The 57,671-nt window shown below is 43.7% G+C and carries 45 protein-coding genes and 1 tRNA gene (2 of these 46 cut by a window edge); 11 read left to right on the top strand and 35 right to left on the bottom strand.

Going from position 1 to position 57,671, the window contains the following annotated elements; all coding sequences use genetic code 11:
• Window positions 1–510, bottom strand: partial view of a peptide MFS transporter gene (locus LEP1GSC058_RS01900; RefSeq protein ID WP_016548117.1) — the beginning only. Its footprint begins 807 nt before the window's first position; 510 of the gene's 1,317 nt are visible here — the first part of the coding sequence; the start codon lies at window positions 508–510; its stop codon lies beyond the left edge, outside the window.
• Complete coding sequence (locus LEP1GSC058_RS01895; RefSeq protein WP_016547928.1) at window positions 483–1,040, bottom strand: cob(I)yrinic acid a,c-diamide adenosyltransferase; 558 nt, start codon at window positions 1,038–1,040, stop codon at window positions 483–485. The genes LEP1GSC058_RS01900 and LEP1GSC058_RS01895 overlap by 28 nt, the downstream gene beginning before the upstream one ends.
• 312 nt (window positions 1,041–1,352) lie before the next feature.
• On the opposite strand from LEP1GSC058_RS01895, the gene LEP1GSC058_RS01890 reads away from it, so the two are divergent.
• Together LEP1GSC058_RS01890 and LEP1GSC058_RS01885 are read left to right on the top strand one after the other, a co-directional pair.
• Entirely contained in the window at window positions 1,353–2,204 is an 852-nt protein-coding gene (locus LEP1GSC058_RS01890; protein ID WP_010419434.1) for a flagellin N-terminal helical domain-containing protein, read from the top strand.
• A gap of 160 nt (window positions 2,205–2,364) precedes the next feature.
• Window positions 2,365–3,744: an MBL fold metallo-hydrolase RNA specificity domain-containing protein gene (locus LEP1GSC058_RS01885; protein WP_016548071.1), complete on the top strand. Its 1,380-nt coding sequence runs from the start codon at window positions 2,365–2,367 to the stop codon at window positions 3,742–3,744.
• A 67-nt stretch (window positions 3,745–3,811) separates the two neighbouring features.
• On the opposite strand, the gene LEP1GSC058_RS01880 is transcribed toward LEP1GSC058_RS01885, so the two are convergent.
• The 6 genes from LEP1GSC058_RS01880 to LEP1GSC058_RS01855 form a co-directional block, all read right to left on the bottom strand.
• The gene (locus LEP1GSC058_RS01880) at window positions 3,812–4,123 is read right to left on the bottom strand and encodes a hypothetical protein (protein WP_016548268.1); all 312 of its coding nucleotides are present in this window, start codon (window positions 4,121–4,123) and stop codon (window positions 3,812–3,814) included.
• 266 nt (window positions 4,124–4,389) lie between these two features.
• A complete protein-coding gene (locus tag LEP1GSC058_RS01875; RefSeq protein ID WP_016548191.1) occupies window positions 4,390–7,809 on the bottom strand; it encodes an efflux RND transporter permease subunit in 3,420 nt (1,139 codons plus the stop codon).
• 14 nt (window positions 7,810–7,823) lie between these two features.
• Window positions 7,824–8,945 carry an efflux RND transporter periplasmic adaptor subunit gene (locus tag LEP1GSC058_RS01870; RefSeq protein WP_016547846.1) on the bottom strand — a complete coding sequence of 374 codons (1,122 nt, stop codon included), beginning with the start codon at window positions 8,943–8,945 and terminating at the stop codon, window positions 7,824–7,826.
• Entirely contained in the window at window positions 8,942–10,345 is a 1,404-nt protein-coding gene (locus LEP1GSC058_RS01865; RefSeq protein ID WP_016547826.1) for a TolC family protein, read from the bottom strand. The genes LEP1GSC058_RS01870 and LEP1GSC058_RS01865 overlap by 4 nt, the downstream gene beginning before the upstream one ends.
• A 40-nt stretch (window positions 10,346–10,385) precedes the next feature.
• Window positions 10,386–10,841 carry a hypothetical protein gene (locus LEP1GSC058_RS01860; protein WP_232224592.1) on the bottom strand — a complete coding sequence of 152 codons (456 nt, stop codon included), beginning with the start codon at window positions 10,839–10,841 and terminating at the stop codon, window positions 10,386–10,388.
• A 63-nt stretch (window positions 10,842–10,904) separates the two neighbouring features.
• Window positions 10,905–12,029, bottom strand: a complete 1,125-nt coding sequence (locus LEP1GSC058_RS01855) for a CehA/McbA family metallohydrolase domain-containing protein (protein WP_016548056.1) — start codon at window positions 12,027–12,029, stop codon at window positions 10,905–10,907.
• Between the two features lie 194 nt (window positions 12,030–12,223).
• On the opposite strand from LEP1GSC058_RS01855, the gene LEP1GSC058_RS01850 reads away from it, so the two are divergent.
• Entirely contained in the window at window positions 12,224–13,171 is a 948-nt protein-coding gene (locus LEP1GSC058_RS01850; RefSeq protein WP_016547994.1) for a glycosyltransferase family 2 protein, read from the top strand.
• A 73-nt stretch (window positions 13,172–13,244) separates the two neighbouring features.
• Here LEP1GSC058_RS01850 and LEP1GSC058_RS01845 read toward each other — a convergent pair whose 3' ends face one another.
• Together LEP1GSC058_RS01845 and LEP1GSC058_RS01840 are read right to left on the bottom strand one after the other, a co-directional pair.
• On the bottom strand, window positions 13,245–14,891 hold the full coding sequence (locus LEP1GSC058_RS01845) for an ArnT family glycosyltransferase (RefSeq protein ID WP_016548134.1): 1,647 nt from the start codon (window positions 14,889–14,891) through the stop codon (window positions 13,245–13,247).
• A 329-nt stretch (window positions 14,892–15,220) separates the two neighbouring features.
• Window positions 15,221–16,069, bottom strand: coding sequence for a flagellin N-terminal helical domain-containing protein (locus LEP1GSC058_RS01840; protein ID WP_010569729.1), 849 nt, complete (start codon window positions 16,067–16,069; stop codon window positions 15,221–15,223).
• A gap of 292 nt (window positions 16,070–16,361) precedes the next feature.
• Between LEP1GSC058_RS01840 and ispH the strand changes: the two genes are divergently transcribed.
• The gene (ispH, locus tag LEP1GSC058_RS01830; RefSeq protein ID WP_039947915.1) at window positions 16,362–17,300 is read left to right on the top strand and encodes a 4-hydroxy-3-methylbut-2-enyl diphosphate reductase; all 939 of its coding nucleotides are present in this window, start codon (window positions 16,362–16,364) and stop codon (window positions 17,298–17,300) included.
• Here the strand turns inward: ispH and LEP1GSC058_RS01825 are convergent.
• From LEP1GSC058_RS01825 to LEP1GSC058_RS01765, 13 genes are all read right to left on the bottom strand, one after another.
• Window positions 17,297–19,474 carry a DUF1577 domain-containing protein gene (locus tag LEP1GSC058_RS01825; protein WP_016548235.1) on the bottom strand — a complete coding sequence of 726 codons (2,178 nt, stop codon included), beginning with the start codon at window positions 19,472–19,474 and terminating at the stop codon, window positions 17,297–17,299. The genes ispH and LEP1GSC058_RS01825 overlap by 4 nt on opposite strands.
• The gene (locus LEP1GSC058_RS01820; RefSeq protein WP_016547889.1) at window positions 19,440–20,780 is read right to left on the bottom strand and encodes a sensor histidine kinase; all 1,341 of its coding nucleotides are present in this window, start codon (window positions 20,778–20,780) and stop codon (window positions 19,440–19,442) included. The genes LEP1GSC058_RS01825 and LEP1GSC058_RS01820 overlap by 35 nt, the downstream gene beginning before the upstream one ends.
• Before the next feature lies 1 nt (window position 20,781).
• Window positions 20,782–21,144 (bottom strand): response regulator, encoded by a 363-nt coding sequence (locus LEP1GSC058_RS01815; protein ID WP_016548102.1) that lies wholly within the window; start codon window positions 21,142–21,144, stop codon window positions 20,782–20,784.
• Between the two features lies 1 nt (window position 21,145).
• Window positions 21,146–22,003, bottom strand: coding sequence for a CheR family methyltransferase (locus LEP1GSC058_RS01810; protein ID WP_016548041.1), 858 nt, complete (start codon window positions 22,001–22,003; stop codon window positions 21,146–21,148).
• Window positions 22,003–23,097 (bottom strand): chemotaxis-specific protein-glutamate methyltransferase CheB, encoded by a 1,095-nt coding sequence (gene cheB, locus LEP1GSC058_RS01805; RefSeq protein WP_016548118.1) that lies wholly within the window; start codon window positions 23,095–23,097, stop codon window positions 22,003–22,005. Before cheB ends, LEP1GSC058_RS01810 begins: the two co-directional genes overlap by 1 nt.
• Before the next feature lie 5 nt (window positions 23,098–23,102).
• A complete protein-coding gene (locus tag LEP1GSC058_RS01800; protein WP_016548160.1) occupies window positions 23,103–24,716 on the bottom strand; it encodes a methyl-accepting chemotaxis protein in 1,614 nt (537 codons plus the stop codon).
• A 10-nt stretch (window positions 24,717–24,726) separates the two neighbouring features.
• Window positions 24,727–25,170: a chemotaxis protein CheW gene (locus LEP1GSC058_RS01795; protein WP_016547883.1), complete on the bottom strand. Its 444-nt coding sequence runs from the start codon at window positions 25,168–25,170 to the stop codon at window positions 24,727–24,729.
• Window positions 25,167–27,716, bottom strand: coding sequence for a chemotaxis protein CheW (locus LEP1GSC058_RS01790; protein WP_016548253.1), 2,550 nt, complete (start codon window positions 27,714–27,716; stop codon window positions 25,167–25,169). Before LEP1GSC058_RS01790 ends, LEP1GSC058_RS01795 begins: the two co-directional genes overlap by 4 nt.
• 434 nt (window positions 27,717–28,150) lie before the next feature.
• Window positions 28,151–30,895, bottom strand: a complete 2,745-nt coding sequence (locus tag LEP1GSC058_RS01785) for an ATP-binding protein (RefSeq protein ID WP_039947912.1) — start codon at window positions 30,893–30,895, stop codon at window positions 28,151–28,153.
• Between the two features lie 6 nt (window positions 30,896–30,901).
• Window positions 30,902–32,554, bottom strand: a complete 1,653-nt coding sequence (locus LEP1GSC058_RS01780; protein ID WP_039947911.1) for an acyl-CoA carboxylase subunit beta — start codon at window positions 32,552–32,554, stop codon at window positions 30,902–30,904.
• A gap of 237 nt (window positions 32,555–32,791) precedes the next feature.
• Entirely contained in the window at window positions 32,792–33,121 is a 330-nt protein-coding gene (locus LEP1GSC058_RS01775; protein WP_016547953.1) for an STAS domain-containing protein, read from the bottom strand.
• Window positions 33,122–33,137: 16 nt separating this feature from the next.
• Complete coding sequence (locus LEP1GSC058_RS01770) at window positions 33,138–35,876, bottom strand: SpoIIE family protein phosphatase (RefSeq protein ID WP_408605688.1); 2,739 nt, start codon at window positions 35,874–35,876, stop codon at window positions 33,138–33,140.
• Between the two features lie 36 nt (window positions 35,877–35,912).
• Window positions 35,913–36,218, bottom strand: a complete 306-nt coding sequence (locus tag LEP1GSC058_RS01765) for a hypothetical protein (protein WP_016548072.1) — start codon at window positions 36,216–36,218, stop codon at window positions 35,913–35,915.
• 61 nt (window positions 36,219–36,279) lie between these two features.
• On the opposite strand from LEP1GSC058_RS01765, the gene LEP1GSC058_RS01760 reads away from it, so the two are divergent.
• The 5 genes from LEP1GSC058_RS01760 to LEP1GSC058_RS01740 all read left to right on the top strand — a co-directional run bounded on the left by LEP1GSC058_RS01760 (window position 36,280) and on the right by LEP1GSC058_RS01740 (window position 41,298).
• A tRNA-Ala gene (locus LEP1GSC058_RS01760) sits at window positions 36,280–36,352 on the top strand.
• Window positions 36,353–36,417: 65 nt separating this feature from the next.
• Window positions 36,418–37,104 (top strand): hypothetical protein, encoded by a 687-nt coding sequence (locus tag LEP1GSC058_RS20435; RefSeq protein WP_016547918.1) that lies wholly within the window; start codon window positions 36,418–36,420, stop codon window positions 37,102–37,104.
• A 6-nt stretch (window positions 37,105–37,110) separates the two neighbouring features.
• Entirely contained in the window at window positions 37,111–37,647 is a 537-nt protein-coding gene (gene def / locus LEP1GSC058_RS01750) for a peptide deformylase (RefSeq protein WP_016548198.1), read from the top strand.
• Window positions 37,648–37,680: 33 nt separating this feature from the next.
• On the top strand, window positions 37,681–41,004 hold the full coding sequence (locus tag LEP1GSC058_RS01745; RefSeq protein ID WP_016548257.1) for an efflux RND transporter permease subunit: 3,324 nt from the start codon (window positions 37,681–37,683) through the stop codon (window positions 41,002–41,004).
• A 102-nt stretch (window positions 41,005–41,106) separates the two neighbouring features.
• Complete coding sequence (locus LEP1GSC058_RS01740) at window positions 41,107–41,298, top strand: hypothetical protein (protein WP_039947909.1); 192 nt, start codon at window positions 41,107–41,109, stop codon at window positions 41,296–41,298.
• A gap of 80 nt (window positions 41,299–41,378) precedes the next feature.
• Here LEP1GSC058_RS01740 and LEP1GSC058_RS01735 read toward each other — a convergent pair whose 3' ends face one another.
• Both LEP1GSC058_RS01735 and tyrS read right to left on the bottom strand, forming a co-directional pair.
• Entirely contained in the window at window positions 41,379–42,575 is a 1,197-nt protein-coding gene (locus LEP1GSC058_RS01735) for a polysaccharide deacetylase family protein (protein WP_016547925.1), read from the bottom strand.
• A 23-nt stretch (window positions 42,576–42,598) separates the two neighbouring features.
• Window positions 42,599–43,816 (bottom strand): tyrosine--tRNA ligase, encoded by a 1,218-nt coding sequence (gene tyrS / locus LEP1GSC058_RS01730; protein WP_016547897.1) that lies wholly within the window; start codon window positions 43,814–43,816, stop codon window positions 42,599–42,601.
• A gap of 84 nt (window positions 43,817–43,900) precedes the next feature.
• Here tyrS and LEP1GSC058_RS01725 point away from each other — a divergent pair, with 84 nt between their 5' ends.
• A complete protein-coding gene (locus LEP1GSC058_RS01725; protein ID WP_016548045.1) occupies window positions 43,901–45,520 on the top strand; it encodes a glycerol-3-phosphate dehydrogenase/oxidase in 1,620 nt (539 codons plus the stop codon).
• Between the two features lie 112 nt (window positions 45,521–45,632).
• On the opposite strand, the gene rpoD is transcribed toward LEP1GSC058_RS01725, so the two are convergent.
• The 6 genes from rpoD to LEP1GSC058_RS01695 form a co-directional block, all read right to left on the bottom strand.
• Window positions 45,633–47,402, bottom strand: coding sequence for an RNA polymerase sigma factor RpoD (gene rpoD / locus LEP1GSC058_RS01720; RefSeq protein WP_010569752.1), 1,770 nt, complete (start codon window positions 47,400–47,402; stop codon window positions 45,633–45,635).
• A 13-nt stretch (window positions 47,403–47,415) separates the two neighbouring features.
• Window positions 47,416–49,203: a DNA primase gene (gene dnaG / locus LEP1GSC058_RS01715; protein ID WP_039947907.1), complete on the bottom strand. Its 1,788-nt coding sequence runs from the start codon at window positions 49,201–49,203 to the stop codon at window positions 47,416–47,418.
• A gap of 11 nt (window positions 49,204–49,214) precedes the next feature.
• Window positions 49,215–49,664 carry a GatB/YqeY domain-containing protein gene (locus tag LEP1GSC058_RS01710; protein ID WP_016547817.1) on the bottom strand — a complete coding sequence of 150 codons (450 nt, stop codon included), beginning with the start codon at window positions 49,662–49,664 and terminating at the stop codon, window positions 49,215–49,217.
• A gap of 41 nt (window positions 49,665–49,705) precedes the next feature.
• A complete protein-coding gene (rpsU, locus tag LEP1GSC058_RS01705) occupies window positions 49,706–49,915 on the bottom strand; it encodes a 30S ribosomal protein S21 (protein ID WP_010569755.1) in 210 nt (69 codons plus the stop codon).
• Window positions 49,916–50,319: 404 nt separating this feature from the next.
• Window positions 50,320–50,535, bottom strand: coding sequence for a hypothetical protein (locus LEP1GSC058_RS01700; RefSeq protein ID WP_016547923.1), 216 nt, complete (start codon window positions 50,533–50,535; stop codon window positions 50,320–50,322).
• Window positions 50,536–50,641: 106 nt separating this feature from the next.
• Window positions 50,642–51,082, bottom strand: a complete 441-nt coding sequence (locus tag LEP1GSC058_RS01695) for a hypothetical protein (protein ID WP_051133753.1) — start codon at window positions 51,080–51,082, stop codon at window positions 50,642–50,644.
• 204 nt (window positions 51,083–51,286) lie between these two features.
• On the opposite strand from LEP1GSC058_RS01695, the gene fbp reads away from it, so the two are divergent.
• Window positions 51,287–52,285: a class 1 fructose-bisphosphatase gene (gene fbp, locus LEP1GSC058_RS01690; RefSeq protein WP_039947905.1), complete on the top strand. Its 999-nt coding sequence runs from the start codon at window positions 51,287–51,289 to the stop codon at window positions 52,283–52,285.
• Between the two features lie 63 nt (window positions 52,286–52,348).
• On the opposite strand, the gene LEP1GSC058_RS01685 is transcribed toward fbp, so the two are convergent.
• The 4 genes in view from LEP1GSC058_RS01685 to LEP1GSC058_RS01670 are tightly spaced (at most 42 nt apart) and all read right to left on the bottom strand, a layout consistent with a single transcriptional unit that may run on beyond the window.
• Window positions 52,349–53,128: a response regulator gene (locus tag LEP1GSC058_RS01685; protein ID WP_016547868.1), complete on the bottom strand. Its 780-nt coding sequence runs from the start codon at window positions 53,126–53,128 to the stop codon at window positions 52,349–52,351.
• 42 nt (window positions 53,129–53,170) lie between these two features.
• The gene (locus LEP1GSC058_RS01680; protein ID WP_016547949.1) at window positions 53,171–53,647 is read right to left on the bottom strand and encodes a response regulator; all 477 of its coding nucleotides are present in this window, start codon (window positions 53,645–53,647) and stop codon (window positions 53,171–53,173) included.
• Window positions 53,644–54,816 (bottom strand): histidine kinase dimerization/phosphoacceptor domain -containing protein, encoded by a 1,173-nt coding sequence (locus LEP1GSC058_RS01675; protein WP_016548241.1) that lies wholly within the window; start codon window positions 54,814–54,816, stop codon window positions 53,644–53,646. The genes LEP1GSC058_RS01680 and LEP1GSC058_RS01675 overlap by 4 nt, the downstream gene beginning before the upstream one ends.
• Window positions 54,817–54,818: 2 nt before the next feature.
• Window positions 54,819–57,671, bottom strand: partial view of a HAMP domain-containing protein gene (locus LEP1GSC058_RS01670; protein WP_016548274.1) — the 3' portion only. The gene runs 2,133 nt beyond the window's last position; the window shows 2,853 of its 4,986 coding nt (coding positions 2,134–4,986); its start codon lies off the right edge, out of view; it ends in the stop codon at window positions 54,819–54,821.

The following is a 57,671-nucleotide window of genomic DNA, read 5'->3' as shown; positions in this document are numbered from 1 at the left end:
ACCGTAAATATCTGCGATATTTGCACACGCCCAAGTTCCTAACACTGCGCCGGTATTGATTCCGAAATAGAAAATCGTAAAACCGGAATCTTTAAGATCGGACTTTCCTTCCAATTCGTAAATTCTTCCCACCACCGTTGAAATGCATGGTTTAAAGAATCCGTTCCCTAAGATTAAAAGAACCAAACCCAGAAAGAATGTCATTCTTCCGTCGATGGCTAAGGAAATGTGTCCGAACATCATTAAAAGTCCGCCCAGAAAAATGGACGATCGATAGCCTAAAAAGCGGTCTGCCAAAAATCCTCCGAAGATCGGAGTTAAATAAACGAGTCCGTTATAGACTCCGTAAATTCGATTTGCTTCAGGGTCGGAGAGCAGCCATACCTTAGTTAAAAACAAAACGAGCAAGGCCCGCATTCCGTAGAAGGAAAATCTCTCCCACATCTCGACTAAGAAAAGAATAAAAAGCCCTTTCGGATGTCTTAATTTCCCTTGGCTCTCGACTGCCATTGAGGCTCCTTTATATTGGATTCAAAATTTGCATATCGTGCGGCTACGAATAAATGATCGGATAGTCGATTTAAAAATTTCAAAGTTTCAGGATAAATCTCCACACCCGAATCTTTCGCTTTTACTAATTCTCTCTCAAGTCTACGGGTTACAGTACGGCTTATATGCAAAAATGCTGAAGCCTGCGAACCGCCCGGTAGAATAAAATGCTTGAGAGGAGCGAGAGAATTTTGCCATTCATCGATTTCGTGTTCCAGTCGAAGCGTGTCTTCTTCCAACAAACACGAAGTGCCGTCATCCTTTCTATAACCTGCGAGTTCGGATCCTAATTCAAATAAAAGATTTTGAATTCGCTCCAAGCTGGCTCTTAATTTAGAATCCGATTTAAGAAATGCGCTAGCTACTCCTATCGACGAATTCAATTCGTCTGCGGTTCCATACAATTCGACACGGTTATCCGCTTTAGAAACTCTCGATCCGTTAGCTAGGGAGGTTGTTCCTGAGTCGCCCTTTTTCGTGTAGATTTTCATATAAATAGGGAATTAGGGGACAAAATTCCCGAATGCACTAGAAATTTCCCTAGGAAAAGGATAGGATATAGGAAAAAAAGTTGCAGATTGATCAAAAGGGAGTATATTTGAATCAAAATTTCCCTTATAGGTATTATCGTCTTTGATGATTTAGTCCTTTAGGAGAAATTATAAAAAAAGTCCGCCCCTTCGGAAAATTAGGGAGCGGAAATTCGCAGTGGAACCCGGTGAGCCCGGGGGGCTCCCCTCCCCCCAAAGAGCCGGAAATATAGGTGCGGACGGATCCGTACCTCATCTACAGGGAGGTTGTTGATGATTATCAATCACAACATTAGCGCTCTTCGTACGAATAATGTACTGAAGACGGTAAACCAAGACCAAGACAAAGTCGCAGAAAAGCTTTCCACCGGAATGCGTATCAATCGTGCCGGAGATGATGCTTTGGGATTTGCCGTATCCGAGAGGATGAGAACGCAAATTCGGGGTATCGCTCAGGCGGAACGAAACGTAATGGATGGAGTTTCGTTCATCCAAGTGACGGAAGGAAACTTGGAACAAGTGAACAATATTCTGCAAAGATTAAGAGAGCTTTCCGTTCAAACTTCAAACGGAATTTACTCGGACGACGATCGAAAATTGGTTCAACTTGAAGTGGATCAACTTATCGATGAAGTGGATCGATTGGGAAAGACGGCAGAATTTAATAAAATTCGACCGTTAAGCGGAGCCTATTCCAAGGAATCCAAGAATCCAATCCAACTTCATGTCGGCCCGAATCAAAATGAGAAGTTGGAAATTTTCGTGGATGCTATGAATGCTGCCGCTCTGCAATTGGAAAGCAACGGCAAAAAACAAACATTATCCACGCCGGCTTCTTCCAACTCGATGATCGGCATTTTGGATAATGCAATCCAGCGAGTGAATAAACAGCGGTCCGATTTAGGCGCTTATTATAACCGGCTGGAGATTACGGCGGAGGGTTTGCAGGCAAATTACATCAATATGGTTTCGGCGGAAAGTCGTGTTCGAGACGCAGACGTAGCGGAACATATTGTGGAATTTACGAAGAATCAAATACTGACAAAAAGCGGTGTTGCCATGCTTGCACAAGCAAATATGCGACCCGAACAGGTTGTAAAACTTTTGAGCGAGCGATTTGGTTGATTTTCTATTTCGAGACCGGCTCGATGCTTGAAATAAAACTTCGCTTAATATTTCGCAGGTTGAACGTAATATCCTGATTGGAAAGCCCGCAATTTTGCGGGCTTTTTTATACGTAGTTAAAAGTGTACATTAATACTAGAGAAAGGATTATTTTTCATATATGAATTCCGAAATCGCAAGCTTACGATTTTTAGGAGCGGTCGGTACCGTCACAGGTTCCAAGTATCTCCTCCGCGTCTTGGGCAAGAATATATTGATCGATTGCGGCTTATTCCAAGGGATTAAGGAACTACGTTTACGAAATTGGGAAGCTCTTCCACCCGAAGCGGGACGAATCGATGTTATCCTTTTGACCCACGGACATTTGGATCATACGGGTTACTTGCCGAGGCTGGTGAAATCAGGATTTTCCGGAAACATCTTCGCAACCGCACCTACTCTCGACGTTGCGGAGATTATTTTGAAGGACAGCGCCCATCTTCAAGAAGAGGACGCGGATGCTGCAAACCGTCACGGATATTCGAAACATTCGCCGGCTTTACCTCTCTATGAGATGAAAGATGTAGAAAAGACGATCTCTTTCTTTCATAGACAGGAAATAGGAGTTTGGTTCGAATTATTTCCGGGGATACGAGTTCGCTTTTTCTATGCAGGCCATATTCTAGGCGCCAGTTCCATTGAGATTCAAGTGGGTGGGAAAACGTTTTTGTTTTCGGGAGATTTAGGAAGAAAAGACGACCCTCTTTTGTTTCCCCCCGAGAAACCGAAACACGCCGATCTACTTTTGATCGAATCCACGTACGGAAATCGTCTCCATTCCGGCGACTCCGAGGAAAAATTAGCGTCGTTGATAAACGAATTCTCGGAGAGGAAAGGAACCATAATCATCCCGAGCTTCGCAGTCGAACGAACTCAGCTCCTAATGTATCTCCTTTGGAAATTGAGGATCGCGGGAAGAATTCCCCAAACGCCGGTTTATATGGATTCCCCGATGGGACTTCATATTCTGGAAATATTTCGTCGTTACGGTGCGGATTGGCATAAAATTAATAAATCGGATTTAGACGCGATGTGCGAACAAATTACGATCGTTCAGCATGCTGATGAAACCAGACATATTGCGGCCCTCAAGGGCCCTAAGATCGTAATAGCGGGCAGCGGAATGGCCACCGGCGGAAGAGTGCTTACATATTTAGAGGAAACTCTGAAAGATTCAAATTCCTTGGTTCTACTCGCGGGATACCAGGCGGAAGGAACTCGTGGGCGGAATCTTTTAGACGGCAAAAAAGAAATTAAAATACGAGGGAAATGGCATCCCGTTCGATGCAGTATCGATATCATTGACGGGTTCTCAGCCCACGCAGATCAAGCGGAACTAGTCGATTGGCTATCGGATCTAAGAGGATCGAATCCTAAAGTATATATCGTTCATGGAGAAAAGGACGGGGCTGAAGGATTGGAAAAGAAAATTAAGGAAACGTACGGTTGGGAGCCGATGATTCCCGAGTATAACTCGGTTGCTTATCTTCCTCTTCAATAATACGACGACCAATCGTATTTAGTTTCCCGGACCATTCGAATCTGGGAAACTAAATACCGTTAATTTCCTAGAGTTTATCTGCCTGAGCCTTATACTTTTCGGCTTCCTGGGCGACTTGCTCGGAAAGTTGTTTGTACTTCTTTCTCTCGGCATCTTCGGAAGTCGACTTGCCTCCCCGATTCAAGTTGCTTAAAGTTTTATATTTTTCCGAAAGCTCCTTTTGGTCTTGAGCTTTCCGAAGAAAATAATCCTTCGCTATTTTCTTCAATTCGGGAGTGGTCGCTTCTGCGATTAACAGTTTTTCCAAATCGCTAAATGCATAAACGCCGATCGTCGGAATGATAGCCAACAACAGGATGGTTGCGAATAATTTTTTCATAGTGTCTCCACGGGCTTTGTAAACATTTTCTCGGCAATAAATACCGAATCGATTACATTATACGGATGACGATCATCTTGATCAAGATTAAAATTTTATTCGCTTAACATTTGAAATCTTAATCGTCTTTTGCACCGCAAAAGACGATTAAGAGAAACGTAATTTCTTTATCGTATATTTTTTGACAATTATTCTTGGCAAGCATGTCCAAATCGATGCGGAGTCTTGCCCTCAGTCGATCTAAACCCTGAAGAAAGTGAGCAAGCCTATGAAAGTGTCTTTTTTTTAAGCTTCTTTCCTTTTGTTGGAGCCGATTTTCGAATCTCATCTTCGGAAAAATCGTCCTCCGGCAACGTTTCGCTTTCTGATTCGACCTGCGATATTAGAACGTCTTTTTTCTTCGATTCATTTTGCCCGAAATATTTGGAAACAGCCGGTAGAGATTGTGCGAAGGTAAGCTTCCCTTCTTTCCATAATAAATAGATAGGCGGATAGACTAAGAGTTCTAGTAGGAAACTTGTAGCAAGCCCCCCGACCATCGGCGCGGCGATTCTTTTCATTACATCCGAACCGGTTCCGTTGGACCACATGATCGGAAGTAAACCCATCATAGCGGCAAGGACGGTCATGATTTTTGGGCGAACCCTATGAACGGCCCCGTCTATGATCGCATTTATGCGATCTTCACGCGTTCGAACCATTCCTTTTCGCTCGGCAGAATCATAAGAAAGATCCAAATAGAGCAGCATAAAAACGCCGGTCTCGGCGTCCAAACCCATCAACGCGATCATTCCCACCCAGACCGCTACCGATACATGATAATCCAAGATGTAGAGCAATCCCACTGCGCCGATCAACGAAAACGGGACGGCTAGAAGAACTATAAGCGTTTTCGCATATGATTTCGTATTAAAATACAATAGAAGAAAAATGATAAATATAGTAAGCGGCAGAATGTATCTCATTCTTTCGCGAACTCTCAGCATATTTTCATACTGACCGCTCCAAAGGATAGAGTAGCCTGCCGGGAGCTTGATCGAGTCGGAAACTTTTCTTTTTGCCTGATCTACGAAGCCTCCGATATCGGAAGTGGAAGGGTCCACATAGACATAGCCGGCTAAAAAGCCGTTCTCATCTCGAATCATCGATGGTCCGGTTTTGGTTTTGATATCCGCGATTTCTCCGATAGGGATATGTCCGAATTCTTGGGTCGGAACCAGAATCGATCGTATTTTTTCGACAGAATCCCTAAGTTCGCGAGGATAACGAACATTAACCGAAAAACGTTCTCTTCCTTCGACGGTTTGAGTTACTTGCTCTCCTCCGATGGCTGCGACGATAATTTGTTGCGCCGCATCCACGGAGATATTGTACCTGGCGAGTTTTTCCCGTTTAAGCTCTAAATCCAAAAAGTAGCCGCCGGCAGTCCGTTCCGCAAAAACGCTTCGCACGTCCTTATTAGTCTTCAGTAAAGTTTCGATTTGAATTCCTATCTTTTCTATTTCCTCGAGAGAAGAACCGAGGACCTTGATTCCGATAGGAGTTCGCATTCCTGTGCTTAACATGTCGATTCGGGTTTTTATCGGCATTGTCCATGCATTCGTCGCTCCGGGAAATTGCATTTCTCGATTCATCAGCTCGATAAGCTCGTCCTTGCTCAATCGTTCGTTTACGAAAGGTAAAAATGGGAGCTGCAGAATTCTCGGCCAATTAGAGTAAAAACGATTTGCTGTTCTCCATTCATCCTGAGGCTTTAGTAGAATTACCGTTTCCATCATTGAGAATGGAGCGGAGTCCGTAGCCGTGTCCGATCTTCCCGCTTTTCCGAATACGCTTTTTACTTCGGGAAACGATTTGATCTTCTTATCCATTGACACCATCAGCTTTTCGGCTTCGGCAACTGAGATTCCTGGAAGTGTTGTCGGCATATACAAAAGGGATTCTTCATACAGTTGGGGCATAAACTCTGACCCTAAACTTAAATAGACCGGAACCGTCATAAAAACCAACGCCAGCGCGGAAGCGATAATGGTTTTTGGCCTTTCCAAGACCCAGTGACAGGCCGGTTCGTAAAGTCTGAAAAGAATCTTACTTACCGGATGTTTTTCTTCGGGATAATATTTTCCTACAAACAATGTAGTCGCAACCTTTGAAAGTACCGCGCTCTTGAATCGAAACGGCTCCATCCGAGTGAACAGCATTCGAAAAGCAGGATCGAGTGTTATTGCAAGTAAGGCTGCCACGGCCATCGCTATATTCTTAGAATAAGCTAATGGACGAAAGAGTCTACCTTCCTGATCCACCAGAGTAAAAATCGGGAAGAAAGCCACTGCAATGACTAACAAAGAAAAGAATACGGACGGACCGACCTCGAGCAGCGCTTCCAGGCGAACCATATGATAATCGCCTTTCCTTCCACCCGACTCCCATTCCTCCAATTTCTTATATGCGTTTTCAACCTCAACGATGGCGCCGTCCACTAATACGCCGATGGAAATGGCCATCCCGGCTAAGGACATGATATTGGCATTAACGTCCAACAGATTCATCGGAATGAATGCTACGATGACCGAAATGGGTATGGTAAGTATGGGGATGATTGCCGACGGGAAGTGCCAGAGAAAGACGAGAATCACCAGAGAGACGATGAGCATCTCCTCCATTAATTTAAATTTCAGGTTGGAAATCGCATGGTCGATCAATTCCGATCGATCGTAAGTGGTGATGATTTCCGCCCCGGCAGGAAGACTCGCCTTGATATCGTTGATCTTGGCCTTAACTCTCTCGATGACTGAAAGCGCGTTCTCGCCGTGTCTCATTACGATTGTTCCGCCGACCACATCCCCTTCCCCGTTCAAGTCCGCAATTCCTCTCCGAATATCCGGCCCGAACTGTACGGCGGCTATATTCTTTAAGAGTACCGGAGTTCCATTAACGTCCGTTGATAAAGGAATATTTTCGATGTCCGTTATCGATTTGAGATAGCCTCGTCCTCGAACCATATATTCGGCTCCGGAAATTTCGAGGAGTCTTCCTCCAGTTTCCTGATTGCTTTCCCGTATTTTCTGAACCAAAGTCTCGAATCCGATATTATAGGAGCGAAGAGCGTTAGGGTTGATTGTGATTTGATATTGTTTTTTAAATCCGCCGATTCCCGCGACTTCCGAAACGCCCGGCACCGAATTTAGCAGATATCGAAGATGGAAATCCTGATACGTTCTTAAATCAGCGAGGGAATTATTCCCTGTCGTATCGACTAAGGCGTACTGGAACACCCACCCGACTGCGCTTGCATCCGGCCCTAATTCCGTTTTCACTCCTGCGGGAAGCTGAGACTGAATCCGCGATAGATATTCCAGCACTCTTGAACGGGCCCAATAGATATCGGTGCCGTCCTGGAAAATCACGTAGACATAGGAAAATCCGAAATCGGAAAATCCCCTTACTACTTTGATCTTCGGCGCTCCCAGCAAAGATGTTATGATCGGATACGTAACTTGGTCTTCTATTATATCCGGACTTCTGTCCCACCTGGAATATACGATAACCTGAGTGTCCGAAAGATCCGGAATCGCATCCAGCGGAATCGTTTTCATCGAGACGTAGGCTGCTACAAGGACTCCCAGCGTAAAAAGAAGTATAAGAAATTTATTATGAGCCGAAAAGCGAATGATATTCTGAATCATATGTAATTACAACCTCAATGACTGTGAGCGTTATTCCCGAAGCGGATCTTCGCTTCGGAATCGATTAAAAAGGTCGATTCGGCGACAACGCGTTCACCTTCCTTTACTCCGGAAATGACTTCGGTCCAAGAATCGACGGTCCGGCCCGTTTGAATTTCCACAGGTCGAAAACGATCGGGACCGGTCTGAATATAGGCCATCTTTCTCATACCGGTATCCAGGATCGCCGAGGTCGGTAAGGTTAAAATGGCGGGCAGTGATACTTCGATTCTGGCTTCACCGAACATCTGGGGTTTCAATAGATGTTGAGGATCGGACACTTCGCTTCGCAATCGCAACGTTCTACTATTTTTATCCAGAATCGTGTCGATACTTTTGATTTTGCCTTTGAATTCCTTATTCGGATAAACGTCCGTCTTGAAGATAAACGGCAAGCCAACTTTGGCGGTCGAAAGATCCGACTCATAGATTTGCGAATAAATATGGGCTCGTCCCGCCTTACCTCCCAAGATTAATTCGGAAGGCTCTCTTTGTTGGGAAGACCAGACTCGAATTTGATCCGTGGATAGGCCTAATTGTCTAAGGCGCATTTGTAAATTTGTCAAGCTGATCGAAGATCCAGCCTCGGATATGGCTTCCGAAGATCGAAGAGCTTCCTTATATTCGGTTAGGGCCGCGTATAGCTCCGGATCGTACGCAACGTTCGAGTATACGGTCAACTTCTTGATCAAATTTCTGCGAAGTACCAAGTCCGTCTTAATACCGATCGATTGCTGTTTTTCGGCGGAAAGAAAGATTTCGGAAGGCCCTTCTTCCCTGCGAGAGGCGTCGATCGCTTCCTCGGACGAGTTAGGAATCGTTTCTTTCTTTGATGATTCTATGTTCGGCTCGGTACTCGAATAATTTTGGTGAGCCGGATCGGCTTCTTTCTTTACCAAATCCATCCCACAGATCGGACAAGTCCCGGGGCGATCCGAAGTATAAGTCGGATGCATTGGGCAATAATAAATTTCTTTCTTCTTTCCGCAGGAGACTAGTAAAAGAAATAAGGATACCACACCTGCAATAACTGCGAATTTCCCGGAATACTGGAAAGATCTTGAGCTAAGCTCGCTATTCTTATTTGTACGTCTCATTCGCGACCTCTTCCCAATGTGACTTCCGGTTGATGCTTTTCATGCTTAGGAACTTTCTGGTCTTGGTAAATTAGGCTAAGAAGCTTGAGCATATTTAAGATGGTTTCATTTTTGCGCTCGCGTAGATCTTCCAATCGGATCTTCGCATTTAAAACTTCCGTCTGGGCAAGAAGAGTATCTTGGATATTTGCCTTGCCTGGAGCGTAAAGTGACGCGCTCGCTCTCGCAGCTTTTTCCATCTCCGGTATCAGTTTCTTTTCGATGATTTGAATTTGATTGGAAGTTCCTCGGATCACCTCTATTCCCCGATTGATTTCCGAAACCATCTGGGCGCGAGTCTTATCTACCGCATCCTTTCCGACTTCGGCCAGGTGTTCCGTTTCGCCGGTTATCGAATTCCATTTCAAAGCTGACCAGACCGGAACACGCATATTGATGCCGAAGCTGAATAAATCGCCCCTATATTCGGTGGTATCCATCAAACTATAGTTTAGCGGACCCGTATCCGCCGAGAACGTTTGGGATTTTCTCTTCATGTATGAAAAGAATACCTCCGTTTGCGGAGCGAGGGAATATTTTGTCAATTTAGTCTGCTCTTTCAGTCTCTTCTCTTCGGCCAATAATATCTTATAATCAGGAGTTTCCTCGACTGCGGGAACTCCTGAATTTGCCAAGCCGTTCAATCGCTGAAGACTTTCTTCTAAAAACGAATCCAAATTAATCTGAAATAAATCGGCAAGAGAAACCCGATCTAATACCTTGTAGTATTCGAGCTGAGACGTTAAATCCTTTAAATTTGTGCCGTACTCCGCTTCCTTTTCTAATGCATCCGTCTTTGCGATAGAAGCCTTCAGGGCTCCCGTCAAAGGCACAGTTCCCGCGGAATAATATCCTTCGGCAATGGATTTCTGCGCATTAAGTAAATCCAAAATTCTGCCATTGATTTGTTTTTTCTTTTCAATCCGTTGAAAGCGATTTAAGCGAATAAAGAAATCGCCTAGCATTCGATTGACTCCGACCAAATAGCCGAGAGTCGCTTCGTTCTCCATAATTTTGGAAATTCTTTTTTCAGTGCCGAGCTTCCCGGGAAAAGGAAATTCTTGGGAAACGGAGAATTCCATACCCGTCATCGTAGGGGTATCCAAGGCCCGGTTCCCGTTCAGAGAGTAGCCGTTGCGAGTCGGATAATTTCGATACGCGAATCCTATCTTCGGATCGGGTAGAATACCGGATGCGTCCGAATGCGATTTATGTGCATGGGAAACCCCGGCTAATGATTTTGCTTCGGGATGTTCCGTTGCAAGAATGTCCAGAATTTCTTCTAGTCGTTTCGCTTCGGAGAAGATCGGAAGCGAAAATAGGAAAAAAATAATAATAGAAAATGTGCGTATAGCGCTCATAAATCCTCCTAAAGTTCGTCAGGGAATTAAGAGCGAGGTATTAAATTAAGAAAACTTGAAGAAGGCTCGGCGAGCGGGTTGCGGAAAAAAATCGAATTCCATCGGCACGGATTCGCCCTTGCTCGAGGATGATTTGAGAGGCGATTCTGATGGGGAGAACGGAAAATAAGTGAATGAACTGAGATTTTATTTTTTCCAGCGATATTCGGTGAGCGGCCGCTTCGAAGGATGCGGTCATTCCCTTTTGGCAGCAATCGGTTCCGGAGGAATCGGAAGACGAAGATTTCTCTTCAGCTTGGGAAGATTTGTGGCAGGGAGGTAGGTCATCTCCTGACGAAGAACTTTTGATTCCTATCGATGCAGTCCCGACAGGACAAACTCCTAACAGACTAGTTAAAGAGGCGCAGGTAATCTGCACAACAAAACCGAGCGCAAGTACGAAACCGATCGTCTTTTTAGGAGAAAACTCCATTTCAACTAATCTGACTGTTTCCAAAACGGATCTGTCAAGAAAAAAAGCTCCGGCTGGATCTCGAATCCGGTAAACAATAAGAATGAGCTAGTTCGAAATATCCCTTCGATAGAAAGGATTACTTAAGATTAAACCAGTCGGTAAGAAGGCTTGTATTCTGACGTACAAGTCTCCCGGACGAAACCGATACGTTCCTGTTTTCTTGCCGTACGATCTAGACAATGTCTCTCCGTTCCTACCGATAAAATCAACGCTTAAAGGAGTTTCCTCAAATTCGTAAAAGACCTCTCCCCCATTCCGGATTCCGAAAGCTTTAACCTTTGGATCGCTCAGAACTCGGGACATTTTTCTAACGCAAGCGTAATTACCGTCTTTGAGGGCTGCGAGAACATCGTTCTTATCCACGGAGTTCGTGTTTAAAAGAATGTACCGCATAAGGGATTCACCATCTTCGTCGTACCACTCGGTGGCAATTTGACGTAAGCTAGGAAATCCTGTTTTTGCGACTTTTAAGTATTCTTCCTTCGGAAGATAATGCAAGTCGTCCCCTGCCATGCAGAAAGAAGATACGCCAAGGCTCAGCAATTGATCCCAATAAGTAAGTATATCTCCGAACGGTGATAGTACTTCGATTGCATTGTATCCTCTTAGTCTTTCCAGAATTCCCAGAGGAAAACTATCGTTTAGTAGCGGATGATTGATTGCGACAAATGCGCCTTTTTTCCGAAGACTATCGATCTCCCATTGTATATTTTCGGGAAAAGCGAATAAGGGAAAAAAATCATGGTCTGCTTCTTCGACACCCAAAACGGTGAGATGCCTCTTTACAAGATTTCTCCCCCACTCGTAGCCTGGGATTTGGGCCGTCTTATTTGATTCTACTTTAGTTACTCTTTCATAATCCGTGAACGCGAGAATTTGATATCCATTCTTGGAATAAACCTCTAGGATTTCTTCCGGTGAGTTTCTGATTGGCGTAAACCAAGCCTGATTGCTATGCAAATGAATTGCAGTTTTAACCCATTTCAGTTTAGTCGATTTTAGATAGGGATCCTGGATTTCCCGTCCTCCGGATTGAATATTATCCGGGATCAATTTCGGTTTAATATCCGAACGTAGAAAAAAAAGACTCCACGCATTGAACCCCAAGATGGTTACGATGATTGTGGCGAAAATACCCAGGAGAGATCGTTTCCAGTTTCGGAAATTCATTTAAATTCGGTCCATTTCAGGCGTTACGGTGTTTGTTATCATGGCGGCGTATTGACCTAATTGCTGCCCATAGGATTTTTAATAAAACTTTTTTTCGGCTTTAAAAAGGTCTTTGCTTATTCCAGCTAACTCACTTTTTGGTTTCTACGAAAGCACGATTCTCGTGTTCTTGAAGGTAACGGATTAGCAATACTATGAAAGATAAGCGTATAGCGGTGATCATTCCCGCTTACAACGAAGAGATTACGATTCGCGAAACGATTCTCTCCTTTTACAAAGAATTACCTAATGCCGTTTTTTGGGTGGTGGATAATAACTCCAAAGATAAAACAAATCTGATCGCGACGGAGACATTTAAGAAACATAAAATAAAAGGTTCGGTCTTGTTCGAGAATAGACAGGGAAAAGCCAATGCGGTTCGAAAGGCTTTTTCGTTAGCGGATGCGGATATTTATATAATGTCGGATGCGGACACTACATATCCCGCCGAAGAAGTCAGGAAATTGACGGACGAATTAATTAAGAACGAACTCGATATGGTAGTCGGCGATAGATTAAGTCGGGGTGATTATAGTCGGGAAAATAAGAGAATGTTCCACTCTTTAGGAAATCAACTCGTCATTAGGCTGATCAATTTTCTTTTCAGCGTCAAACTGCGCGATGCGATGAGCGGGTATCGCGTATTTTCTAGAAAATTCGTAAAGAATTATCCGATTTTAGCTTCCGGTTTCGAATTAGAAATCGAAATGACCTTGCATGCCTTGGATAAAAGGTTCGCGATTCGGGAGATTCCGATCCAGTACAAGGATAGACCTTCCGGTAGTTTCTCGAAATTGAATACGTTTCGGGACGGCTATCGAGTCGTTAATAATATTCTCTGGATTTTTAAGGATTATAAACCGATGCATTTTTTCGGTTTCTTGTCGGTCCTTGCGTTTATTGCCGCGATCGCTTCGGGGAGTCAGGCAGTATGGGATTATTGGAAATACAAATACGTATATCATGTCCCGCTCGCCATTTTGGCCACGGGTTTAATGATCGCATCCATACTCAATTTTTCGATCGGACTGATTTTGCACACGGTTGCTAAGATTCAACGATTCAATTTCGAACTTCAATTATTGAAATACAAAGAAGAATAGATCTCCGATGGATCTCACCGCTTGCGTTTAAAAGGGCGAGATCATTATCGAACGGTTAGAATCGTCTTAGATATTATAAGACCCGTAATAGCACCAATCCGCCTTCCGTTTCTATCGGGACAAATTTACGATTCGGGTAAAGAAAAATCAATTCCGTCTGGCTATTTGCATTTCCGATAATAAACAGTTTCTTCCCTTCAGGAGGATGATTCAGCAAATCCGATTCGTCCTTAAATTTATAACTTCCGACGATATGGATCGGTTGGTCCCGATAGAACATCGGATAAAAGGAAAGATACTTATAAAAAATGACCTCCCCTCCTTCTTCTCGAACGGCTCTATCGAATAATCGTAATGTTTTCCCCTGGAGCAGATCGATTACTTTCGGAGCAAGCGTCACTGAAAGAGAAATTAGGAACACGAGTAAGGTTACCCAGACCGGAAAGATGAATTTCCCGGATAAATCGCCTGGAGTTACGCTTCTAACCCGAAAATATGCGAATAAGATCCCTGCTAAAAGAACTAAACCGGGAATCGAATCGATAATTCCGAATTCGGGAAATACTTTTTCATCGGAGAATCCTGATCGTATCAAATAATTCGCAAGTATCGGAAGTCCTAAAAATAAAACGCTTACTATGCAAGAAAATGAAAGAAAGGAAAGAATAATCCATTTTTTAAGCACAAGCTCCGCCCCGAATCGTTCCAGAACCAATGCTGTGAAGAAGGAAAGAGGAAAGTAAATCGAGGAAGAGTAATGGGGAAGCTTGGTCTGAACGATGGAGAAAATAATCAATACGATTCCTGTCCAAGCGATCATTAGCAACGAAACCTGGCGAATCCCGTCTTCTTTTAAAATTTCTCGTCTGCCCTTGGAAATATATGCGAACAGAAACGGAGTCCAGGGAAAGAATCCGATCAATGCCGCGATGAAATGATAAAACCAAGGACCGGTATGCGACTCCAGGGACTTGGTTAATAGCTTTCTCTGGAATTCCAGAAATCCTTGTAAGAATTCCTCGCCATGAAGAAGGTAATCCGTTAAATAATAGACCGAGACTGCTCCGATAAAAACGACCGCACCGATTGCGGTATGGATGATGGAGATTTGAAATCTTCGTTCGAAGATTCTCATCGCTATAAACGATGCGACCGGAATGCAGAGACCTAGAGGACCTTTCGCGAGAACGGCTAAGGCCATACTGGCAGAGGCGGCGATAAGCCATTTCCAAGCTCCGGGAGTTTGTTTCCGTATATCCGTATCATATAAACAAAGTCCGACGGCGCCTAGAAAGATGAAGGTATTGAATAGATGATCGATATATGCCGTTCTTGCGAGAACCAACGGAAGTAAAGAAGAAGAATACAAAAGGGCCCAAATGATCCCGAACTTGGATGAACGGAGTCGTTTTCCAAAAAAATAAATCGTTCCGAAAGCTAACACTGCGCTTAAAACGGAAGGAAATCTCGTTCCGAATTCGTTCAGTCCGAACGTAAAATAGGAAATTGCGGCCAGCCAAAAATACAAAGGCGGTTTTTCGGTAAATAACTGACCGTTGACGGTGATTCTAAAAAAATCCCCGGATACGAACATTCCTTTGGACGCAGCTCCGTAGATATTCTCATCCCAATCAATCAGAGGAAACGAGCCTAAACCTAGAATCAGAAAGAGAAAATATAAACTAAGTAAAAAGAAAACAGAGTCGAATCTGAACTTCAAAAAATTCTCCCGGGATTGAAACCCAATTTGGAAATTTCCGGATTGCGGGTTATCTACCCTGTTTTATTGGAAGGAGCGAATCCGATTTTTATCCTAAATTGAAGTTCTTGCATTTGCCGGACAGAGAGAAAGAAATTTTTAGATTTCGATCGTAAGATTTTTTAGGCAAAAAAAAGCCCAACGGTTCTTTGAAAGAACGTTAGGCTTCAGAGTCGTACGGCGATTTATAACAAAATTATAAATCCGTCGGTCCCGTCGAAAGAACCTGCATTCGCTTAAGGACGTGCCCGACCGGCCCCTACTAAGAAACCGATCGGTGAGCCATTAAATTACTTCAATAGCTGCAGCACGGTTTGCGGTTTCATGTTCGCTTGCGCGAGCATCGCGGTCGCAGCTTGCGTCAAGATCTGATAGCGGGTAAAGCTGGTCATTTGTTCAGCCATATCCGTGTCACGGATCCGAGACTCTGCAGCCTGGATGTTTTCGTAAGCGTTCATCAACCCCTTAGCGGCATGTTCCAAACGGTTGTAATAAGCTCCCAGGTCCGCTCTCTGCTTAGAGATCAGTCTGAGTGCATCGTCTGCCAATCCTATTACGGAGTTGGCTTTTCCCGCCGTAGAAAGAGAGATAAAGGTCAACACGGTCGGGTTTCTAAGACCCAAAGACGCGGTGTTCATCGTTTCGATGTATATCCTTTCTCTCTGGTGCATGTTAGCACCCATGTGGAACCACATACTTGCGGTCGGATTCAAACGAGCGAAAGCTCCGGTAAGAAGCTTCATCTTGTTGAATTCGGCCTGAGAAGCAATCCTGTCAATCTCGTCGACCAACTGAGAGACTTCTACTTGAATTTGCTGACGGTCTTCCTCGGAATAGATTCCGTTCGCGGCTTGTACTGCCAGAACGCGAATCCTTTGAACGACTTCATGGGTTTCTTGCAGATACCCTTCCGCCGTTTGGATCAGAGACATACCGTCCTCGGTATTTTGTTCCGCCCTGCGTAAACCGCCGACCTGAGTCCTCATTTTCTCGGACACTGCCAAACCGGAAGCGTCGTCACCTGCACGGTTGATTCGCATACCGGAAGACAGTTTTTCAATGTCTTTAGTCATGCTTTCGCTATTGAACTTCAATGTTCTATGAGCGAAAATGGCGCTTATGTTGTGGTTAATAATCATTCGGTTCCTCCTTGAATCCGAATCCTCTTTCGAGGAATGTGACTTTCCTAGAGGTCTTCCTTGACCTCTTCACCATTTGGATCGTCCAATTCGTAAAATCCGAGTAGATACTTTTTCCGAGCGAATCCGATAAAAGAAACCTTCCGACTTCCTTCGGATATGTCCCTTTTGGAACTACCCTGGCATACCCGGGGAGCAGTTATCGAATAGAATAAAAGGACCTTCGGAGCCGAATAAAACCGCCGTGAAAGTACTTGCCCCAAGTGGAAGTCTCGTACATGCTGAAACGAGTATGCTTCAGACCATTTACTTAGCCAATCCCAGAGGTTTTTGCGCGGGTGTAAAATACGCAATTTCGTATGTGGAGCAAGTACAAGCGCAATCCTCCGAGCAGATTTATGTTCGAAAGGAGATCGTCCACAACCGGCGCGTTGTCGAAGATATGAAAAAGCGAGGAATTCGTTTCATAAGCGAACTGGACGAGGCGCCCGACGGAGCGACGGTGATTTTTTCCGCTCATGGAGTCTCGCCGGCAGTCGTGGAGGATGCTAAACTTAGGAATATGCAGATCGGCGACGCGACCTGTCCGTTAGTGACAAGAGTTCATAGGAAAGCTAGAAGATATAAGGAAGATTACCAGATTATTTATATCGGTCACCAAGGACACGACGAAGCGATCGGAACCATGGGTGAAGCACAGATGTTTCTAGTGGAATCTCCGGAGGATGTGGAAAAGCTCGTTGAGAAAATCAATCGGGAAAATCCGATCACGTATTTAATGCAAACAACCTTATCGGTCGCCGATACTCAGCTGATCGTTAAGAAAATAGCCGAATTGTTCCCGACAGTCGAACATCCGGCGAAAGACGATATATGTTACGCAACGACGGAGCGCCAAGAAGCGGTCGCACAAATGATGGATTCAATCGATGCAATGTTGGTAATCGGCGCGGATAATAGTTCCAACTCGTTGCGGTTATTGCAATTGGCGCAAAAGTCCAAACCTGCTTCGTTTAAAGTCACGTCGGCGGACGATTTGAATAAGGAATATTTAATAAACAATCGAATTAACACCCTTGGAATTACCGCCGGAGCTTCAACTCCGCAGATTTTAGTGGATGAGATTATCGAGAAACTGCGTCACTTCTACCCGGACGTAAACGTGCAGCTTTTTCCCGAATCCAGAGAGGATTCCATGAGCTTTAAACTTCCCGCGAAATTACTCAATTAATCTCTTTGGCTGCTGTTTACGATATGCGTCCTACTAATATCCTCTTCGGTAATGTTCGGTTCTCCCCGCCTTGAAAGAATCGGTAATTGTATTTCGGTCGCTATTTTGTTTGCTAGTTCCGCGCTAGAATAATCTTTTATTTCGGATATTCTCACGATATTATCGATTTGTTTCGCCAGGTTCTGCACTAAATTCAAGCCGATCCCGAAACCGAAATCCGCTTCTTGAAACCGCTCGTCATACGTATGATTCATTCTGAAAAAAGGCTCGAATAGTCTCTCCGAATACTGTTTCGGAATCCCGCGAATCCCGCTTTTGTCGACTTCGATCTCATTGATGATATCGATGTTTAACATGGAACCCTCCGGATACATTATGATTTGTATTTTCGAATGCTCCGGAGAAAATTTCATCGCATTTACTAGAATTTCTTTGATCGAAAAGGTAAGGAATTTCCGGTTACATTTTACTTTGTATTCTAGACGTTTATCCATAAAGATAATATGATTATTCTTTATTTTTGCCGTTTGGTGTAAATCGGCGATGGTCTTATTGACGATCGATTGAACTTCTACGATATCCAACGTTTCGGGGACGACTTTCAAATCGAATAAGCTTTTTAACTTATCCAATTTTTCTGTCCAGCTCCTCATCATGTTTTTGTTTTCGAGGATTGATTTCATCAAGTCCTTCGGAATCAGGCAATCGGTACCGTCCTTTTTAAGGGCAAATTCGGCTAGGTCTAGATAGGTAAGCAAGGAGCCTAGACCGATACCCTGGGAAGAACTATGAGAAATACTATTTAGAATATTCTTTCCCACCGTCATCTGATCGGAATTTCTTTGATAGTCCTTCCAGAGTAACCAATCGATTTCTCCCGATAGATTCTTTTCATCCAGAAGAACGCTTTGATAATTGCGGATCTTCTCTTTATACCAACTTAGGGCGTTCTTTACGGATTCCAATAATTGTTTTTCCTGCTTTTTCTTCAATAGTTGGGCCCATATCCAATTGAACGAGCTAAGGCTCAGCGTTGTGTGTTCCATTTTCGAATACGTTATAATCAGGCTTCCGGGAGAAATCTTTCGCAAAGCTTTCAGATAATCTATGACGTGAATCTTATCGGATTCGATCTCCGTCACGACTACTGCGGGAGACCATTTTGCACATTGTACCAATCCCTCCGTTAAAGAATCGGCGAAAATGATCATTAATTCTTCGTTCTTAAATAGTTCATTTGCTCGCTTTGAGAAATAGGGATCCGGATCGATGTATAAGAGAGAACTGGAAGAATTCATCTTATCTGAGGTGCGAGATCGGGCTCCTGACTCCGTCAAATGGGAGTCCGATTTATCGAGCAATTTTTCAAGGTGCTTTATCGAGATATCGAATCTATGTTTTTCTATTTCATCCCGATCCTTCCGCTCGAGTTTCAATCCGACGTTCATATTTCCGTTTTCCGATTTTGCCCACCACCTCAAAGTTCCCTCCAAAATAAACGGTCTTTGGTTGGGTAAAGTGAGTTTAAATGCGTACTTTCTAAAGCGACTTAAATTATCCTTTGAAACGGCGGAAGGAATCTCGAATCCGATTCCGTTCTGTGAAAGGTCGCTAACGATGAATCTTTGCGATATTTTTTCCCGACTCCATTCCTCTATATTTTGGGAAATTTCAACCGCAATAGATTCAAGTTCGCCTGCTGTTTCTTTCGTAAAATGTTGCTCGGCGGCTACTACATGAATATAGGCAAGCGGCTTCCTACCCGATTCCCCGTCTTGAACGAGGATCGGAATAATCAGCTCGGAAGAAATCCTCGCAGATAAATAGCGATCCATTGCCGCGGATACACTTTCATTTACCGTCGATGAATAGTTGAGCAAGTTGGGATCGTTAAGCGAATATGAATTTCTGTCAGACGTATCGGGTAATAGCAAAGTTTTTCCGACGGCTGCTACTGAACGAAATCGCTCCTCCTGCTCGGCCCGAAAGAAATCGATTGAAACGGTGCCGACGGGGGTTTTTTGCAGCATCCTCGAATATTTTTCGAATAAATTCTTTAGATATAGGGATTTTTCGGCGTCTTCCCCCTGATTCTCCGACAATTCGCTCGATTTGAAATTAGTTACGTAGATGTCTTCCTTAAAAAGGTGTATGCGTTTTTCTGATCTTCCCATCTTCGTAAATCCTCAAAGATTTTTTTTCCTTTTTTAAAGAAACCAATTTGAACTTTAATTCGATTGCCACCCTTCGCGTTTTATCTTCCGTATTCCCTTTTTTAATTTCATATAGGTAAGTCCTGCAGTCGATTTGCTTTGCTAAATTTCTAACTACATTCAATCCTATTCCCATTCCTAATTCGTTGGAATAGAATCGTTCGTCGTAAAGATTATTGAGTCGGAAAAAAGGTTCGAATACTTTGTAATAATATTCGTCCGGAATTCCGGAACCCCCTTCGATGAAGGAACTAACATCGTTCTTGAACAAAAGGCTACAGTTATCGTCGCTTTTGACAAAGGAGACCACGATCTCCGAATTATCCGGAGAAAATTTCATAGCATTCACAAGAATTTCGGTTATGGAAAAATGCAGGAAATCTCGATTACAGATCAAATCGACGGATTCGAATTCGTTCATAATTACGATGGATTGATTTTTTATTTCAAGTAACGGGTTAAGTGTTTGTATTATTTCCTCTATGTAAGCCCTAAGGTCCGAGGAATTCATCGTCTGTTTTTCGATGGAACGATCCAAATATGTCTTAAAATATTCTATTTTTTCGATTCTATCTCTTAATAGATTTTTAGTGTTAATGACGACTGAGAGTAATTTTTCAGGGATTCGTACGACTCCATTGTCTTCCTGCATAAAAAATTCGCATAAATCCAGTTGACCGACTAATGAACCGATTCCCAGCCCCTGAAACATGCTTCGAGTTAGACTCGTGAGAATTCCCTTGCCTAGCTCCAATTCCGTGATACCGGATAGCGATTCCTTCCAAATCAGCCATTCGAGCTCGGAAGAAAGATTTTCGTTCCTTCTGCTTCCTAATTGAATGCGGTCGGAGTTTTCCTTAATGAATTGCAATGCCTCCGAAATTCGATCCTTTAGATTTTCCTGAAGTTTATCGCGTTTAATATAGGACCAGATCCAATCGACATGACTCAGCTCTCCTATCGATTGATTGTTTGGAACTATCAGGATAACGAGCGCGTCCGAACACAGCCTACGTAATAATTTCAAATTCGAATTCAAATCAGGGCGAATGAGATCCAAATCGAGTAAAATTATCTGCGGCTGAAAATTTATGCATTTTTCTATCGTTTCTTCGAATAAGACGGTCGAAATCAATCGTGTCTGACCGAGTTTCGATATCTCACTGTATAACATTTCTGGAATTTCAAAGCCGCTTGCGTGGATGATATTCGTCGACGGTTGTAACGGAACGATCGTTTCGGATTTATTTTCTTCGGCGGTATTCATATTAATGGAGAACTTGTTTGATAATGTCTAAAAACTGGACTGGGCGAAACGGTTTAATGATCCAGCCGTTTGCGCCCGCCTCGGCGCCTTGTCGTTTAATATCTTCTTCCGATTCGGTGGTTAGAGTCAGGATCGGAATGGTTTGATTCTTTTTTCTGACTTCCTTGATAAATGAAATTCCGTCCATCACCGGCATATTGATGTCGGTGATCACCAGATCCACCGGTTCTAAATCGAGTTTCTCCATCCCTTCCCTACCGTTGACGGCGAGAATAACTTCGTAACCCCCCAACCCGAGAGTTTGTTGCACGAGACTCCTCATCGTAGCCGAATCGTCGACCGCTAGAATTTTTGCTGTAGCCATCTCAAGCTCCTTTCGAAAAGAATGTTACATTTGTTGGATTTAATTCGTAGTAACGAAATTTTCCGAATTCGCGTACTATGAACGTGGATGTGTAATCCGTGATGGATTCCGCCGAGCCAAGAATAAGAAAGCTATCGGGATTCATCGATTTTTCGATCTTTTTGAATAATTTTTTTCGATCGTCATGATCGAAGTAGTACGAGACGTTCCTACATAGAATTAGATCGAAGCCCGTCGGGAAATCGTCCGAGATTAAATTTTGATATTTAAATTCCACGATCGATTTTATCTCGTCGTTGATTTGATATTCTGTATCCGAAATTTTAGTAAAATATTTATTAAGATACTTCGGTTCGAGTCCGCGGCTAATTTCAAAATTGCTATAGATTCCGCTCTTTGCCTTTAAGAGAGTATCGTAAGCGATATCCGTGGCTAAAATTCTGGTTTTCTTAAAGATTTCAGGCGTCTTTTCTTTAATTTCCATTGCGATCGAGTAAGGTTCCTGTCCTGTCGAGCACGCGGCACACCATATTTTCAAGTAATGCCCGGATGGATTCCTGTTGGATAGGGCGCGCTGCTCTAATAGCTCGGGAATAATTCTGGAGACAAGCGCCTCGAAGAGTCCATCATCGCGAAAGAATTTGGTTTCATGCGTCGTAATTCTATCGATTACCTTTTCGCGGAATTCTTGATCAGAATGATTTTGAAATCGATCCGTTAATTCTTGATAGGAGGACATTTTATAATCCTCCATCAATCCCGAAAGTCTACTCTCGATCAGATAGATTTTCTCCTCGTTTAAGGAAAGCCCCGTATCTTTTTTTAATGCGCTCATAAATTTTAAAATTTCTTCACTCATTAGGCCAAATCCTTGGATAGAAAACTTGAAATTCTTTCCGCAATCGAATCGATGCTTAATACTTCGTCGACGATCCCTTCTTTCACAGGCTTATTCGGCATACCGAAAACGAGACATGTTTCTCTGCTTTGTGCGATCAGGTAAGCTCCGCTTTCTTTCATTTTCTTCATTCCTAGATATCCGTCCTCACCCATTCCTGTCATGATCACCGCCATTGATTCGTTCGGGAAATTCTCTGCCAAGGATTTGAAGAGAATATTCACCGAAGGCTTGCATAATTCCTCTAACGGTCCCGGATAAACCTTTCCGACCACTCCACGTTTATCCCTTACTAATTCCAATTGCATACCGCCCGGAGCTATATAGATGGATCCCTCTTCCAAAATTTCTTCGTTCGACACTTCTTTTACTTTGAAATCGCCGATTGCGGCAAGATTTTCCGCTAAATATTTCGTGAATCGAGGCGGCATATGTTGCGCTATTACAATAATCCCTCTTAAATTCGGTTTTAACTTCGAGACGAGTTCTCGCAAGGCAACCGGGCCACCCGTTGATATTCCGATCCCGCAAATATTGTATTTTTTCTTAAGTTTTAAATTCGATTCGCCGTGGAGCTTTCCGATTTTACGGTCTTGAAATCGCTGTGACTCTTGCGCGTAAATAGTTTTGATCTTGTCGGATAATAGTCCGAGCGTTTCGGTTATATCGACGCTCCCTTCCGTTGTGTGTGAGGGTTTAGCGACGAAATCCAACGCACCCATATCTAATGCTTGTAACGTTGTTTTTGCTCCCTCGGATGTGAGAGAGCTGAACATAATGACTCGAGTTTCCGGATTATTCTTTTTAATTTCCGCTAGAGTATCCAAACCGTTCATTTGCGGCATTTCGACGTCCATTACTACGAAATCTGGCTTTAAGTAACTTATCTTAGGCAAGGCGAATTTTCCGTCGATGGCGGCCCCTAAAAATTCGAATTCCGGCTCGCTCGTGATCGCGGATCGAAGCAAATTCCGATAAATGAGAGAATCATCCACGGCAAAGACGGTTATTCTCTTTTTTTGATTCATCGGTTCCGCCATTTTCGTCATGCCCATTTATTTCAATTAGCCGAGTTTGAAATTTTAAATTGAGCGACTAACGTAGTTAGAACTTCGGCTAAGGATTGCAGCGATTTTGCAAGATTCGATACGTTGTTCGATTCTTTCGCTCCATCTAACGAAGCCGTAGAAATACCATTGATGTTTTTAGTTACATCGTTGGAAGTCACGGATGTCTGGCTAACGTTAGCCGCTATCTCCTTGGTCGTGATGGATTGTTCTTCTACGGCGGAGGCGATGCTACCGCTGATCTGGTTTACTTCGGCGATGACGGAAGTGATTTTTCCGATCGATTCTGTGACTTTTTCAGTGCTTTTTTGAATGGCCGAGATCTTACTTTTGATTTCTTCCGATGATTCCGCCGATTGCCTAGCTAATTCCTTAACTTCCGAAGCCACGACCGCAAATCCTCTGCCTGCCTCGCCCGCTCCAGCCGCTTCGATTGCGGCATTTAGCGCTAATAATTTGGTTTGAGCCGCAATGTTTGAAATGCTCTCGATTACGTTGCCGATTTCGCGAGCATTATCGCCTAACTCTTTTACGACTCCGCCCGTTTCGAGAGCCGTACTGTTCGCTTCTCTCGCGATTTTTGCCGAATCGGCTGCTTTCTTTGCGACTTCACCCACCGAAACGGACATTTCCTCGATCGAACTTGTGATCATATTTAGGTTCTGATTCATCTGAGTGGCGGCGGCTGCGATCGTTTGGGACTGTTGAGACATCTGCTCGATGCCGGAAGACAAATTCAAACTAGCACCGGAAAGATCGCTGGAAGATTGAAAGAGAATATTTCCGTTTTCTTTCAATCTAGAGATTAAGGCGGCGGTATTGATCAACATGTTGAGTATCGATTTTTCCAATTCACCGATTTCATCGTTTCGATTATGCGAAATATTAACGGAAAGGTCTCCACTTGCAATTCGGTTGGCTATATTGCTAGCGTTCTGGATCGGTTTTAAAATGCTATAACTAAGGAAATAAGGAGCTATCGTGCATTGAAAAAGGATCGTTACCGAAGCTAAAAGATAGGAATAAATCGGAAGGATTCCGAAATGAGGTAAGATTACCAATGCCGCAATAACGAGAGAGCTTACGAAAACTGACGATAATAATTTAAGTCTAATGGAAAGCTTCTTAGAATTCGTTGCCGGAAATTTCTTTACTCCGGATAATATATCTTTATAAAGTTTTGCCGCCTCATCGACTTGCTTACGAGTCGGTTTTCTCCTTACGGACATATACCCGACAATGGCGCCGTTCTCAAATTTAGGCGCGACGTTTGCATCAACCCAATAGTGATCCCCATTTTTACTTCTGTTCTTAACGATTCCTCGCCAAGGTTTTCCGCTTTGTATTGTGGACCAAAAATCCTGGAATACGCTGCGAGGAATGTCGGGGTGTCGGACTACATTATGAGGTTTATCGATCAGTTCCGATTCCGTTAATCCGGCTATCTCTAAAAATTCCTTGTTGGCATAAGTGACTTTTCCTTTCAAGTCCGTCATCGATACTAAAGTAGTACCGTCAATCATCATGACTTCTTTGTCGGTTACGGTCACTGAAAGTTGCTTTCTTTCAGATTCGATGTTCTTTTTTTGTGAAGTTAGTCCCAACATTTTCTAATCCTTATTCATCTGCTATTCGCAATAGTTCTTGTTGATTTACGATTATGATTGTTTCGCTCTTGATGATCGAAATATGGTCGATAAATTTACTTTCTTTCTCATTCAAGTGAGAAGGGCACGGTTCTAAGTTTTCTTCCGGAATCTCGACGATGTCCGAAATACTGTCGGCAAGAATGGCGAAGGATTCCTTCTTTCCTTTTAAGCGGATTAGAGAACTCTTATTTTCGGTATAGTTCCAGTCCTTTTCGAACAAAGCCATTAAGTTAAGGATTGTGACGACATCTCCTCTTAAATTTACGATTCCGAGGACATGTTGAGGAGAATGCGGAACTTTTAATATGTTTTTATTGTGATCTACTTCTTTACAATCCTCTAACGCGATTCCATAAAGTTCTCCGGCTAAGGTAAAGGAGAGTAGTTGTTTAATAGACCCGCCCTCCCTCATTTTAACTCTACTTCCGCTTCTTTTTCCACGGACAAAAGCGAGGTGGATAATTCGGACAATAAGATTGTCGGATCGATTATTATGATGGTTTCTCCCGAAAGAATTCCGCTTCCGATTATCCCCTTTTCACCGTCTTCACTCTTTGTGAAAGATGGGATCTCATCGATGACGTTATGAATTTCGTTTACAACAAGACCTTTTTTTATCCCTTTGATTCGAAAGAGAATCATGACATTTCCCGTTTGTGTTTCCGATTTTGAAAGATTGAAGTAATTTTCCAATCGGCATAGTTCGACGACTTCTTCGCGATACTGAATGATTTCCCTGTCTAAGATTCGTTCGGCCTTTCCAGGATCGAATATTTCCAACCTTTGCACGTCCTTGCTATCGATTCCGAAAAGTTGGTTTCGAACGGTGAATAATAAATAATGTTTTTGTGATTTTCTATCGCCTATAGAATCGGATGTACGATTCTCGAACGAAGCACTTTGTAACTTAAGGAATTTTGCGATACCCGAAATATCCAAGATCAACGCTAGGTTTCCGTCTCCTAAAATCGCCGCTCCCGTATATAAGTTCAATACGGACAAAGCTCTTGAAAGCGGTTTCACGACTATCTCCTCGGGGTTTTCTATTTCCGTGATGAGTAACCCGAAGGAGTGTCTCTCCGTATGAACGGCCACTATATATTTGTTTTTTAATGTATCGTCCTTCGGAATATCTAGCATTTCGTCCAGGTCGATGATCGGTAATAAATGACCTCGTAAGAGATAAACCTGTTTATTTTCCACGCTAGACACGGATTTAGGATCTAGAAGCAAGAGTTCGGTTATATTTTGCTGGGGAATCGCGAACAGCATACTGCTGCCGGCTCGAACCATCTGGCAGTTTAGAATTGATAGAGTTTGCGGAATGGTAGCGGTGATTGTGGTGCCCGAGCCGGTTACCGACGAAATTGCGACAGATCCGCCCGCTTTTTGAAAGTTCATCTTAACGACGTCCATTCCGACTCCGCGACCAGAGGTGGAAGAAACCGTTTCGGAAGTGCTAAAGCCGGGAACGAAAACTAATTCGGCGAGTTCGCCGTCCGTTTTACGATGAATTTCGTCGATCGTTAGTAGACCTTTTTCGATCGCCTTCTCACGGATGCGATCGTAGTTAAATCCTCTCCCGTCATCCCGTACCTGGAGAATGACATTTCCCCCTCTTAGAGCAGCCGAAATATAGATCCGTCCTTTTCTAGGCTTACCTAGCCGACTCCTTTCTTCGGGAGATTCCAAGCCATGATCCGCGGAGTTACGAATCATATGGGTAATCGGATCCGAAATAGTATCGATAATCGTTTTGTCTAGTTCGACGTCGCCGCCGTCCAGATGCAGTTCGATATCCTTGTTGGTCGTTCTTTCTAGGTCGTGAATCAGTCTGGGAATTTTTTTAAAGAAGGTTTCCAGCCTCTGCAAGCGAGTCCTCATGATGCTTTCTTGCGAAAGAGTGATTAATTGACTAAGATTCCTGACTGTCGAGAGCAGAGAATGTTCCTGGATCGCCTCCATTTTTTGTAATAGTTGGTTTCGAACTATAATGGTCTCGCCGGCTAAATTAATCAGGTGATCTAATAGATTTAGAGGAATTCTCAGATAGTTATCGGCAAGTTCCGTCTGGGTTTTTGTCCCGTTTGTCTCTGCTTCCCTTGATCCGATCGATTCAAAGTATGTTTCCTTAATAGAAGTGCTCTTGTTATCTTCCTGTCTCTGAAAGAGAATTTGAACGGACTTTAAGGACCCTAAGCTAGCACATTCTTCATTGATTGTATTCTGGGGCAATCGACTTAGTAGGACAAGATGATCGATTTCCCCTCTTCCGTTCCCGTTACGAACCGATTCGGAATGGTCAAGTAGATTGGACTGGAGCACCAAAGCTTTCTCTTCCAGGGGCTGAAACGGATTGCCCTCCTTGCAGCGACTTAAGGTTTGTTCGTTGAAAGCCTTGAATCGGACTACGAAGAGCGATAGATTCTCGATTCGCGCTCGCTCTATATACTTTTTGGGAATAACGATTTTGGAGTTATAGCTGGCCTGGTTTGAGTTTGCTGGAATGACGGAGCCTGCCGTCGTTGCGGAGGAAGAAATATTAGGATAAAGGCCCCCAGCCTCTTTTGTTGCCGAATTCGAATCGGATAATTTAGAATCTATTCGGGAAATAATATGGTCTTCGTTTCTATTCTTATAGAGATCAACATTACTAAGTAGCAGCCTAAGTTCATCCAAACATTCTAATATGAGCGAAATGTCATGTTCTACCGGTGGACTGTTCGATCTTCTCCATTGATTCAATAAATTTTCCAGAGAATGAGAGACGGACGAAATAGCGGGAAAGTCGAATATTCCCGAATTGCCTTTAATCGTATGTATGGCTCGAAAAAGGGTATTGATGGACTCCGGACTAAATTCATTTTTCAAGGAAAGGGCGGTTTCTTCCGCAGAATCGAGTAAATCCGCCGATTCGGCGAGGAAATCATGCAATAATGCTTTTAAATCGACCTCCACGGGGTCCTCCTTCCTGGTTCATTTCGATAATCACAATATGTTAAATAGTATTTTGCTATATATAGAATATTGAAATTATATAGCAGCATATTATCATTTATGAAAATTTAACATATTTGATGAAATATTGTCAACAGTAAGGCTAATAAAACCGCGTATATTTTTATCAATCTTCCTCATGGGACATATTTAGTTATAAACTATGTGAAGAAGGTATTTATTAGTCTTTTCTAATTATTTATCTTTAAATTCTACGCCTCTTGGCGGAGTCTTGTCGAAAATTTATTGCCATTCTGACGCTTTTTAGCTCCTGGCGAATTTTGATCGGAATGAATTAATTTAGCTTGTCATAAATAAATGAAAAAGGCCCCTTTGCAATCCCATGAGGAATCGGCAAAGAGGCCTTTTTTTTTAACGCGATTTTTAAGCGAGATTCAGAGTAAAGAGAGAGTCACTTTATTCTTTCTTTCCTGTATTTCTTGAGGAGTTTCCACTTTTAGGACTTCGTCGGGAACGATCTTAAAGATAGTTTGACCTTTTTGAATGATTTTTCCGTCACTATCTTGCTGAATTATTTCTTTAATCGTACCTGAGAACGGTGCAGTTATCTTATTGAACATCTTCATTACTTCTACGATGAATAGCGGTTGCCCTACTTTAAAGTGTTCTCCCTCTTTAATCATCGGAGGAAGATCGGGAGACTCTTTGGAGTAGAACATTCCCCCCATTGGAGAAACGATCTCATCCGAGCTTGCTTTTGGCGGAGGGGCAAGAACTTTAATGAGAGCATCTCTCGTTTCCGCTTTTCTGAATTCCTCGGGGATGACCGGTTCCATATTTTCGTCCATCGTAAGAGTATAGAAGCGGGATTGATTTCCGATGTTCGGAATGAGTTTCAAAAGTTCCAAACCGATTTGAAATCCTTTATGCGCAGCGATGGATTTTGTCCAGAGCGTCTCATCGAATCCGGCATGGGGCTTAGTAGAAGCGAAGAATTCATCCCAATGGTTGGAATCCGCTTTTGTTCCGGTTCTTTTTTCCAACTCCGAATAGAATGCCAGACCCGCTTTCAGAATATCTTCGTCGTGATCCCAGATCTTTTCGGATGGCGATTGATGAGGCTCGCCTTCCATATTCAGATAAGTATAGAGATCCGCAAGAACGTATAATGGATTTCGTAACCAGATCACGTTTCCTTTTTCGAGTTTCCAAGAAAAATCCAAATGGTATCCTAAAAATCCCGCCAATAAATGAGCGTCGGATAACAAATCGCCGACGGGACGGGTAAGAAGAGTCAGTTTTCTAGAGAGGGTTTTCTTTCCATCTCCGGGAACAGAGGTCAGTAATTTCTTCCAGGCGACTTCCAAGTCTATGTCTTTAGACAATACTTCCAGTGCCCCCACCGCCGCTAGATAGGAAATCATAAATGCAGTGGAAGGTTTGAACATAGCGTCCTTACCTAGAATCCAATTAATTAATCCGTAATGAACGATCAGATTCGTCTGTAGATCCTGTCCTCTTAGTTCCGTCCTGCGAAGAATATTTCCCAATCTACGTAAATTATCCTCACGATCACTGCCATACGTGATCAATAGGGCAATATTCGAATCATAAGCTCCGGCTACACGGTAATGGACGAATAAGCCCGTGTCGGGATTTCGGACCGAAATCCCTTGATCGTCTCGAATTTCTTCCGGTAACGATTTCGACCAGTTAAGGATAATTCCGCCTGCATGAGGTTGAATCGCTTTATTCGTGGCATTGATACGTACTTCGGCGCCCGAAATATTTCTGACGGTACGCTCCGGCTTAGGCAATCGTTTCCCGTGTAAAGAGATTAAAGCCATAGCTTCGATCAAACTATCGACGACGAAGAATTCGGCCTTATTTTCCGGATTGAAGAATTTTAAGGTGTAAGCCATCTCAGTGACTCTATGTTCCACCTGAATTCTAGTATTCATCTCCATGAAAAAGTGATTCGTACCTTCTACGATTAGCTCGAACGTGGAAACGCTATTGAGCCGGACCGCTTCACCGAAACGTTCCGATTGTTCTTCCATTTCTTTTAGAACTTTCAAATCGGCTTTGAGAATCTCCGCTTTCTTCGAGGATTTTTTTTCGGCAGCCGCTATCTCTTTTTGCAATAACTCCTGAGTAAGAGAGATTTCTAACAGTTTTTGTTCGTGCATTTGGACGGAACAATCTCTTCCACCCAAGGCCACGCACCATTGACCGTTGCCGATCAACTGAATTTCATTATGGCGAGTTTTCTCGATATTTAATTCGATCAAGAAGTTTCGGTTCGATCCGGGAGCGGTTACTTTCGACTCGGATAAAATCTCTTGCACTGCCGATTTGACTTCGTCCGGTTTAGCGACGACTCGTTGCCCCTTGCCTCCGCCCCCACCGACATATTTAAAGCGGATTCGATTGGAAGGGTATTTTTCCCAAATCTTAGAACATTCTATTTCGGCCTGCGCCTGCAATTCCGCAATCGTGACCAGTTCTACGATCTTATCATAGCCTAGATACAGTAGGGCTTCCGCATTTTCTTCCGGCGATTTTGACGAATCAAAGGAAAAAGAAATTCCCTTTTGCTTCGCTAACGCTTCTAAGGCGCTCGCATCCTTCGCTTTCTTTAGAAGACAAGTTGCGGAAATTGTATCGACTCCGGGCGTTACCGATACGTTTAATTTTCTTGCGAGCTTCTTAGCTTCGTCTTTAGAACCCGCTTGATGCGCAACGTGAGCGGAGGGGCCCATAAAGATAATACCGCTTGTCTCGATTGCTTCGATGAATTCTGCGTCTTCCGCCATAAAGCCGTATCCGGCGAATATATGCGTATACTGATTGTCTTTCGCGATCGAAATAATTTGTTTTATGCGAGCCGCTTTCTCTTCCGCTCCGCTTCCCATATAATCCGGAACCCGATGGATATTGGAAGGAAAACGAAACCCTCTCAATTCGGGGGCCAAAGACATCGGATAAACGACCGAGTCCTTTTCGGACAAAAGAATCCCATATTCTCGAATTCCGATCAGATCGAAAATCTCCATTGCTTCCTTCCGCACTGGACCTCGACATACGATCAAACATTTGATCGACTCGAGTGTGAATGAGCGGATCCAGGGGGAGGATGATTCGTGAAATTTAATACGTCTATTTTGATAGTCGATCATCGGTTTCTATTCGAACTCCCTTTGTGGCCCGGACATCGGGGCTGGTTTATAGTGGCGAACTAGATAGTCTAAATTTTGGAATAATATGCTTCTCGTGGTTCCCGGAAGAACGATCCGGGAGACCGAACCCAGAGATAATGCTTCTTTAGGATTCATGAGTTCCTTTTCATATTGCTGCGATAAGACTTGGAATTTTTTATCTCGTACAGCCAATGCTTCTTTTTCAGGCATTCCTTTCTTAATGCTATCTTGGAATTCCTTATGAATAGCGGCCATCTCGTCCTTATAGACGTAATCTTTTCCTGCGGGGCCCATGACGGCAATTCTGGCGGTAGGTAACGCAAAAACCATACTGGCTCCGGTATGATACGAATTAAAGGAAGCGTATGCTCCCCCGAATGCATTTCGGATAATCAACGTCAATCGAGGCGTGCGCAGATCGATGATTGAGTCCAGAAGTTTTCGCCCCTCTAAAACGATTCCGTGGTGTTCCTGATCTTTTCCCGGTAAGAAACCGGTGGTGTCCTCTAAGAAAATTACGGGAATATTATATACGTTGCAAAAACGAATAAACCTAGTTCCTTTTCTAGCGGCTCCGATATCGATCTGACCCGATGATACTGCCGAATTATTTGCGACAAAGCCTACGACATGGCCTCCGATTCTGCCGAATGCGGTGATTAGGTTTCTAGAACGCTGAGGTTGAATCTCGAAGTATTGTCCGTGGTCGCAGATATTCTGAATATAGAGAGTGATATCGAACGGTGTGTTCATTCCGGTGGGAGAATTGAACGTTTTCCGAAATAGGATTTCCTCCTCGTAAATGAAACGATCCGTCGGATCTGACGTAGGATGAAACGGAGCTAAACTATAATTATTATCCGGTAAATACGATAGAAGTCTGAGAGATGTGCGTAAGGAACCGAGCTCGTCGTTCGTTACCAAATCGACAACCCCGCTTTGACCGTGGACTTTCGGTCCGCCTAGATCATCCGCGGAAATATCCTCTCCCAATACCGATTTTACGACTCCCGGGCCGGTGAGGCCAAAAAACGTATTCTCGGACTGGATCATAAAAGACCCTTGGCGAGGAAGATAGGATCCTCCCCCAGCATTGAATCCGAACATGAGCATGATACTCGGAACTACTCCGCTGATTTTCCGCAACGCAGTAAACGCTTCGGAGTATCCGTCCAAACCGCCGACTCCGGCAGGAACGTACGCACCCGCCGAATCGTTCATTCCGATTAAAGGAATGCCATGCTCCCCTGCCGTATAAATTAATCTCGCTAATTTGCTACCGTTAGTGGCATCCATTGAACCGGCGCGAAGAGTAAAATCATGGCCGTACACGGCCACGTCCCTTCCGTTAATATTAAGAATCCCGGTGACAAGCGAAGCGCCGTCTAAGTTCTTTCCCCAGTTCTGGTAAAGTATATTCGGTTCCGATTCGGTTAGGACTTTGATCCTTTCCCAAACGGTCATTCTCGATTTAGAGTGCTGTACTAGAATTCGATCAGTGCCGCCTCCCTGAAGAGGTTTTTCTAGCAACTCCTTGCCCATAGCATTGGCATCTTCGTAAATGCCTTTAGGAGATTCGATATCCGTTCCTGATTTATTTTGGAAGGGATTTTCCATGGAGTAGGTTGGTTCCGACATACTTGGTCCTGTCCGCTGGGAAATAAAAAAGGCGATCCCAAAACCGACTAAAACATTCCTGCCGCTTATTAAAGAAGGTCGGTAATGAGGCTTTGAGAGTGCCGGTACACAGTTTTTCTAGAAAGGCCTGAGAGGAAAGCGTAAAATAAAGGAAAGAACTCCTACGTATTCGGTAAGAGTCGCTTTGTTACTTTCTGATCCGATGATTTCGGGATATGAAATAAGCTCGGTTTCGGATTATTGTAAGGATGAATCCACCGTATCGTAGATTTTGAAAAGCGAATCCATATCGATGATTTCAAAAACTTTGCGGACTGCGGGTCTCAAAGCGGCCAATTTAAGCTGAATTTCCCTTTCTTTGCAGACGCGAAGCGAGGCTACAATGACTCTTAACCCTGCTGAAGAAACGAATTCAACATTCGACATGTCGAGAACGATATTCGATTCCTTTGCCTTGTTAATATGCTCCATGAACGCTTGTTCGATCTTATGGGTATTATGGACATCCATATTTCCAATCAGATGAACGACGCGCGAATTCCCTTTTATTTCTACCGTGAGCTCCATTCTTTCCAACCGCCGTTTAGCGAAAGTTTTTTCGAAGAGTAAGAATATTCCTACCCTCTTCGATTCGGTAATCAACCGAATCCATCAGTTTTTCAATTAGGTAAACCCCGAATCCGCCTTTCCGTTTTCCGGAAAGGTTTTCCTCGATGGACGGATCCTTAACTCTAGTTCGATCGAAACCCGTACCGGAATCGGTCAGGACGATCGTGATAGAATCCTCAGTGAAGCGTATTTTACAATCGAATTTCGGATTCCTTAGAAGGGTATCCTTATATCCGTGCATTACTATATTTGTTCCGGCTTCGTCGCAAGCAAGTAGGATATCATCGCGGAAAGCTTCGTCCAGATTGCGTACTTTGATCGTGTCGTAAATGAATTCTCTAAACACTGGAATTTGGGCGGTATTCGCGTCAAAGGTCCTATAAAATTGATAATCGTCGTTGAATTTTAAAACTAGAACGGTAAAGTCGTCGAACGGTTCTTTTGATCCGGAAAATTTGCGGATCTCCCCGTATAATTCTTCTATGATTTTTTGCGAAGAGAAGTGTCTTCGGCTACGAATTTCCTCGATCATCCGCTCCAATCCGAATTCGAACCCTTGAGCGTCCTTTTCTTCCACTGCTCCGTCCGTGTACAGTACGACGATATCTCCCGGTTTTACCCTAAAATTACCTCCTCGGTATTTTGCCGTAGGAATGACCCCCAACGGCGGACCCTGGCCTTTGATCAATTCATAAGAACCGTCCTCTTTGATCCAGACTTGATCGTTATGACCGGCGGAAGCGTATTCTACCGTGAAGATCGAAGGATTATAATGAATAAAAAAAGCGGTGACGAACATCCCGAAATGAGAATCCTCGAAAATGAGTTCATTCCCTTGGCGTAAAATTTCTTCCGGAGTCAGATCGTGATTTCTAGCCAATGTTCGAATAATCGAAGAGCTCATTGCCATGAATAGCGCTGCCGGTAAACTCTTTCCGGAAACATCGGCGACTAAGAAGGAATATTGTCCGTCGCTATACTGATAATAATCGTAAAAATCTCCGGATACGTCTTTTGCAGGAACGGAAAGGATTCCCAAATCGAAGTTGGAGAGGAATACTTTTTCCGAAGGAAGAATGTTCTGCTGAATTTTTCGAGTAATATCGATTTCCTGCTGAATCGCTTTCTTCGCAAGCATCTCATTCCTAAGTCGAAACGCCTCGAATCCTTTTGTCACCTGAGACGCCATCGTTTGCAAAAGTTTGAAATCGGAATCGCGGTAAGAAAGTTTGTCTCTGCGATCCGCGACCGTCAATGCGCCGTACGGTTCTCCGCTAGACAAGAATAATGGAACGATAATATAAGAACCTTTTAAATAAGAGCGATCTAAAGCGTGAGGAAAAGGGTGATCCAAAATATCGCGCTTCAGGACGGGTAAGCCTTCGATTATGCTCGAGTAGATCTGTGAACCTTCTATCTCGACTTCCGGAATTCGATCGATTCTTTCGGTTTGCCCGTCAAAATACGCGCAATTGATATATCCATCCTTGGTCACGCTGTATAAAAATACGCCGGAGATGGATGCATCCAATTCTCGATTTACTAATCGGATCGTTTTCCGAACCAAGCTCAAACGATTTCGGGATTGAGTCACTGCATGAGAAAGTTCGAATAAAGATTCAAGCTCGGAGACTTTCTTACGCAAGTCTCTGTTCGCTAATTCTAGATTCTGCAATAACCCGGTTTTCTGGATCGCGAGAGCGGACGTTCCCGAAAAACTTAAGAATAGTTCCAAGTCTTCGTTGTTAAACGATTCCCGATCGACCGTGTTGATCGCTTCGATGACCCCGATCACCTCGTCGTTTGCGACTAGAGGGGCCGCCATAATATTTCGCGTCGTAAATTGCGAGGCTCGATCCACCTCTTTATATACTCGATCGTCGTTTTGCGCATCGTTTATGATCATAGGTTTGCTTTCGCGCACGACCATACCCGCAATACCCTTACCGATCGGTACTTTCATCTTTGTAACGGCTTCGCTCTTTTCGCCTAAAACTGTGTGAAAATATAGATATTCCTTTGTTTCATCCAGTAATAAAACGCTGCAAGCTTCGGTCCGAAATACGGTTTTGGAGGAAAGCATAATGGCTTCCAACAGTTGAGAGAGATCCAAGGAAGAATTGATCAGCCCCGAAACTCGTATCACTTCGGTTAGCAGAAAATCGAATCTTTCGGATTGTCGTTTGGCTTGCGCGGCTTCCAACACTAATTGGGTGGTGGCTAGCAAGGATAATGTTACTAAGGATGAGTCGCCGGAGAGATAGGATTCTTTTAAGAGTCTTCCGATCGTTTTGCATGTGGTTCGCAACAATTCAAAGTCGGTCTTTGCGAATCGGTCCGCCGTTTGCATTCCTCGAAGAACCAAGACTGCATAAACCGCTCCTTTCGGAAGGGATGATCCTGTTTCATCGATTTTTAATTTACAGATAATGATTGGAGAATTGGAATGATGCTTAGCCCAGGGAGGAGTTTTACCTTTCTCGAGTAGTAGATCTTTTCCTGCTTGAGAAAATGCCCAATCTCCCGCCTCCACCAAATCCTTAGTGGCTACTCCGGAAACAAGTCTAAGTTCTCCGGGATTGATTCTGGAAAATACGGCCCCGGCTTCCGCATGAGTCAAGGTCATTGACTCACGCAAAAAGCTGTCAAAGATCGCGGAGACTCCTTCCCCTTCCTCTAAAGAGAGGGAGCCGTCGGGACGGCTGCGAAGCAGAGTCTCCTGTTTCTTAATCTGGGTCAATGGTGAAGGTTAAGATTGAAACTTAAGAGATTCTTCCCGAAGTTTCTTGTTAGCAAGTTCCAATTCTTTGATTCGATTCATTGCAGAAATGAGTTCATCTCTAGAAAGATTTGTAACGACTGAGGTTGCGTCAAACGCCTCCTTAACGTCTTTCAATTCTTGTCCGGAATATTGAATAATCGTTTCATACATTCTAATGATTTCATCAGCATTTTCTAATTCCTGTTCGTTCAGTCGCAGGACTTTTTCGTAGCCCTTGATAATGTCGTTCTGGATTTTTATTTTTTTCTTTAGTTCCTCTATGGATTCGCTCATCCACATGCTCCTAACAATTATCTATTGACAGTACGACCTCTCATGGGATCGTGGGGCCCGAGGGGACGTAGCTCAGTTGGGAGAGCGTTTGAATGGCATTCAAAAGGTCGGGGGTTCGATTCCCCTCGTCTCCATCGCCTTCCCAATTCCCCTATAACTACTTACGTTTCAGAATCACTGTCAATATCTTTTGAGACCGATGAACGATAACCATTGGAGTTTTACTAGTAAAGGAACCCCTAAAGGAGAGGAAATTCTCTGGATCAGGGATGGTTGGAATTTGTCTTTTTCATCCCGAGAGCCGAATTCACCCGACGGTTTTCATTTAACCTTTGCCGTTCCTCCTAAGAATTTCGGAACGGAGACTTTCAACGAATTATTTGCATACGTCTCCTCCAGAAAAAGAAAAGTAAATTTAGTTGCCGAAGGTTTCTCCACGAGATTTGCATGGGAACTCGCTCTTAAAAACAAGGAAGCCGTCCAATCTCTTTTTCTGCTCTTTCCGAACCCGAGTCCGGTCTCCGGATTTGCGCTACCGATTTTGGAGAAGGCCGATTGGATTCTAAAGAATCTAAGCCTTTTACCGCGATTCTTAACCGACCCGTTTTCGTTGGATAAAATTCTCTCTCAGTTCGATGAGAACGATATTTACGAATCGGAAATATCGGCGTTTTTGGGGATCCTCCTGCCAAGGACCGTCGGACAACTATCGGCTCAGGCGGAACATCTCTCTCGCTTATCAAAGCGGACTCAAATTTATCGTTGGGAAACCAGAAATCCTAGATTTTCCGAACCGGACATGCATAAGTTGAATAAAATCCTGGAGTTGTTCTGGAATAATAGTGGGCAAAAACGGTCTAAGTCTAGGATTAAGACTAAATTCTAAATTAATATGTCCATTCGTAAAATTCTTAAGATAGGTGATCCAGTACTGCGTAAATCGAGCGAACCTGTGCATCCTGACGAACTACTTACCAAAGAGTTTAAAAAGCTCATTAAAGATATGTTCGATACCATGCGGCACGCGGAGGGCGTCGGTTTAGCGGCTCCTCAAATTGGAATTCTGAAACAGATGGTTGTCGTAGGCACCGACCCAAAGGAAGATTATCCTGAAAGCTCCCGCGTTCTGGAGAGAGTGATTTTAAATCCCGAGATAACCCCCCTGACCGAATCTGTCGATGGGAATTGGGAAGGCTGCCTTTCCGTTCCTGGAATGCGAGGCTTTGTGGAAAGGCCGAACAAAATTCGAGTTACTTGGATGGACGAAAAAGGGAATCGGCATGAAGAAGTGCTGCAAGGCTACGAAGCTGTCGTTTTCCAGCATGAATGCGATCATTTGAAGGGTGTTTTGTATGTAGACCGGCTAAAAAGCACCAAACTTTTCGGTTTTAACGATTCTATGGAATTGACAGGTCCGATCCTAGACTGATTATTCGTCTTTCAAACCTGGACCGGGTTCTCCATGAAAACTATTCTAGAATATTTTCTTTCGAAGAGTATCTTCGTCAATCTTCTCACATTCCTTATCATTATGTTTGGCGGGTTGACTGCCGTTTTGATGAACCGGGAAGCGTTTCCTAATATCAATTTCGATATCGTTTCCATTTCCACTTTGTATCCGGGAGCTTCACCTCAAGAAGTGGAGAAATTGGTTACCAATCCTTTGGAAAAGGCGATCAAAGAAGTGGACGGAATTAAGGAATATAGATCCGCCTCTATCGAAGGTAGATCCGGTATCGTAGTCACTCTGGATCCTGATGCGAAAGATTCCCAGAAAGTAGTAGACGATATCAAATCCGCCATCGACCGGGTGGAGGATGTTCCGGAAGATGCGGAGGATCCGATCGTAACCGAGATTACGACGGCGAGAACTCCGGTGATCGAAGTTTCCGTCACGTTAAAAAGCGACGACGGATCGATTGAATCCGAGAAGAAACTAAAAGCCCACGCAAAAATCGTAGAACAATCCTTACTCGATATTTCCGGAGTAGCAAAAGTCGTGCGCCGCGGATGGAGAGACACCGAAATGCAGGTGGATCTGAATCCGGGCGGTTTGAATAGCCGTTATTTGACCGGTCAGGACGTAATTAGCGCATTACGAAATCGGAATGTGAATGTACCCGGCGGAAACGTAATCGGTTCCGAAAAGGAAATCATTCTTCGAACCGTGGGAGAATTCGATACCCCCGACGAAATTTCCAGAGTGCATGTTAGAGGTAACGAAATCGGATATGCGATTCGAGTTCAGGACGTGTCCAAAGTCACGGAAGGTCTAAAAGAAGCCGATTATTTGGAAAATGTGAACGGAAAAAAGACCGTCGCGTTGACGGTTCTAAAACGACAAAGCTCGGACGCGATCAAAGTCGTCGACGACGTGAAAAAGACCGTCGAGAAATTCCGCCAAAGTAATACGGAATATGAATATGCATTCGTAAACGATTTATCCAAGTATATTCGCCGTCGATTGAACGTACTCATTTCGAACGCAGGTTTCGGAATGGTTTTAGTGACGGCTTCCCTTTTCTTCTTTTTAGGCTGGAGAGTCGCTTTAATGACCGCGCTCGGAATTCCGGTTTCCTTCGGCGCTACTTTCATCTTAATGAATTATTTCGGACTGACCTTGAATTTGATTTCGATGTTCGGTTTAGTGTTGGTAGTGGGAATACTCGTCGATGACGCCATCATTATCTGCGAAAATGTGTACAGGTATATAGAAGAAGGTCTGCCTCCGTACGAAGCCACCTTAAAAGGTACTTTGGAGGTCGTTTCTCCCGTTACCGCGACGGTAACAACGACCATCGCCGCATTTGCCCCGATGTTATTCATGTCGGGAATCTTCGGAAAATTCGTGTACAGTATTCCGCTGGTCGTGATCATAGCTCTTTGTGCTTCCCTCACGGAGGCGTTCTTTATCCTTCCTAATCACTTATACGATATCAATAAGAGAAATGTTAAAACCGGAGAAATCAAAGGAGAATCGGGTTGGTTTGCGAGATTTCGTAATACGAAGTATATTCCCGTTTTAAAGTTTTCTCTCTCCCACCCTTGGTCCATGACTTTCGGTATCCTCGGACTTTTAATCGTAAGTTTCGTTATTCTTGCGAATTATCCGCGGTTTAAATTATTCCCCGGTTCGGTAGATCAGTTTTACGCAAAAATTACCGTCAAGACTGGCGCCAGTCTTTCGGAAACTTACCGCTATCTAAAAGTGATCGAAAAGGAAATCGCAAAGATTCCCCCGGAAGATTTGGAAAATTACGCCACGAGGGTCGGGATCATTCAAGCAAACCCGAACGACCCGTTTACCAAACGCGGAAAGCATTTTGGAATGACGATGGCCTATCTAACTGCCGAAGAAAATCGTAAAAAATGCCATAAGACCGACGATATCATCAGACGTTTACGGAAAAGGACTCTCTGGCTTTTGAACGATGAATCTCGTAAAATCGAAGAAGGACGGATCAAGCAAGAAGCCATTAATAAGAAGGACGAATGCGATGTCGATGAGCCGATCGTGATTCCCGAGGAATTTGCATCCTTACGTGGGAAGTTAGTCGCCCTTGAATACGAAAAACTTTCCGGCGGCCCTCCTGTGGGAAAACCGATTGCGATCGAAATCCGCGGAGATGAATACGATACGCTCTTGAAAATCGCGGCCGAATACAAAGAGGTTTTGGGAAAAGTGAACGGAGTTACCGATATCGCCGACGATTTTAACGAAGGAAAGGACGAGGTTCGTATTAAGGTCAGTGAATCCCTTGCCTCGACCGCCGGCGTTTCCGTAACCCGAGTCGCGCAGGCCATCAATACGGCTTTTCAAGGAACAGTCGCGACGAAGATCAAGCGTACCGACGAGGAAGTAGAAGTAAAGGTCCGTTTCCCCGAATCCTATCGTCAGTCTGTTACCAGCTTGAATCACGTATATGTTTCGAATTTGCAGGGGAAAATGATTCCCGTTTCGAGACTCGTCACCATACAAAGAAATCCGGGCTTCTCCAATATCAATCATTTGGATGGAAAACGTGTCATGACCGTTTCCGCAAATCTTGCTTCGGGTAAAAATACGAATCCAAGTAAAGCGAACTCGGAAACGAAAAAATTGGCCGACGCCCGTAAGATTCTCGAAAAGTATCCGGGATATACGGTGCGGTTCGGAGGAGAGAATAAGGATACGGACGATTCGTTTAAATCCTTGGGACTTGCTTTCGCAGCCGCCTTTCTGATTATTTATATCATACTCGCTTCCCTGTTCGGCTCCTTATTGCAGCCACTGGTCGTAGTCAGTGCGATACCGTTTTCGTTTATCGGAGTCATTCTTGCGTTCGTTTCTCACGGAGAATACTTCGGATTCTTGGCGTTTTTAGGAATCGTGGGTCTTTCAGGAGTCGTAGTTAACGACTCGATCGTTCTCGTGGATTTTGCCAACTCTCTTCGGAAAGCTAACCCGAACAAAGATATTATAGAAGTGCTTTTGGAAACCGGGAATTTACGACTCCGAGCCGTGATTTTAACTACGGTGACGACCGTTCTAGGATTACTTCCAACCGCCTACGGAATCGGAGGGTTCGATCCGTTCTTGGTTCCGATGGCTTTGGCATTCGGTTGGGGACTAGCTTTTGCGAGCTTAGTTACGTTGGTAATGGTTCCCGTCTTTTATCTTCATCTATATCGATACCAAGCTTGGTTTTCGGGTTTGTCGAATCGAATTTGGAATTCAAAACGGAATCAGCCGGTTTATTCTTTCGTTTCTTCCCCGACTCCTCAAAAGGAAAAGAAGAAGAAATAGAGCGTATTTAGAAAAGCTTCTGCGAAGTAAAGACTCTTAGATCCTGTAAACCCACGATAAGACTTCCGGACGCGGAAGTTTCGACAAAAAGAATCTTGGTTCTTGGAAGCAGATGTTCTTGGATCGGACGGAAGCGCTTCTACAACCGGTTGCTCCGGCCAGGATTTATTGATGGCATTTAAGCCGCTTTCCAGTAATGCAAAGGGTATTGTTCAAGCGACACTATCGGTTTCGAATAATGAAATCGCAGCACAGCGATTTCTCGTTTCGTCTCATCAAAGTATCGAATCATAGCGCGGGCACGCGAGGGAGAATCCGGAGGAGGCGCTCTGCTCCGGTTTAAATATTATTATAAGAAGTTTAATCTAGACCGCTTAGTCTTGCTGGTCGTTTAAAATTTCCGGAACAGTCACGAATTTATAACCTTTGTCCAACATAGCTTGGATAAAATCGGGAAGAATATAGATTAATTTTTCGGTCTGCCTTGGGGATCCTAAATGCATAAGTATGATTGCGCCGTTCATTCCATTCTTGTCCGATTGTTCCCAGCGGTACAGGAAATCCAGCATCTCTTGTTTGGTTTTATAATGCGGGTTTTGGATCAATTTCGTTTTCCCCGACGCGTCCCTTCGCGTGACGTATTTCTTATAAACGAAATCGGGAACATCGAGCGATCCTACGGAATTATTGCTCCAGAAAATATGATTTTCATATCCATAGTAAGCGTACGTATCGAGCAGAATCGGATCGACTGCTCCGTAAGGCAGGCGATAGTACTTCGTTAAGTTCGCTCCGGTCAGAGTTCGAAATTTTTCTTCAACCGCTCTCATTTCTTCGAGCAAGTCGTTCAAATCAGGAATGTCATCGTTCACGTAACTGAGCAAAGCCCGTTTTCGCAGCGAGGGTTCTCTTAAACTGCGCGGAAGATTGTAATGACTCCAAGTATGATTCCCGAAGACTACTCTCCCCTTTAAGGCCACCAATTTTTTTAAGTAATGTATATTCGTATTGGAAAAGAGCGAACCTCCTTTCTTTGCGGGATTCTCGTTCGATACGAATAATGTTACCTTAATCGGAAAGCGTGTCATAAATTCATAAAGAATTTGTAAATCTTCTCCCGTACCTAGATCGAAAGTAAGAGCAATCTCTTTAAAGTTTGTATTTCCCCGAGTGATGTTTTTACCGATTCCTTTCGTCGGTAGGGATTGATTTAAAATTTCGAGATTTTTTTCGATCTCTTCGTGTAAGTCCCCTTCGGGAACATCGTCAAGCAACGAGGATTTGAATCGCAAAACTTCCTCTTCCCTCTGCTGTTCGTCCAAGCGAAGACTTGTAATGTCTTCGGAAAGAACCGAGATGACTTTGTTCTGCTTTTCGACGGTAGTTTGGAGCGAGTCGAGCCGACGCGCCAAAGCAAAAACCGTCGTAACGGTCAAAATTAAGAAGAAAAGTCCGGACGAGGCTAATCTAATAGTACGAAATTTCCGCTCCAAAACCTCGGATTGGATTCCCGTATCTTGGATTTCCTTAATCGTTTTTGAAAGAACAGTCGACTCTTCTTCGCTAAGCATGGGTATAATATTGACCGACTAACCTAACTGACCAGACGGAGGAATTTTCCCTTTTTCCCTTGCCGAATCAAGTACTCTCTGCCTCGCGAAAGAGTAAATTTCTCGTCTCCGAGTTTCTCCTCATTGACATAAATTCCGCCGGATTTGATAATTCTTCTTCCCTCGGAAACGGACGGAACAAAATTTAACTTAGCCAGAATCCAAGCTAATTGGGGTGTTTCTGATTCGGAGAAAAATTCCTGCCCAAGCTGCGTAACTGCGATATCGTCCGGAATCGCCCTGGATTTAGGATTGTGGATCCTGTTCCACTCCTCGATCGCTTCCGAATTCTTTTCAGGGGGAGAAAACTGATCCATAATCAATTTTGCCAATTCGGTCTTCACTTCTTTCGGATGTAGGCGTCCGGATTCCATCCCGACCTTTCTTTCGGAAATTTGATCCAAAGGAAGGTCCGTTAATAAATCGTAATAATTCCACATAAGGTCGTCGGATATGGACATCAGCTTCCCGAACATATCTATCGGCTCTTCCGTAATTCCTACGTAGTTTCCGAGAGATTTGGACATTTTTTTTACGCCGTCTAGTCCCACTAATAACGGAACGGTCAAGACGCATTGAGGTTCCTTGCCGTATTCACGCTGTAAGTCGCGCCCAACGAGAAGATTGAATTTTTGATCCGTTCCTCCCAACTCTACGTCGGATTCCATTTCTACCGAGTCGTAGCCCTGTACTAACGGATATAGAAATTCGATAAGTGAAATTGACTGACCGGATTTGTATCTCTTACTAAAATCATCCCGTTCCAATAGCCGCGCGACACTGTATTTTGAGGATAGGACGAGAACGTTTTCGAAATTCATCCGAGAACACCAAGATGAGTTATAGACGATCTTAGTTTTTTCCTTATCCAACACCTTGAACACCTGGTTTTGATAGGTTTTTGAATTTTCTAAGACCTCTTCTCGCGAAAGACGTTTTCTGGTTTCGGATTTCCCTGTAGGATCTCCGATCATTGCAGTAAAATCGCCCAATAAAAAATGTACCTCATGTCCCAGCTCCTGGAAATGGCGCATTTTTCTGAGAAGGACGAAATGTCCTAAATGAAGATCGGGCGCGGTCGGATCGAAGCCCGCCTTGATTTTGAGAGTTTTTTTCTTGTTCAGCTTAGCGAGAAGTTCCTCTTCGCTAATCACATCTACGCAGCCGCGTCTGATGATTTCGATTTGTTTCTTTGCTTCCATGTAGTCCGAGTTCGTTCTTGTTTAGGAAATCTATTTGCAAATTCGCAGGCGGAAACAACCCTGTAAAGCAGGAAGACGTTACGTATGCAAAAACAAGACCGTAAAACTAGATTTCGGAAGCTTTCCGAGACCGAATTCGATGTCCTTATTTTAGGCGGAGGATCAACGGGAGCCGGGGCCGCTTTGGATGCAAGTTTAAGAGGTCTCAAAGTGGCTTTGATTGAAAAGGCCGACTTTGCTTCGGGGACTTCTTCCCGATCCACTAAACTGATTCATGGAGGAGTACGCTATTTAGCGCAATTTCATTTCAAATTGATCCATGAAGCCTTAACCGAAAGACAAAGACTTTTGGAAAATGCTCCCCATCTTGTGAAACCGTTACCGTTTGTCCTACCCACGTATAAATTCTACGAAAAACCTTACTATAGTATCGGAATGACTATGTATGATATCTTAGCTTGGAAAGGAAAACTTCCCGCTCACAAGCGCATTTCCAAAGAGGAAGTGCTGAAGGATTTTCCTTCCCTCAAGAGAGAGCATCTTGTAGGAGGCATTCTATATTATGACTCCCAATTTAACGATTCTCGCCTGAACGTTTTACTCGCGCGCTCCGCACAAATGGAAGGCGCCGTGGTGCTCAATCGCGCCGAACTAATCTCCTTCAAGAAGAAAGACGGTAAAATTATCGGAGCGAAGGTAAAGGATCGTATCTCCGAGCAGACAATCGACGTCAAAGCTAAGGTAGTCGTGAATGCAACCGGTCCTTGGGTGGATGATATTCGATTAAAGGATGATCCTAGGACATATCGCGTATTATCTCCGAGTCAAGGGATTCACTTAGTATTTAAGAAGGAAACGATTCCGTGTAATACCGCCTTAATCATCCCCAAGACTAAAGACGGGCGCGTCGTCTTTATGATTCCTTGGGAAGATCATGTCGTACTGGGGACGACCGACACACCGGTTGACGAAATATCCGAAGACCCGATGCCCCTAGAATCCGAAGTGGAATTTCTTTTAAATACCGGATCGGATTATTTGGAAAAACCCGTTTCTCGAAAGGACATCATTTCGGTTTACGCGGGCATTCGTCCTCTCATCTCTCCGGAAGGAAATCAGGACACCAAAAGTATCTCCCGCGAGGAAGTCATTCTAACTTCTCCCTCCGGTTTGATTACGATGGGGGGCGGAAAATGGTCCACTTATAGGAAGATGGCTGAGGATTTGATTGATCGAGTGATTCGAGAAGGCAATCTTTCCCCTAATAATGGTTGTAAAACGTATCATTATGATTTCCCCGGGAAGTCCGGATTTTCGGAGCAATTATATTTAGAAATCCGTAAAACGTACAAAACGTCGGAACTAACTTCCAAACGTCTGCAAAATGCATATGGCGGAGAAGTCTTTACCATTCTTGGTAAGAAGCCGACCGCGCTCGGGGCCGGTCTGGAATTCTTTAAGGAAGAAGTGGAATGGTTTATTTCCGAAGAATTTGCACTCACCGTCACGGACATAATCGCCAGACGTTTTCGGGTTCAATTTGTGGACTTAAAACTAGCGGGAAAGTTGATTCCGCCGGTCGCGCAGATTTTATCGAAATCTCTTGGTTGGAAGGAAGCGGAGAGAAAAAAACAAGAGGAGTCTGCCAGGACTCTCCTTCAGTCATTGGCGGCGACGACTACTATCGATGCGAAAGCTAGGTAAATAAAAAGGCGGAGAGCAAGTCTTCCTGCTTCCCGCCTTGATCGAAAAATATCTTTCCGAAACGTCCGGATTCAAGATTCCTAAAAAATCCACACCGGGTTAGATCGTAAAATCAGTCTATATAATCCCTGAGTTTTTTGGAGCGAGACGGGTGTCTTAGGCGACGCAATGCTTTCGCTTCGATTTGACGAATCCTTTCGCGGGTTACTTTAAACTGATAACCGACTTCCTCTAACGTTTGCGGATATCCGTCATCCAGACCAAAGCGCATACGAATGACTTTCTGTTCCCGCGCCGGTAACGTATGTAAAACCTGACGAATCTGTTCTGCGAGAATGCTGGAAGCCGCGGAATTTACCGGAGATTCCACGTCTTTGTCCTCGATGAAATCGCCTAATTCCGAATCTTCCTCGGATCCGACCGGAATTTCCAGGGAAATAGGTTCTCTTGCTACGTTTTTGACGGCCTTTACTTTTTGAACGGGCCAACCCAAACGTTCCGCGATTTCCTCGTTGGACGGATCTCGACCGAATTCTTGAACAAAAAGGCGGGTTTCTCGAATCACTTTATTTACTTGTTCGATCATGTGAACGGGAACTCGGATCGTTCTTGCTTGATCGGAAATCGCGCGCGTAATCGCCTGCCGAATCCACCAAGTCGCGTATGTGGAGAATTTATAACCTTTCTTATACTCGAACTTGTCGACCGCTTTGATTAATCCGATATTTCCTTCCTGAATTAAATCGAAGAAGTGCATACCGCGATTTGCATAGCGTTTTGCAATCGAAACGACGAGTCGAAGGTTCGCTTTAACGAGTTCTTTCTTGGCTTGAGCGATTTCGCGCTCGCCTTTGATAATTTTCTCTCCCCAGTCTTTAATTTCTTGCACGGAGGAGCCGGCTTCTTGCTCCATGCGACGGAGCTTTCTTTCGTTGTTTCGAATATCTTTAATGACTTCTCGAACTTCGTCGATGGAAACACCCATCATCTTTTCGATATCTTCGAGCTTTTCGTTCTTCTCGATAAAGCGGTTGAATGCTTTTATATCTCTGACATCGTACCCGTATTGTGCCTTAATTTTTAAGAAATGACGGTCGATCTCTTTGATACGGAAAACCATGGACTTGATTTTCTGGGAGATTTTTTGAATTTCTTTTTGGGAAACTCCGAGTTCGCGGATCGCAGTATCGATGATTCCTTTGGATACGTCGATTTTTTCCTTAAATTCTTTGAACTTCTTGGAATTCTCGGAGTATTTGCGAATTCTAGATTGCGCTTCCTGAAGAACCTTCTCTTGTTCCTGTATGACCGAGATGTTTTTGAAGAAGAGTTCCTCCAATTTCTTGGCCTCTTCCGCATTCATCGCGTACATTTTATCTACGCGAACAAGATCATAGACCTTGGTTTTTTTGCTTCGGATCTTAGGTAGAAGTTTGATAAAGTTGGCGCGAAGTATCGACGACCCTAAGATCGTTTCCTCGATAATCTTTTCGCCCTTCTCGATTTTCTTTGCCAGAAAGACTTCCGTCTCACCGGAGATCAGATTTACTTTTCCGATTTCCTTTAGATAAAGCCGGATAGGATCTTCGGAGCCGCCCGCTGCAGAGGCAGATTCTTTCTTTTTGCGCGCAGGTTTTGCGGGAACCATACTCGGATCGTCCTTTAAAACGACTGCCGAAGAAGGCTCTAAAGTTTTCCTGGTGTACTCTTCTACAATTTCGATTCCCATCTCATGCAAAAGCGTGAAGACGTCATCGATCTTTTCTGAGTTCAGGATCTTATCCGGAAGTATCTCGTTGATTTCGTCGTAGGAAATTTCGCTATTCGCCTTTCCTATCGCGATGATCTTCTGAACTTCGGGCATGCTTTGCAAATTTTCCATCATGGGGATTCCTCTATCGTATTGCCGAGCCGGCGTTGCGAATATGCTCTAAGAGCTTTTCCTTCTCGGTCTTGTAATATGCCAATTTAGTTAGTTTTTCCAGTTGGTCTAGGCTGGAATCTCGATCGAGCTCTCTCATTCTTTCGTCGATTACGAATACTTTTTGTTGTTCCAGTAAAAGTCCGAAAACTTTGGAGGCTTCTTCTAAACTCATTTCCGATTCGTCCAAAAGAAACGGTGCAATCGCTTCCTTGAATTCGTTCGGCACTTCGGAAGCTAATATAGCCGCCGGAGAAATTTCTTCCTCGCTAACATACCGGGTATATAAAAAGTCCCAAAGAAAGGCGCTTTTAGCGTCTAAGAATTCCATAGATGACAGTTCTTCCGAAAAAGAAAAAAGTGCGTTCATTCGTACAAGAAGAGCTATCAGTTTTCGCTCGCAATCTTCTGCGGGACTTGGACCGGAAATTCGCACTCCCGGTCTACCTCTATTATCGGACCCGGCAGGTGCGAACTTGGCTCCCCCGCCTTTATAATCTCGCAAAACCGCATCCATGCTAATTCCTAGTTTACGAGCCCCGAGCCCTAGGAAAAATTCTCGATCGGAATCACGGGTCAACCCGCGGAGAAAGCCGTATAGATTATCCAAAGCCTTTCTTTTTTTCTCCGGTAGGGCGCGAGAATCGGTCTTTTCCAGTAATTCATCCACTACGAATGAGGAGGCGGGATGCGACGTTTCGAGCAGCTTTTGTAATTCCTGGCGCCCGCTTTCCTTGGAAATATCGAAAGGATCTTTTCCCTCCGGAAGAAGCACTACGGAACATTCTAGTCCTTCTTTTAGACAGAGTTCGGCGGCATGAAGTGCCCCTTTTCGACCGGCAGAATCCCCGTCTAGAACTAAAAGGAAGCGATCGGCGAACTTTTTCATCGTTCGAATATGATTTTCCGTAACTGCAGTGCCCATGCACGCCACTACATTCTCGATTCCTTTCGAGACTAATCCGATCACATCCAAATATCCTTCCACTAGGATTGCGGTTCTGGATTTTTGGATGGATTCTTTTGCCTGATATAGATGGTAAAACGTTCTACCTTTGTCAAAGATCGAAGACGCGGGACTATTCACGTATTTTGCTTCTTTTCCCGATCCCAAAATCCGTCCCGAAAACGCTATAACTCTGCCGGATAGGTCCAGAACGGGGAACATGAGCCGCTCTCGGAAAAAATCATACGGTTCACGACCTTTATCGGATTCTCGAATAAGTCCGACATCTAAGGCCGCTTTGATCTCTTCTTTTGAGGAGAATACTTTAGGGATTAAATTCTGGAATCCGGGAAGCGAGAATCCTAGCTGAAAACTTTTTTGGACTTCTTCGCCTAATCCTCTCGAATTCAAATAATCTCTTGCTGCAAGACCCTGGGGAGAACGAAGATTTTCTAAGAAAAATTGCAAAGCCTTGCGATTTACTTTGTAAAGTAGTTCGGTCTTTTCTTGTTCGTCTTTCCCTTTCTCTTGGATCGGAATCCCGGAATACTCGGAAAGAATTTCCTTCGCTCTTTGAAAATCGACGCGCTCGTAGCTCATAACGAACTGGAAGATATCGCCGGAGGCTTTGCATCCGAAACAATGATAGAACTGCTTATCAGTGGAAACGTTGAATGAAGGAGATTTTTCCTGATGGAAAGGGCAAAGCCCGACCATATTTTTTCCGCGTTTTTGAAGCGGTACAAATCGACTGATATAGCTTTCGATGGGAACTTCCCTACGTACTCGGTCGATAAACTCCCTTTGGAACTGCAATGGTTGCCCGCTTAGGAGAGTTTGGATTTAACGATCGCAGAGACCTTTGATCCGTCTATGTTCAACCCTTTAAACTCGGCCATGACTCTCCCCATGACTTTGCCTATATCTTTCGGACCTGCCGGTTTTAACTCGCTCACAATTTTGTCTAAAACTGCGACAATCTGATCTTCAGAAACTTCAGGAGGAAGATAGGATTTGAGAACTTCCGCTTCGGCCTTTTCTTTATCTGCTAAGTCGGGCCGATTCGCCTTTTCATACATTTGAATTGCATCGGTTCTCTTTACATAACTTCGCTTGATTAAAACGATAATCTGCTCGTCTACTAACTCTTGAGCGCCTGTTTTCGTTAATTCGTATTGAATGTCCGCCTTAAGAAGACGGAGTGTGGACAGAAGAGGTTCTTGCTTTGACTTAATAGCCTCTTTCAGGTCGGTATTGATCTTTGCCTGTAGGGACATGTTCCTCCCCTTTTCACTGTCCGAGATCGCGTGGATGCGGTTTAACCGCGATCCTTCCGCGAGAAGAGGCGCTTTTTCTTTTCAAGCTTGCGTTTTGCAGACTCTAGTGCCTTCTTCTTTTTGATGCTTGGCTTTTCGTAGAATTCACGACGTTTAATTTCGCTCATGATTCCAGCATTAGCACAATCCCTCTTAAAACGTTTGAGGGCGGATTCGATTGATTCTCCTTCCTTTACGATGACTCCTACCATTCGGTGGAATTCCTCCTGTACGGATTTTAGGAACCGGATCTGTGGATTTCGGCCTTACTTTGGCGGGAAAACCAACCCTGAAGGACAGATTTCCCCGAGGTCCGGAAACAGGGAGTAAAAATCCCCTGATTTGCTATCTTCCTAATTTAAGGTTTCCTGTCAAGGGAATTTATCCCTAAATTTGGTTCCGGCGACTCTGGCTGTAGTTAAAATTTATAGATTGGTCAGATTGGAGGAGTATTTTTACCAATATTGGTAAAAATACTGCTTTTTTAGGTTTGAAGGGTGTTGGAGTATTTTGTAGAAGTTCCTACAATCTGCACGATCCTCGGATTCATTCGGAACGAGAATTCCGGATCGCAATTTTAGGACAAAATGGATTGTAGAAGTTCCTACAAACTATCTCAGGCGGCAAAGAAATCGGCTTTCTGTATTTTAGAAATTTCAATCGTAGCCTCGATTCCGAAGGTTCCGTTCTTAATTACGATATCCCCGTCCATTCTGCGGTTCTTATCTAGTTCGATAATAGTTCCATCTTTCAACGTGAGAATAATATCAATTCCGCGATAGTTGATATAACGTTCCAAGGTGGCTCTAAATTTTTTCGCTCTATCTTCCATCTTTATCTCCCGTACGTTCCAATTTACGGTACAAACGTTCATTTTCAGAAGAGAGTTTTTTTAATGTGATAAGATTTTTGAATGGGGGGTAAAACCGACGCTGGAACTACCCTATCAAGGGGCGAAGTAACTTTTCATATACGGGTCGAAAAGAATTCAACGGCTCGGTGATTTCGAGGAAACGAATTTCATAATCGATAATTAGATGATTCACTTGAAAAATGACTTCATCAAACCTGCTTTTTACGATATCCAATCGACAATCCGGGCAAAAGGTCAGAAAGGACCGGGAATTCAAAACGTAGAGTTTGTCGTATGGTCGCAAATGCGCCTGTATGACCGATTTTAAATCGGTTAGAATTTCACCGGATTTCTGTTCTCCCAAAAGTCGAAAATACTGGGAGAGGTCTTGGAAATAAAAATGAGTTAAAACCATCTCCGAACTCAAGGAATTCTTTACGTCTCTCAGGAACTGGTTGGTAAATTCTTCGAATACATCCGGAATCTGCGTTTTGGTTATTGGTGAATTCACGGCTTTTCTTAATATCGACCGAACGGATTTGATTTTCACCCTTTTTTTCTTTTGCAAAATGGCGGCCACCCGGTTAAAATTCCCCCTCCCGATTCAACGTTAGAGCCGATTCTTTCTCACAAATCCGGCTTGTCTTCTCAACAGGGCACGATTTCATAACCGAGTACCATTTGCTAACTACAGGAGATTCCCGTGACGACCGCACATCCGACCCAATTGATGAGTCTTTCCCAGTATTTGATTGAGGAACAATTGAAGCTTCCCCAAGCGACGGGAGATTTTACGGCTCTCATGAGTCACTTGGTTTACGCAGCAAAAATCGTTTCTAGGGAAGTCCGAAAGGCGGGGTTGCTCGATAACATATTGGGTTCGACCGACCAAACGAACGTACAGGGCGAAACGGTCATGAAGCTGGACGAATATGCGGATAAAATCTTTACCCATACTCTCACTCGTTGCGGTCACCTTTGTGCAATGGGAAGCGAGGAGCAGGAAAATATCATTCCGATTCCGTCCGGTTATAAGATTGGAAAATATACCATTGCGATCGATCCCCTGGATGGCTCTTCCAATATAGATGCTAACGTATCGATCGGTACGATATTCTCCGTTCATTTACGGACCTCGCCTCAAGGAACGCCGGGAACCAAGGAAGATTTACTTCAAAAAGGGGCAAAACAAAGAGCCGCAGGATACATCGTTTACGGATCTTCGACTATGCTAGTCTTGTCCGTCGGCAAAGGAGTTTCCGGATTTACTTTGGATCCTTCCTGCGGCGAATTCATACTTTCTCATCCGGAAATGAAGATGCCTGAATCCGGCGGAATCTATTCCATAAACGAAGGGAATTATAATTACTGGTCGGACGAAGTAAAAAATTATATTCGAGATATTAAATCCATCGAAGGCGGACGCAAACCTCAATCCGCTCGTTATATAGGATCTCTTGTTGCGGATTTTCATAGAAATTTACTGAAAGGCGGAATCTTCCTGTATCCAAACGATACCAAATCTCCGAAATATCCGAAGGGAAAACTGCGATTGCTATACGAAGTCGCGCCGATGGCGTTGATCGCCGAGCAAGCAGGAGGAGTTGCCGTTACGGTAGAAGGGCAAAGAATTTTGGACTTACAACCGTCCGAACTTCACGAAAGAACTACATTTATCGTGGGTTCAAAAAAAGAAGTGGAGCATTTCCTTACTTTTATCAAAAAATAGTCAGGAAGAATTCCGAATTTGATGTGATGCCGGTCGAGACTTCCTCGTTCCTCCGATTCGATTTCATTTTAATGCATTATTGGAAATCGAATCGGTAAAGTCTCTGATTACTAGGATGTAGGCAAGGTCTAATTCCCCTTCCACTATGACGAATTTATTTACCGTCAACACTTCCGTCATAACTCTATCTTTCGAGACTATAAAACCATGCGAAGGAATGTCTCTGTTAGATTCCGTTTTTAGCAAAGTCTCTATATCCGCATCTTTAGAAGGAGAAGAAGCCAAGATTCTGACTACTTCTTTGAGCGGGCGTCCGGACGCTTCCGGCTCACTCCAGCCGGTCAACTTTTGCGCGGCTCCGTTAATAAAGCAAATATTTCCCGACCGATTGACCGCAACGATACCTTCTTGCAAATTATAGAGTGTCGCCGATACAAGACGATCCTCTTCTAAAAATCCTTTTTCAATCTTATGCCTGTATAAAGTAAGCTCTATCGCAATTTGAAGTTCCCTACTTTGAAAAGGTTTTAGAATGTAACCGTCGGGTCCGGTTGCCTTCGCCCTAGATAGCGTTTGTGCGTCGGAAGAAGCGGTTAAGTAAATGATAGGTACGTCCGAAAATTTATGAATTTGTTCCGCCGCCTGGACTCCGTCTATGAATCCGTTGGATAGAATTATATCCATAAGAATCAAATCTAAATCGGTATTTTCAGCTTTTGTAACTGCCTCCTCTCCCGTATAGACGATAAAGGGAGCCGGGTAACCCATTCTTAAAATTCTGTGCTTGATATCTTGAGCGACGAGTCCTTCGTCTTCAACGATGAGTATTTTTGCCGTTCCCAAACTGCGCCTTCCTTTCCGGTTGTTACTAAAATCATGACTCGATCAGTAGGTTCTGCAGACTTCCATATCAACAATACCTTTAATATTTTCTGAAATACAGCTGAATAAGAGATAGCCTTCCTTTCTTTTCTTCTTCAATGCGTGATTACTCAATGCGGCCTCAATTAGAACTTGAAGTCCTCTGATTCGAAACGGTTTCAATACGTAAGCGTACGGTTTTGTCGCAATAGTTCGCAAAACTGACGATGAGTCCGCGTATGCGGTCAGAAAAATAACAGGAACGTCTATTTTCCCTCCGAATGCCATTGCAGTCTCGACGCCGTCGAGTACACCCGAAGAAAACATAATATCCATTAATAATAGATCGGGAGGAGCTTCGATTACCCTACGAATCGCTTCTTCTCCGTTACGGGCTATACTTATATGGGAATATCCTGCTTGAATTAGGCGGCTTCGGATGTCTTTCGCGACTATACTTTCATCTTCTACAACTAGAATTCTGGCTAAATTCGTACTCATCTCTTTACCCGACTCCGATCTTTAAACGCTAGCGTAAATTTCGTCCCAAACTCTCGATTCAAATGCAATTGCCCGTCTATCTGCTCGGCAAGCGTACTTACTAATTGTAAGCCTAAAGAATCGGCTTGTCTATAATCAAAATTATCCGGAAATCCGATACCGTCGTCCTCGACCGTTAAAATGTATTCATCTTCGAGATTTTTTATGGAAACCGAGACTTTACCTTCCTCTCTACCTCGGAAGCCGTACTTCAGGGAATTTGTTACTAGCTCGGTTACGATTAAGCCGCAATGTATAGCCGAATCCAATCCGAATGTTACCGGATCGGCATCAATTTCGAAACTGATTTTAGAATCTATCCGGTAAGTTCTGAATAAATTGGTCACTAAATTACTTAAGTATTCCTTAAAATCCATCTTAGCCAAATCTTCGTTTTGGTACAACAGTTCATGAATGAGCGCGATTGATCTGATTCTGGATTGAGAGTCTTCGAACATCTCCAACGATTTCTGATCCTTAATGTAGTTTCCCTGCAAACTTAATATGCTTGATACGATTTGAAGATTATTCTTTACCCGATGATGTATTTCGCGAAGAAGCACTTCCTTCTCTCGCAAGGAATTTCGCAGGGCTTCCTCTGCCCGTCTTCTTTCTAAATTTTCCGTCATTAGTTCGCCATTGACTCGATGTAACTCGGCCGTACGTTCTTTGACTCGAACCTCGAGCTCATCATGGCTTTGTCGAAGCAACTCCTCTTGCAGGATTAGAATTTTATTTTTTTTGAATAGGTCGACAAATACGGAGACTTTCGATTTTAGTATTTCCGGGGCGATCGGTTTAATTAAAAAATCGACCGCTCCTAGCGAATATCCCTTGAACATGACAGTATCACTGTTACTGTAAGCGGTCAGAAAAATGATCGGGATTTGCGCGCATTTTTCACGTTGGCGTATCAACGAAGCGACTTCGAATCCGTCCATTTCGGGCATTCGGACATCCATGAATATTAAAGCGAAATCTTCGGGATCAAGGAGTAATTTTAAGGCTTCCTGCCCCGAATATGCCTTAACTATATTCAATTCCGGATCGGCAAGAATGTATTCCATAACCCGTATGTTTTCGGGATTATCGTCAACGATGAGGATATTTACTTTAAATTTTAAATCCATATTCATCTGCCCAACAGGACCCGAAGTAGTGAAAGTAACTGATCTACACTTACCGGTTTTGTAATGTAATCGGTAGCCCCCGCGTCGATGCACTTTTCTCGATCCCCTTTCATAGCTTTAGCCGTTAGGGCTACGATCGGAAGGTCGACGAAATTCTCGTCCGCTCTAATGCATCTCATAGCTTCGTAACCGTCCATATCCGGCATCATCACGTCCATTAGCACGACTTCGACGTCTTCGGTTTTTTTTAGAAGCTCGATACCGTCTCGGGCGTTCTCCGCATGTTCAATTTTCATTTTATGCTGCTCGAGAACGCTGGTTAGCGCAAAAATATTCCGCACATCGTCATCTACGATGAGCACTTTGCGGCCCTTCAGCGCCTGGTCGTTATGTAAAGTCTCCTTAATCAATTTTTGATGTAAAGACGTTAGATTCTCGAAAGGTTGATGCAGGAATATCGATATTTCTTCCGCGGCTAAAGCCGGCGACTCCACTTCTTTAAGTATAAATCTATTCTTTAAATTTTGAATTTCAAGGTCCTGAGCTTGGCTAAGTTCGGAATCAACGTTAAGAACGATCGGAATAATTTCCTTCCCTAAGTGACTGATTTCATGTGCAAAATCAAAGAAAGGGATATCCGGCAGTTTAAATGAGCAGTAAATACAGTCAAAAGAACCCTGCATTAAGAAGTCTAACGCTTCGCGGCCGCTTCCCGCCGTTTCGATACTCAAATCCTGTTCGCCCAACAATTCGTGAAGTTCTATTAATCTTTCTTCGCTTTCATCGATAATCAGGAGAGATCTCGAGGTTTTATTTTTAAAATTCGAGAATTTATCAAAGACTTCCTGAATTGAATTCGGTTCGATCGCCTTGGTTATGTGTGACAGAGCGCCCATTCGAAGACTTCTTCTCCATTCATCTTGTTCGGAAATTATCTGCACCGGAATGTGTCTGAATTTCGGATCTTTTTTTAACCAATTAAGGATGAGCCAACCGTTCATGTCGGGCAATCGATGATCTAACAATACCGCTTGAACGGAAAAATCCTTGAGAAGGGAAAAGCTGGTCTTACCGTCCAATGCGACTAGACCTTTGAATCCGTTCTTTCGGGCCATTTCCAAAAGGAGTATAGCGAAAGCTTCCTCTTCTTCGATGATTAGGATCGTTTCCCCTGAAAGGCTAGAACGATCGTCTTCAACCAAACGCCTCGGCACTCTGACGGAACTTTTAGGGAACGATTCATTTAGAATTAACGGATTTATTCGATCGCTGATTCCGTTCGACTGAATCCATTCTGGCGACTCTCCTGCGGTTTGCGCTTCATCCGTCGGTATGTATTCGATCGGAAGATAGAGTGTGAATGTGCTACCCGTATTCGATTGACTTGTGAGTCTAAGTTCTCCTCCTAATAATCTAGTTATCTCCTTGCTGATGGATAATCCTAGACCTGTGCCGCCATATTTCCGACTCGTGCTTCCATCAGCTTGGCGGAAAGCTTCGAAAATCAAAGTTTGCTTTTCCGGAGGGATACCTATTCCAGTATCGATGACGGAGAAGGCTATCACCGAGTTCGATTGATTCAGAATTTGGTGATCGCTACTCCAGCCCGATTTGACGGGGGCGATGACCAAACGTACTCCTCCCTTATGCGTGAACTTAAACGCATTAGAGAGTAGATTTCGCAAGATTTGCTGTAACCTTTGCAGGTCCGTTGTCATTCTTGCCGGAAGATCGATATTTAAATCTACTTTGAATTCGAGTTCCTTATTTCTGGCGGTCTCTCTAAAAGACCTTTCAAGGTAATCCGCGAATTCTTGAAATGAGACTGAATCCAGATCGACCGTCATTTTGCCGGATTCTATTTTTGATAGATCCAATATATCATTGATCAGCTGCAGTAGGTCGTTTCCGGAACTGTGAATCGTGCGCGCATAGTCGATCTGCTTAATCGAGAGGTTATTATTTTCGTTATCGTACAATAATCTAGATAAGATCAACATATTGTTAAGCGGCGTCCTTAATTCGTGCGACATATTGGCAAGAAACTCCGATTTGTATCGGGATGTTAAAGCGAGTTGTCTGGCCTTCTCTTCGAGAGAATGTCTTGCCTGCTCTACTTCCATATTTTTTCGTTCGACTTCATTATTTTTTCTAGCTAGAAGTCTAGCTTTCTCTTCCAGTTCGTCGTTTTTATCCTGCAATTCCTCCCTCTGTTCTTTAAGCAGATCCTCCGATGCTTGTAGAGACTTGGCTTGCTCTTCCAATCGTTCGTTCGTTTTAGTCAGCTCTTCCTGACGTCCTTGGAGTTCCTCCGTTAGAGTTTGCGATTGTATTAGAAGTTCTTCAGTTCTCATACTAGCCGCGATCGTATTTAAAACGATTCCGATGCTTTCAGTTAGCTGATCCAAAAAGTTTAAATGAATCGGTGTAAAACTCGGAAACGAGGCCAATTCAATGATAGCCTTGACTTCTCCTTCGAATAAAACCGGGAGCACGACGATATTCAGAGGAGCGGATTCCCCTAACGCCGAGCTGATCTTAATGTAATCATCCGGAACTTGAGTTAACAGAATTCTTTTTCTTTCCAAATAGCATTGGCCTACCAATCCTTCACCTGGGTTAAAGCGATTCGAGATATCCTTGCGTTCTTTGTATGCGTAACTTACTAGGAGTTTCAAGGAGGCTTCTTCCTCTGCGTTTTCGGTAATAAAAAAAGCTCCGTGTTGCGCGGAAACAAGAGGAGCGAGTTCCGACAAAATCAACTTACTTACGTTTACGAGGTTCCTTTGCCCTTGCAATAATCTCGTAAATTTCGCAAGATTCGTTTTGAGCCAGTCCTGCTCGGTATTGATTCT

Source organism: Leptospira fainei serovar Hurstbridge str. BUT 6 (assembly GCF_000306235.2).
GTDB lineage: Bacteria > Spirochaetota > Leptospiria > Leptospirales > Leptospiraceae > Leptospira_B > Leptospira_B fainei.
This window is presented reverse-complemented; position numbering and strand designations above follow the sequence as displayed.

Coding starts and splice junctions, on each gene's coding strand:
- LEP1GSC058_RS01875 (WP_016548191.1), bottom strand. CDS start 7,809: ATGATTCAGAATATCATTCGCTTTTCGGCTCATAATAAATTTCTTATA.
- LEP1GSC058_RS01680 (WP_016547949.1), bottom strand. CDS start 53,647: ATGAGTACGAATTTAGCCAGAATTCTAGTTGTAGAAGATGAAAGTATA.
- LEP1GSC058_RS01745 (WP_016548257.1), top strand. CDS start 37,681: ATGAAAACTATTCTAGAATATTTTCTTTCGAAGAGTATCTTCGTCAAT.
- ispH (WP_039947915.1), top strand. CDS start 16,362: ATGCTTCAGACCATTTACTTAGCCAATCCCAGAGGTTTTTGCGCGGGT.
- rpoD (WP_010569752.1), bottom strand. CDS start 47,402: ATGGAAAATTTGCAAAGCATGCCCGAAGTTCAGAAGATCATCGCGATA.
- LEP1GSC058_RS01870 (WP_016547846.1), bottom strand. CDS start 8,945: ATGAGACGTACAAATAAGAATAGCGAGCTTAGCTCAAGATCTTTCCAG.
- LEP1GSC058_RS01780 (WP_039947911.1), bottom strand. CDS start 32,554: ATGTCGGAACCAACCTACTCCATGGAAAATCCCTTCCAAAATAAATCA.
- LEP1GSC058_RS01825 (WP_016548235.1), bottom strand. CDS start 19,474: ATGGGAAGATCAGAAAAACGCATACACCTTTTTAAGGAAGACATCTAC.
- LEP1GSC058_RS01815 (WP_016548102.1), bottom strand. CDS start 21,144: ATGGCTACAGCAAAAATTCTAGCGGTCGACGATTCGGCTACGATGAGG.
- LEP1GSC058_RS20435 (WP_016547918.1), top strand. CDS start 36,418: ATGAACGATAACCATTGGAGTTTTACTAGTAAAGGAACCCCTAAAGGA.
- LEP1GSC058_RS01800 (WP_016548160.1), bottom strand. CDS start 24,716: ATGTTGGGACTAACTTCACAAAAAAAGAACATCGAATCTGAAAGAAAG.
- def (WP_016548198.1), top strand. CDS start 37,111: ATGTCCATTCGTAAAATTCTTAAGATAGGTGATCCAGTACTGCGTAAA.
- LEP1GSC058_RS01675 (WP_016548241.1), bottom strand. CDS start 54,816: ATGGATTTAAAATTTAAAGTAAATATCCTCATCGTTGACGATAATCCC.
- LEP1GSC058_RS01855 (WP_016548056.1), bottom strand. CDS start 12,029: ATGAATTTCCGAAACTGGAAACGATCTCTCCTGGGTATTTTCGCCACA.
- LEP1GSC058_RS01840 (WP_010569729.1), bottom strand. CDS start 16,069: ATGATTATTAACCACAACATAAGCGCCATTTTCGCTCATAGAACATTG.
- LEP1GSC058_RS01850 (WP_016547994.1), top strand. CDS start 12,224: ATGAAAGATAAGCGTATAGCGGTGATCATTCCCGCTTACAACGAAGAG.
- fbp (WP_039947905.1), top strand. CDS start 51,287: ATGAGTCTTTCCCAGTATTTGATTGAGGAACAATTGAAGCTTCCCCAA.
- LEP1GSC058_RS01795 (WP_016547883.1), bottom strand. CDS start 25,170: ATGAGGGAGGGCGGGTCTATTAAACAACTACTCTCCTTTACCTTAGCC.
- LEP1GSC058_RS01885 (WP_016548071.1), top strand. CDS start 2,365: ATGAATTCCGAAATCGCAAGCTTACGATTTTTAGGAGCGGTCGGTACC.
- LEP1GSC058_RS01735 (WP_016547925.1), bottom strand. CDS start 42,575: ATGCTTAGCGAAGAAGAGTCGACTGTTCTTTCAAAAACGATTAAGGAA.
- LEP1GSC058_RS01895 (WP_016547928.1), bottom strand. CDS start 1,040: ATGAAAATCTACACGAAAAAGGGCGACTCAGGAACAACCTCCCTAGCT.
- LEP1GSC058_RS01865 (WP_016547826.1), bottom strand. CDS start 10,345: ATGAGCGCTATACGCACATTTTCTATTATTATTTTTTTCCTATTTTCG.
- cheB (WP_016548118.1), bottom strand. CDS start 23,097: ATGGGCATGACGAAAATGGCGGAACCGATGAATCAAAAAAAGAGAATA.
- LEP1GSC058_RS01725 (WP_016548045.1), top strand. CDS start 43,901: ATGCAAAAACAAGACCGTAAAACTAGATTTCGGAAGCTTTCCGAGACC.
- LEP1GSC058_RS01880 (WP_016548268.1), bottom strand. CDS start 4,123: ATGAAAAAATTATTCGCAACCATCCTGTTGTTGGCTATCATTCCGACG.
- tyrS (WP_016547897.1), bottom strand. CDS start 43,816: ATGGAAGCAAAGAAACAAATCGAAATCATCAGACGCGGCTGCGTAGAT.
- LEP1GSC058_RS01765 (WP_016548072.1), bottom strand. CDS start 36,218: ATGAGCGAATCCATAGAGGAACTAAAGAAAAAAATAAAAATCCAGAAC.
- LEP1GSC058_RS01890 (WP_010419434.1), top strand. CDS start 1,353: ATGATTATCAATCACAACATTAGCGCTCTTCGTACGAATAATGTACTG.
- LEP1GSC058_RS01810 (WP_016548041.1), bottom strand. CDS start 22,003: ATGAGTGAAGAAATTTTAAAATTTATGAGCGCATTAAAAAAAGATACG.
- LEP1GSC058_RS01785 (WP_039947912.1), bottom strand. CDS start 30,895: ATGATCGACTATCAAAATAGACGTATTAAATTTCACGAATCATCCTCC.
- rpsU (WP_010569755.1), bottom strand. CDS start 49,915: ATGGTAGGAGTCATCGTAAAGGAAGGAGAATCAATCGAATCCGCCCTC.
- LEP1GSC058_RS01820 (WP_016547889.1), bottom strand. CDS start 20,780: ATGAATACCGCCGAAGAAAATAAATCCGAAACGATCGTTCCGTTACAA.
- LEP1GSC058_RS01710 (WP_016547817.1), bottom strand. CDS start 49,664: ATGTCCCTACAGGCAAAGATCAATACCGACCTGAAAGAGGCTATTAAG.
- LEP1GSC058_RS01700 (WP_016547923.1), bottom strand. CDS start 50,535: ATGGAAGATAGAGCGAAAAAATTTAGAGCCACCTTGGAACGTTATATC.
- LEP1GSC058_RS01775 (WP_016547953.1), bottom strand. CDS start 33,121: ATGGAGCTCACGGTAGAAATAAAAGGGAATTCGCGCGTCGTTCATCTG.